Here is a 57,671-nt window from a genome sequence, read left to right as displayed (position 1 = left end):
GTCACAACGCGGACATTTCGCGGGGTGCATCTTTGGCTTGCGCGCCTAACATGGTGTAACGAACCTGGTAGGGAGCGCGAACAACTGTGTGGGTGTGCACCACTATGCGTCGAAGCGATCGAGAGGTGAAGTGGTGACAAGTCCAGCAACCCCCTTCGAGGACCCTGATACCGAGTACCTGGTGCTGGTGAACGAGAAGAACCAGCATTCGCTGTGGCCTGCGTTCGCCGACGTTCCAGCCGGCTGGGCAATAGCGCACGGAAAGGCGTCCCGTCGTGCATGCGTCGACTACATCGACCGCAATTGGACGGACCTACGGCCGAGCACTTTGCTTGCCGCGGGGGAGCATGATCCGTCCCGCTATTAAAGGCAGGACCGCGCAACGAGGCACCGTCGACCCGGCCCCCATGAACGGGGCCGGACGATTCGGGCCGAATGGTCATTTCTATCTATCTACCAGGACAAATGCCGATTCTCTGGTGGCTCGGAAACTGTCCGTGCGAGTTAGGGATCTTGATATGGTGTGGTCCCGATGCAACCAGGGCATTCCGCTCTCAGGGGGCTTGTAAATGAAGATGTCAGGATCTCGGGAACCGAACTCCAACGGTTCCGGTACTCCGGATCTTCCCGCCGAGGCGTTCCCGCTTTCCTCGGCCCAGCGGAGTATTTGGTTCGCACAACAGCTCACGCCTGGGGTACCGAACTTTGTCGCCCAGTACGTGGCTCTGCATGGCGACCTCGATCTGGACCTGCTCGATCGCTCCGCGGTAGCGGCGGCGGAGGAGTTCCACTCGCCGTTCCTGCGGCTCGTGGACGTGGACGGCGAACCCTGGCAGCTGGTCGACTACGACCAAGTCGTGTCGATCGGTCGAGTCGATCTACGCGATCAGGCCGATCCCATGGCCGCCGCGCACGAATGGATGAACCACGACTACTCCACAACCATCGACCTCACGCGGGACCGCCTGGTCGAGATGACCATCCTGCAGGTCGGAGACCGCGATTACCTGTGGTACACCAGGATTCACCATGTGGCCCTGGACGGCTACAGCGGCATGACGATGGCGAACCGGATCGCCGCCCTCTACACCGCGGCGGTGGAGAATCGCGAACCCGAACCGAACAAGCCACTCGATCTCCGGGAACTGCTCACCATCGACCGGAAATACCGGTCGTCGAGTCGGTTCCAGGCCGATCGCGAGTACTGGGCCGATCACATCGAAGGCATCGAAGGTGGCACCACGCTTGCGGACGCCGACGGTCCGGTGGCGGCCGTCGGTCTGCACGAGAGGGCGGCCCTGCCGGCCGCGGTGATCGACGCCCTCGAGTCGACGGATCGCCGATACCGGGCAACTCCGGCAGCGGTCCTGATCGCGGCCTTCGCGTGCTACCTGGCACGGATGACAGGGCGCACGGACGTGCTGGTCAACATGCCTGTCTCGGCCCGGACAACCGCCCCGCTGCAGCGGTCCGGCGGCATGCTGGTCAACGTCGCGCCCCTGAGGGCGACCGTTCTACCCAAAGACACCGTCGCCGACGTCGTCGGACGAATCCAACTCGAGTTGATGGGCGCCCTGCGGCACCAGCGCTGCAGCATCGAGGACATCCGCCGCGACGCCGGCCTTTCCGGCACGGCACGCGGACTGGCCGGCCCGATGGTCAACGTCATGCTGTTCAACCAGAACCTGACCCTGGGACCGATCGAGGGTGAGTACCACATCGTCACGTCCGGACCGGTCGAGGATCTGCTGATCAATTTCTTCCAGAGCGGGACCCCGGCAACGACTTTCGTCGAGTTCCGCGCCAATCCCAACAGGTACTCGCAGGTCGAACTGCAGACGCACCACCGTCGGTTCCGGGAACTGGTCGAGGAGTTCGTGCTCGCAGAACCGATGACCCGGGTCGCCGACATTCACGCCGAGAGCTCGGTCGTCGGCGCACGATTGCTGCGGACCGCAGCACAGCTGGAGTTCTGGTCCCGCGAGTTGGACGGGCTACCCGACATCCTGGCGCTGCCGGCGGACCGCCCCCGACCGAGCCGGCGGGCGCTCGACGGCGATCGAATCGACTTCACCATCTCGCCCGACACACACCGGGCAGTGGTCGAGATGGCCCGCTCACGGGGCTGCTCCGTGTTCGCGGTCGTCCACACGACGCTGGCGATCCTGCTCGCCCGGCTGGCCGACGTCGACGACGTCGCGATCGGGACACCCGTCGCCGGCCGGAACCACGCGGGTGAGTTCGTCAACACCTTGGCCCTGCGTACCCGCCTTCCCTCCGGGGTGAGGTTCGACGAGCTGCTCACCGATGTGTGCGCGTCGGAACACGCCGCGTTCCGTCACGCCGAGACACCGTTCGCGCAGCTGGTGGAGGCGCTGGACCGCACCCGCCAGAATGCCCACTCGCCGCTGTTCCAAGTGATGCTCGAGTTCCTCGACGGCCAGACCCCGCACCTGAGCACCGATGAGTTCGTGCTCCGGGGAACCTCGACCGGATCCGACCTCTCCGCGCTAGACCTGCGACTGTCCGTCCGGGAAGATTTCTCCGGCAACGGGGCCGGTGACCACGTGCCCGCCGGCATCGACGCCTACTTCACGTTTGCGACCGACATGTTCGATCGGGAGACGATCGAGGCGCTGTCGGAACGCTTCGTTCGCGTGCTCGACGAGGTGCTCGACGACCCCGCCGCCCTCGTCGCCGACATCGACCTGCTGGGCGACGACGAGCGTCGCTCGCTGTCCCGGGTATGGGGCGGAGACGGGGTCGCGCCCCGCACGCTCGCGGACCTCCTGCAGGCGGCGGCTCACCGGGATCCGGACCGGGCGGCCCTGTCGTACGAGGGTCGCGCGGTGACCTACCGAGAACTCGACGAGCGCTCGAATCGTCTGGCACGCATGCTGATCGCCCGGGGAGTGCGCCCGGAGTCGGTGGTGGCACTGTCGATGCCGCGCTCGCTCGAATCGGTGACCTCGGTGTGGGCGGTGGCCAAGGCCGGCGCCGCGTTCGTCCCGGTCGACCCGAACTACCCCGCCGACCGGATCCAGCACATGCTCACCGATTCCGGTGCAGTACTTGCGCTCTCGGTGACCGCGCACGCCGACGCGGTCGCGGACACGGTACCGACGCTGGTGCTCGACGCGGCGGGTTTCGCCGAGCAGGTGCGCCAGTGGTCCGGCGACGCGGTCACCGACTCGGACCGGTTGGCCCCGGTGCACATCGACAACCCGGCATACCTGATCTACACGTCGGGGTCGACGGGCACCCCCAAGGGTGTGACGGTCACGCACCGCGGACTGGCGAATTTCGCCGAGGACGAACGCACCCGGTATCGGGTCCGCCCCGAATCCCGCACACTGCACTTCTCGTCGCCGAGCTTCGACGCATCGGTGCTCGAGCTGATGCTCGCGTTCGGAGCAGGTGCGACGATGGTGATCGCGCCCCCGACGATCTTCGGTGGGGCCGAACTGACCGAGTTGCTGCGAGTCGAGCGGGTCACCCACGCATTCATCACCCCGGCCGCGCTCGGCTCGGTCGACCCGACGGCGCTCACCGATCTCGAGTGCGTCGTGACCGGCGGCGAGGCGTGCCCGCCGCACCTGGTCGAGCAGTGGGCGCCGCGGCACCGGATGTTCAACGCGTACGGTCCCACCGAGGCGACCGTGGTGTCGAGTGTGTCGACACCACTCGAGGTCGGTCACGAGGTCACCGTCGGCAGCCCGCCACTGGGCATCGGCGCGGTGGTCCTCGACAACCGCATGCGCCCCGTCCCGGTCGGGGTCGCCGGCGAGCTGTACGTCCACGGCGACGGCCTCGCCCGCGGATACCATCAGCGCAACGGCACCACCGTCGAGCGGTTCGTCGCCAATCCGTTCGGCGCACCCGGGGAGCGCATGTACCGAACGGGTGACTTGGTGCGCTGGAATCGTGACGGACAGCTGGAATACCTGGGCCGCACCGACTTCCAGATCAAGATCCGTGGGTACCGGATCGAGCTCGGGGAGATCGAGACCGCGCTGCGCTCGCATCCGGAGGTCGGGTTCGCGCTGGCCACCGGATTCGTCGGGCCGTCGGGTGAGACGCTGCTCGTCGGCTACGTCCAGCCCGACAGCAACCGGGAGCTGCGCGGCAACCGGGAGCTGCACGGTGCCGACGTCATCGCCTACGTCGCCGACCTCCTGCCGCCCCACATGGTCCCCGTCAGTGTGGTCGTCCTCGACTCGCTGCCCCTGACACCGGCCGGCAAGCTGGATCGTCGCTCGCTGCCGGAACCTCGATTCGACATCGGCAGGGGAGAGTTCCAGCCACCGACGACACTCGACCAGAAGAGGATCGCGGGGGTGTTCTCCGAGTTGCTCGGTGTCGAGCGGATCGGGATCACCGACAGTTTCTTCGACCTCGGCGGTAACTCGCTCACCGCCACCCGCATCGTCGCGCGCATCAACGCCACCCTCGGCACCGAACTCGGTGTTCTCGACCTCTTCGAGGCTCCGACCGTCGGCGAACTGGCCGCCCGCGTCGAGGAAGCCGGTCCCGGACACGGGGCACGGCCGCCGCTCGTGCCGCGCACGCCCGACGGCCCGGTTCCAGTGTCGCTCGCCCAGCAGCGGATGTGGTTCATCAACCAGTTCGACACCTCTTCCGCGGCCTACAACATCCCGATCGCGGTGCGCCTGCGTGGCGCGCTCGACGTCGCGGCCATGCGCGCGGCGCTCGGCGATGTGATCGAGCGGCACGCCACCCTGCGCACCGTCTTCCCGAACACGGCCGACGGCCCGATCCAGTCGGTACGGCCGGTGTCGGAGATCGTCGTCGACCTGGCCCCGGTCGATGTGAGCGAGGACGAGTTGCCGTCCCGCCTCACGGCGGCCGCCACCGGCGGATTCGACGTCTCCGTCGACCCGCCGGTCCGGACCGACCTGTGGCGGGTCGGCCCCGACGACCACGTGCTCACGCTCGTGGTCCACCACATCGCCGCCGACGGGATGTCGATGACGCCGCTCGCCCGCGACGTCATGATCGCCTACGGGGCCCGCGCCGCCGGCACGGCACCGGAGTGGTCCCCGCTCCCGATCCAGTACACCGACTACTCGCTCTGGCAGCGGGACCTGATCGGTGCGGAGGACGATCCGCACAGCGTCGTCGCCCGCCAGCTCGAATTCTGGCGCAATTCGCTGGCGGGGGTGCCAGACCTGCTGGAGCTGCCGACCGATCGGCCGCGTCCGCCGCAGCAGTCGATGCGAGGGGCAACCACCGAATTCACGATCGCGCCGCACCTGCACCGCCGGCTCCTCGACATCGCCGGCGAGAACGAGGCGAGCCTGTTCATGGTGCTGCACGCCGCGTTGGCGGTGCTGCTTGCCCGGATGAGCGGAACCACCGACATCACCGTCGGATCGCCGGTGTCCGGGCGCGGCGAGGCCGAACTCGACAACCTCGTCGGCATGTTCGTCGGGACGGTCGTGCTGCGCACGCAGGTCGAACCGACGTCGACGTTCAGCGACCTGCTCGCCCGGGCCCGCGCGACCGACCTGTCGGCGCTCGGCAACACAGACGTACCGTTCGAGCGCCTGGTGGAGGTGCTCGACCCGACCCGGTCGGCCGCCTATTCGCCGCTGTTCCAGGTGATGCTGGTACTGCAGGGGGACGACCGCAGCCGCTTCGAGCTGCCCGGTCTCACGGTCGAGGTGGACGAGGTCGACACCGGCACCGCGAAGTTCGACCTGCAGCTGATTCTCACCGAGTCCGCCGACGAGGCGGGACGTCCCGGTCCGATCGGTGCCACGTTCTCGTACGCGACCGACCTGTTCGACCGGGAAACCGTTGCGGCGGTTGCGGAAAGATTCGTCCGCGTGCTCGAGGCGATCACCGTCGATACCGCGGTGCGCATCGGCGACATCGACGTCCTCGTCGACGGCGAACCGGAATTGCTCCTCGGCGAGTGGAACGCCACCGAGCACGATGTCCCCGACGCGACACTCGTGGACCTGTTCGAGGCGCAAGCGCGCCGCACGCCGCACGCCGTCGCCCTCACCTTCGGCGACGACGAGATGACGTACGCACAGTTCGCGTCACGAGTCCACCGGCTCGCACGCGCGCTGATCGCGCGCGGCGTCGGGCCGGAATCCCGGGTGGCACTGTCGATGCGGCGCTCGTTCGACCTGCTGATCGGCATGTACGCGGTCGTCGAGGCCGGTGGCGCATACGTCCCACTCGACCCCGACCACCCCTTCGCGCGCACCGAGTACGTGCTCGACAGCGCCTCCCCGGTGTGCGTGCTGACCACCCGACGCGATCACGGCCCCCTGCCCTCCGACGCGGACGTGATCGAGATCGACCGCCTCGACCTCAGCGGCCACGACGACGGACCGATCCGGCCGGAGGAACGCCGCGGCAGCCTGAGCGGCGGCGACATCGCGTACGTGATCTACACGTCCGGATCGACCGGCCGCCCCAAGGGGGTCGCGGTCAGCCACTCCGCCATCGTCAACCGGCTCGCGTGGATGCAGGGCGAGTACCACCTCACCGCGTCGGATGTCGTCGTGCAGAAGACGCCGGCGACGTTCGACGTCTCGGTGTGGGAGTTCTTCTGGCCGTTGCAGACCGGAGCGAGCTTGGCGATCGCGGTCCCCGACGGCCACCGCGATCCGGCCTACCTGTCGCAGCTGATCGAACAGCGCCACGTCACGGTCGCGCACTTCGTGCCTTCGATGCTCGCGGCGTTCGTCGCGGACGCGCAGCCCGGACCCTGCCGATCGCTGCGGACCGTGTTCTGCAGCGGCGAGGCACTGCCACCGGCGACCGCGGCCGCATTCGCCGACTTCGCCGCGGCCTCGGGTGCGCGCCTGCACAACCTCTACGGTCCCACGGAGGCGGCTGTCGACGTCACCTACCGGGCCTACACCGGCGCCGACACGGTGTCGGTGCCGATCGGTGCACCGGTGTGGAACACCCAGGTGTTCGTTCTGGATTCACGTCTGCACCCTGTGCCCGCGGGCGTGCCCGGCGAACTGTATCTCGCGGGTGTCCAACTGGCCCGCGGCTACGTCGGCCGCCCCGATCTGACCGCGGAACGTTTCGTCGCCAACCCGTTCGGGGCACCGGGAACACGGATGTACCGCACCGGCGACGTGGTCCGCTGGCGGACGGACGGTGCGCTCGACTACATCGGCCGTACCGACTTCCAGGTGAAGCTGCGGGGTCTTCGCATCGAACTCGGCGAGGTGGAGGCCGCGCTGCTCGCGCGGCCCGGTATCGCGCAGGCCGTGGTCATCGTGCGCAGCGACGAGATCGTCGGCGAAGCGCTGATCGGGTATGTCATCGCCGAGCCGGGTGTGGACGTCGACCCGGTGGCGCTGCGTGAGGCGGCGCGTGAGTCGTTGCCGGCGTACATGGTTCCCGCGCAGATTCTCGTGCTCGACGAGTTCCCGCTGGGTGCGACCGGCAAGCTGGATCGACGTCGCCTTCCGGCTCCCGAATTCCGTTCCACGGAAACCGAGTTCGTGGCCCCACGCAATCCCGTCGAGGAAATCCTCGCGGCGACCTTCACGGACCTGGTCGGGGCTGCGCGGGTCGGCGTGTACGACAGCTTCTTCGACCTCGGCGGCAACTCGCTGACCGCGACCCGCCTGGTCGCGCGGATCAATGCGGCGCTCGACACCCGGATCGGGGTGCGGGACGTCTTCGACGCCCCGACCGTGTCGGCGTTGGCGATGCGGATCGAGGCGTCCGGTGCCCGGGGCGCGGACCAGCCACCACTGGTGGTGGGGGAGCGGCCGCCGACGGTACCGGTCTCGGTGGCCCAGAAGCGGATGTGGTTCATCAACCAGTTCGACACCGCATCCCCGGCCTACAACGTGGTGCTGCCGGTGCGCCTCGACGGTGAACTCGATCGCAGCGCGCTGCGCGCTGCGATCGCCGACGTCCTCGGGCGTCACGAGTCGCTACGCACCCGGTTCCCGATGGTCGAGGGCGAGCCGACCCAGGTGATCGTGCCCACCGCCGCGGTCGCACCGGATCTCGAGCCGGTCCCGACCACCGAGACGGAGGTGCCCGAGCGGATCGCAGAGTTCGCGTCGACCGGGTTCGACGTGACGATCGCCCCGCCGGTCCGCTCGATGCTGCTGCGGATCGGACCGCAGACCCACGTGCTCGTGATCGTCGTCCACCACATCTGCGCCGACGGGTTCTCACTCGCTCCGCTGGCGCGGGACGTGATGAGTGCCTACATCGCCCGCGTGGACGGCAGTGCGCCACAGTGGTCGCCGCTCCCGGTGCAGTACGCGGACTTCTCCATCTGGCAGCAGCAGGTCCTCGGCAGCACCGACGACCCCGACAGCCTGCTCTCGACACAACTCGCCTACTGGGCGCGGACCCTCGACGATCTGCCCGAGGTGCTTGCGTTGCCGACCGACCGGCCGCGGCCGGCGGAGCGGTCGATGCGCGGCGCCGTGCACCAGTTCCGGGTCGACGCGGACGCACACCGGAGGTTGGTGGCGATTGCGCACGGCCGGGGCTCGACGGTGTTCATGGCCGTCCACGCCGTCCTGTCGTCGTTGCTGGCCCGCCTCGGCGACACCGACGACGTCGCGATCGGGACCCCCATCGCCGGTCGCGGCGAGGCCGCCCTCGACGACCTGGTGGGCATGTTCGTCAACACCCTCGTGCTGCGCAGCCGGTTCGATCCGACCGCGACGTTCACCGAACTCCTCGATCGGGTGCGGGAGGTCGACCTCGAGGCCTTCCACCATGCGGATCTGCCGTTCGAGCGGTTGGTCGACGCCCTCGCCCCCGAGCGGTCGACCGCGCACTCGCCGCTGTTCCAGGTGATGCTCGAGTTCCGCAACAACGAACAGCCCCGCCTCGCGCTGCCCGGCCTGACGGCGACCGTCGTCGACGTCGGTACCGAGGTCGCCAACTTCGACCTGCAGCTGTCGCTCACCGAGGAGTTCTCCGAATCCGGTGAGCCCTTGGGGATGGCGGCCGGGATCACCTACGCCACAGACCTGTTCGATCGTGCCACGGTCGCACGGCTAGCCGAACGGTTCATCGCGGTGCTGAACGCGGTGACGACCGATCCGGGCCTGCGCGTCGGCGACATCGGTTTGCTCACCCCGACCGAGCAGGCAGACCTGGCGCCGGTGAGCGGTGGTGCCGGGGTGCCTGCGCGAACCCTGCCCGAGCTGCTCGCGGCCGCGGCCGCGGTGGACCCGGCCGCGGCCGCGGTGATCTTCGAGGACACCGAACTGTCCTACCGAGATCTCGACGCCCGATCGGATCGCCTGGCGCGACTGCTGATCGCTGGTGGCGTGGGCCCGGAGTCCGTGGTGGCGCTCGCGCTGGCGCGCTCGGTCGAATCGGTGACCGCTACGTGGGCGGTCGCCAAGGCGGGCGCCGCATTCGTGCCGGTCGACCCTAACTATCCTCCCGACCGGATCGCGCACATGCTCACCGATTCCGGCGCCCAGGTCGGTGTCACGACCACCGAGCACCGGGACAGCCTCCCGGGGTCGACCGAGTGGATCGTCCTCGACGCCGCGGACACCCGCACCCGGCTGCGGACAGAATCCGGTGGCGCCGTCACCGACGCGGACCGGTTGCGTCCGCTGCGGCTCGACGACCCCGCCTACCTGATCTACACGTCCGGATCGACGGGCACGCCGAAGGGCGTCGTGGTCCCGCACCGCGGACTGGCGAACTTCGCGGCCGAGCAGCGCTCCCGGTTCGGCGTGACGCCGCGTTCGCGGACACTGCACTTCTCGTCGCCGAGCTTTGATGCCTCGATTCTCGAACTGCTGCTCGCGATCGGCGCCGGCGCCACCATGGTCGTGGCACCGCCGTCGGTGGTCGGCGGCGACGAGTTGCGCGATCTGCTGCGGGAACGGGAGGTCACCCACGCGTTCGTCACACCCGCTGCCTTGGCGTCGGTCGATCCGGCCGGGCTGCACCGGATCGAATGCGTCGTCACCGGTGGGGAGGCGTGCCCGCCGGAACTGGTGGCGCAGTGGGCACCCGGCCGGCGCATGTTCAACGCGTACGGCCCCACCGAGTCCACCGTCGTCGCGAGCCTGAGCGAACCTCTCGCCGTGGGGGTTCCGGTGACCATCGGTCGACCGCCGATGGGGACGAGCGTCGTCGTTCTCGACGCGCGTCTGCACCCGGTGCCGGTCGGAGTTCCCGGCGAGCTGTACATCTTCGGGGCTGCCCTGGCCCGCGGTTACCACAATCGTCCCGGCACCACCGCGGAACGGTTCGTGCCGAACCCGTTCGGCGCACCCGGCACCCGCATGTACCGCACGGGTGATCTGGTGCGATGGAACGGGTCGGGCCAACTCGAGTACATGGGCCGCACCGACTTCCAGGTCAAGATCCGTGGGTTCCGCATCGAACTGGGCGAGGTGGAGTCGGCGCTGCGCCAGTACCCGGGGGTCGCGCACGCGGTGGTCACCGTCGACGGCTCCGGACCGGCGAGCCGGCTCGCCGGCTACGTCGTGCCCGAGGACCCCGCGGACACCGCTGCGCTCGATCCCGCCGAGATCTCGGCATTCGTCGGCACGTTCCTCGCGGCCTACATGGTGCCCTCCGCGGTGATGGTGCTCGAGGCGTTGCCGCTCGGCCCGGCCGGCAAGATCGACCGGAAGGCGTTGCCCGCCCCGGACTTCGGGGCGCGGGTGTCGACGGGACGGGCGCCGCGGACCGAGCGGGAGCGGCTGCTGGCCGACCTGTTCGCGGAGGTGCTCGGCCTCGACTCGGTGGGCGTGGACGACTCGTTCTTCGCGCTCGGTGGCGACAGCATCATGTCCATCCAGCTGGTGTCGCGGGCGAAGACCGCCGGCCTGCACTTCTCGCCCCGGGAGGTGTTCGACCACAAGACCGTCGCCGCGTTGGCGGCCGTCGCCGAGACCGGCGAGCGGGCGACGGTACTCGCCGAACTCGACGGCGGGGGGCTCGGCGAGGTGCCGCTGCTCCCGGTGACCCGCTGGCTGCTCGGTAGGGGCGGTCGCCACAACCGGTTCTCGCAGGCCGCGCTGCTCACCGTGCCCGCCGGGCTCGACGAGGCCACGCTCGCCGGAGCGCTGCAGGCAGTGCTCGACCGGCACGACATGCTCCGGGCCCGGATCCGTCCCGGAGAACACCGGTTGATCGTCCCGGCTCCCGGCACTGTGTACGCGGAGTGGCTGATCCGGCGCGTGGAGGTCGATTCGGCACCGGGCACCGACGACTTCGCCGGCGCTGTCCGCGCCGAACTGGATGCCGCGGAGGACCGTCTCGACCCCGCGGCCGGAGAAATGGTCCAGGTGGTGTGGTTCGACTCCCACCACGACGGCGGCCGACTGCTGATCGTCGTCCACCACCTCGTCGTCGACGGTGTGTCGTGGCGGATCCTGGTGCCGGACCTCGCGACCGCCTGGGCACAGCTCGCCGCCGGGGAACAACCCGATCTCGCGCCGGTCGGCACTTCGATGCGCCGCTGGGCGCACGGATTGCTCGACGCCGCACCCGAGCGCCACGCCGAACTCGAACGGTGGCAGGACGTGCTGTCCGATGACGATCCGCTCCTCGGTGCCCGACCGCTGGATCCGGCCGTCGACGTCGCGGCGACCGTGGACTCGGTCACCGTCGAGGTGTCCCCGGATGTCACCGAGGCGCTCCTGACGACCGTCCCCGAGGTCTTCCGCGGTTCCGTCAACGACGGGCTGTTGACCGCGCTCGCACTCGCGCTCGTGCGGTGGCGCCGAGAACGGGGACGTGACAGCGACAGAGCCGATGCGCTCGTGACCCTGGAGGGCCACGGCCGTGAGGACCGGGTGCTGCCCGGCGCCGACCTCGCGCGCACCGTCGGCTGGTTCACGACCCTGTTCCCGGTCCGGCTCGACCTGACCGGTATCGACATCGACGATGCCTTCACCGGTGGCCGTGGTGCCGGTGCGGCGGTCAAGGCGATCAAGGAGCAACTCCTCGCGGTCCCCGATCACGGTATCGGCTTCGGCATGCTGCGCTACCTCGACGCGGACGGCGAACGGGCACTGCGTGGCCTGCGTGCCCCGCAGGTCAGTTTCAACTACCTCGGCCGGTTCACCTCTGCCGTGCCCGACGACCAACGCGAGGCCGGCTGGGTGCCGACCGACGACGCGGACCTGGACATCCTCCAGGATGCGGACCTGCCGGCGGCGTCCGTTCTCGACATCAACGCCGTGACCATCGACGGCGCGGACGGCCCGCAGATCCGTGCCACGTGGGGCTTCCCGTCTGGGGTGCTCACCGCGCGCGATGTCGAGGACTTGGCCAGACTGTGGACCGGGGCACTGATCGCGCTAGCCCGACACGTGTCCCGGCCCGGAGCGGGCGGGGCGACCCCGTCGGATCTGGACCTGGTCTCGCTCGACCAGCACGAGATCGAGGCGCTCGAACATCGGTTCCCGGCCCTGACCGACGTGTGGTCGCTCTCGCCGCTGCAGTCGGGCCTGCTGTTCCACGCGCTGTTCGCCGACCGCTCCGTGGACTCGTACCTGGTGCAGATGACGGTCGACGTCCGCGGTGCGGACCCGGACCGACTGCGGCGGGCCGGCCAGGCGATGCTGAACCGGCACCCGAATCTGCGGGCGGCGTTCGTCCAGACCGAGGACGGCTCGTCGGTGCAGGTGATCCAGGACCCGGTGACCCTGCCGTGGACCGACATCGACCTTTCCGAACTCGACGAGCCGGAACGGGCCGACGCGCTGGCGCGCCTGCTGGCCGAGGACCGGACCCGACGATTCGACATGGCGAGCGCACCGCTGCTCCGTTTCACGCTGGTACGCACGGGCCCCGACGAGCACCGCCTGGTCCTGACCAACCACCACATCCTGCTCGATGGCTGGTCGACGCCGCTGATGATGCAGGAACTGCTCGCGCTGTACGCGACCGACGGGGACGCGACCGCCCTGCCACGGGTCGAGCCGTACCGCGACTACCTGGCGTGGATCGCCCAGCGGGACCGTGTGGACTCGGTGCGGGTGTGGGCCGATACGTTCGCGGGTCTCGAGGAACCGACGCTGCTCGCACCACTCGACCGGGCTCGCGAGCAGAAGACGATCCCGGACACCATCCAGACGGCGCTCGAGCCCGCCCTGACCGCGCGACTGGCGTCGATCGGGCGGCAGTGGGGCGTCACCCTGAACACGATGGTGCAGGCGACGTGGGCGATCGTGCTCGGGGCCCTGACCGGCCGCGACGACGTCGTGTTCGGCGCGACCGTGTCCGGGCGCCCACCGCAGATCCCCGGCATCGAAACGATGATCGGTCTGTTCATCAACACCCTGCCGGTGCGGGTGCGACTCGAGCCGAGCGAGTCCGTCGGTGAACTGCTGCACCGGGTCCAGGAGGAGCAGGCCAGTCTGCTCGACCACCACCACGTCGGCCTGACCGAGATCCAGGACGCCGTCGGTCCGGCCCTGGCGTTCGACACCTTGACCGTGTTCGAGTCGTATCCCGTGGACCGGACGGCCGCGCTGGACACCGACATCGCCGGACTGCGGCTGGTGCGTATCCACGAGAGCATGGATGCGGCCCACTACCCGCTGACCCTGGCCGCGAACGCCGACGACCAGCTGCGGATGAAGTTCGAGTACCTGCCCGAACTGTTCGACCGCGCGGAGGTGGAATCGATCGCCCGCCGCGTCACCCGCGTCCTGAGCAGCATTGCCGAGGATCCGCAGTGCCCGTTGGCCGGCCTGCGGCTACTCGACGACGACGAGTGGGCGGATCTGGTGCCGCTGCGGGGACGACCCGCACCGCCGGCCCGCACCTTGGCCGCCATGTTCGCCGATACCGCGGCCGCGAACCCGGACGTGGTGGCGCTCGTCTCCGACGACACCGAGGTGACCTACCGCGAACTCGACGAACGCTCGAACCGCCTCGCTCGCCTGCTCATCGAGCAGGGCGCCGGGCCGGAATCATTTGTCGCGCTCGGTATTCCACGATCGATCGAGTCGGTGACGGCGGCGTGGGCGGTGACGAAGACCGGTGCCGCGTTCGTCCCGGTGGATCCGAACTATCCCACGGACCGCGTCACATTCATGCTCGAGGATTCCGGAGCCGGCATCGGGCTCACCGTCGCGACCTCGCGCGGCCAACTGCCCGACACGGTGCCGTGGACGGTCCTCGACGCCCCCGACCTCGACGAGCAGTGTGCCACCCGATCGGCCGCGCCGATAACCGACGCCGATCGGCGCACACCGCTGCACCTGACGCACCCGGCGTACATGATCTACACCTCCGGCACGACAGGCCGCCCGAAGGGGGTCGTCGTCGCCCACAACGGCCTCGACAGCGTGGCCCACGAGTGCCGCACCCGCTTCTCGACGCGACCGACCTCGAGGACGTTGCACTTCTCGACGCCGAGCTTCGACGCCGCGATCCTGGACTACCTGATCGCCTTCGGCGCCGGCGCGACGATGGTGATCGCACCGACCACCATCTACGGCGGTGCCGAACTGGCCGATCTGATCCGCGAACGGCACCTCACCCACGCGTGGATCACGGCCGCAGCCGCCGCCACCATCGACCCATCCGACCTCGACGAGTTGACCGAGGTGGTCGTCGGTGGCGAGGCCGTGCCTCCCGAACTGGTTGCCCGCTGGGCGCACGGACGCCGCTTCTACAACGGCTACGGCCCGACCGAGACAACCATCCTGGCCAACATGAGCACACCCCTCGTGACCGGGGAGAAAGTCACGATCGGCCCGCCGGTCCACGGGGAGAGCGAACTGGTCCTCGACACGAGCCTGCGCCCGGTCCCGGCGGGTGTGGTCGGCGAACTGTACATCGCCGGCCCCGGCCTCGGTCGCGGCTACCACCGCCGGCCGGAACTTACCGCCGACAGGTTCGTCGCGAACCCGTACGGAGGGCCCGGTGACCGCATGTACCGCACCGGCGATCTCGTGCGGGTCGGCGCCGAGCACGCGCTCGAGTACGTCGGGCGCTCGGACTTCCAGGTCAAGATCCGCGGCTTCCGCATCGAGCTCGGCGACGTCGACAACGCGTTCGGTGACCACCCCGGCATCCGGTTCGCGGTCACCGTCGGCCGACCGGGTCCGACCGGCGAGACCGCACTGGTGACCTACGTGCTCCCGACCGTGGGAGCCCATCCGGAGCCCGGGGAGCTGCGCGACTTCGTCGCCGAACGACTGCCCTCGCAGATGGTGCCGTCGAGCATCATGATCCTCGACGAACTCCCGCTCACCCCGATCGGCAAGCTCGACCGACGGGCGCTGCCGGAACCGGAGTTCCTGCCGTCCGCCACGACGTTCCGGGCGCCGACGAACCCGACGGAGCAGACGATCGTCGACATGTTCGCCGAGATCCTCGGACTCGAGCGAATCGGCGTCGACGACAGTTTCTTCGACCTCGGCGGCAATTCGCTGATCGCGACCCGGTTCACCGCCCGGCTCGGCGCCGCGCTCGGCATCGATGTCGGGGTGCGCGCACTGTTCGAGGCGCCGACCGCGCATCAGCTCGCCCGCTGGATCGCCCGCGAGAGCGTGGAGGGTGCCTCGCGTCCGCCGCTCGTTCCGACCGACCGGCCCCATCGGGTGCCACTGTCGCTCGCGCAGAAGCGGATGTGGTTCATCAACCAGTTCGACACCGCGTCACCGGCCTACAACATCCCTCTCGCGGTCCGCCTGACCGGGGAACTCGACACCGGCGCGCTGCAGGCCGCGGTCCGTGACGTGCTCGAGCGCCACGAATCGCTACGCACGTACTTCCCGGCCACCGACGGGGAACCGCAACAGGTCATCGTGCCCGCCGCGCAGGCCGCACCGGACCTGGCGGTGATCGACGTTCCGCCGGGCGCGGTGGCCTCCCGGATCGCCGCGTTGATCAGCGACGGGTTCGACGTGACCACCGCGGTGCCGGTGCGTGCACAGCTGCTGCGGCTCGGACCCGCTGAGCATGTGCTCGCGATGGTGGTGCATCACATCTGCGCCGACGGGTTCTCGATGGCCCCGCTGTCCCGGGACGTGATGACGGCGTACCTGGCCCGGACGGGCGGCCACCTGCCGCAGTGGGCGCCGCTGCCGGTGCAGTATGCGGACTTCGCGGCGTGGCAGCGTGACGTCCTCGGCTCCGAGGATGACCCGGATTCGCTGGTGAGCCGTCAGCTGGCGTTCTGGAGGGACGCGCTCGTTGGTCTGCCGGAGGCGATCTCGCTGCCCACCGACCGCCCCCGTCCGACACGTCAGAGTTTCGACGGTGCCCGCGTGCACTTCGAAATCGGCGCCGACATCCACCGGTCGCTCGCCGCGCTCGCCCGCCGCGAGGGCGCCACGATGTTCATGGCCGCACACGCCGCCCTGGCGGTGCTGCTCGCCAAGCTCAGCGGAACCGACGACATCGCGATCGGCACCCCGATCGCGGGCCGCGGCGAAGCCGAACTCGACGGCCTCGTCGGCATGTTCGTCAACACCCTCGTGCTGCGCAGCCAGGTCGACGCGGCGGACGGATTCGCCGGCCTGCTCGCGCGAACACGCGAATTCGACCTCGCGGCCTTCGGGAACGCGGACCTGCCGTTCGAGCGGCTCGTCGACGTCCTTGCCCCCGAACGCTCGACCGCGCATTCGCCACTGTTCCAGGTGTTGCTCGAGTTCCAGAACAACGAGCTGCCCCGACTGGAACTGCCGGGACTGACCGCCGAGCCGGTCGAGGCCGAGCTGTCGGTCGCCAAGTTCGATCTGCAACTCACCCTGGCCGAACGGCACGACGAGCAGGGCGTCCCCGACGGCATGGACGCGGCGTTCACGTACGCGACCGACCTGTTCGACGCCGCCACCGTGCGCGATGTGGCGGAGCGGTTCGTCCGCCTGCTCGACGCGTTGACCCGCGACCCGCTCCAGCCGACCGGCGACGTGGAACTCACCGGGGTGCGCGAGCGGGCCACCATGCTGCGCGAGTGGAACTACCCCGGCCACCGCGCACCCGAGACCACCCTCGCCGACCGGTTCGCGGTTGCCGCAGCACGGTTCGCCGACGGCGGTGCCGTCACCTACAGCGGGGACGGCGGTGGCGTCGTTTCCGGCTCCGACGGCGGTGCTGTCATTTCCAGGGCGGAGACCGGCGGGCGGACACTGACCTACGCCGAACTCGACGCCCGCGCGAACCGCCTGGCCCGTCACCTCGTCGCACTGGGGGTCGGGCCGGAGTCGCTGGTCGCGGTGGCGCTGCCCCGGTCGATCGACCTGGTCGTCGCGCTGCTCGCGGTGGTCAAGGCCGGCGCCGGATACGTGCCGTTGGACGTGACCTACCCGGCTGACCGCCTCGCGTTCATGCTCGACGATTCGGCGCCGATCTGTGTCCTGACGACGGTCGCGGACGCCGACGCGATCCCCGAGACCCGGGTGCCGCTCGTCCGTCTCGACGCCGACGACGTCGCCGCCGCGATCGAGGCGTGCCCGGCCGGCCCGGTCACCGACGCCGACCGGCGCGTTCCGCTGCGCCCCGACGACGTCGCCTACGTCATCTACACGTCGGGGTCGACCGGCCGCCCCAAGGGAGTCCAGGTCACCCACCGCAACGTGCTGACCCTGTTCGAGAACACCGCCAACACGTTCGGGTTCGACGAAACCGATGTGTGGACGATGTTCCACTCGTATGCGTTCGACTTCTCGGTGTGGGAGCTGTGGGGTCCGCTGCTGTACGGCGGACGGCTCGTGGTGGTCGACTTCTACACGGCGCGGTCGCCCGAGATGTTCCTCGACCTGCTGCGTAGCGAGGGGGTGACCGTTCTCAACCAGACGCCGACCGCCTTCTACCAGCTCGCCGAGGCCGATCGGCTCGCGGCCGAATCCTCACCGCCTCTGAAGGGTCTCGCGCTCCGGTACGTGATCTTCGGTGGTGAGGCACTCGACCTGGGGCAGCTCGGACGGTGGTACTCGCGCCATCGGGACGACGCCCCGCAGCTGGTCAACATGTACGGCATCACCGAAACCACCGTCCACGTGACCCGACTCGAACTCGACCGCCCGTACGCGGCTGCCGCCAAGGCCAGCGTCGTCGGCCGCGCCGTCCCCGGTCTGCGGGTGATGGTCCTCGACTCGCGGCTACACCCGGTGCCGCCGGGCGTGACCGGCGAGATGTACGTCGCCGGCGACCAGCTCACCCGCGGCTACCTGGGTAGGGCCGCGCTCACGTCGGGCAGGTTCGTCGCCGACCCGCACGGTGCGCCCGGCACCCGCATGTACCGCACCGGTGACCTGGCCCGCTGGAACCACGACGGGCAGCTCGAATACCTGGGCCGCAGCGACTTCCAGGTCAAGATCCGCGGGTTCCGTATCGAACTCGGCGAGATCGAGTCCGCGCTGCTCGACTTCCCAGGGGTGGCGCAGGCCATCGTCACCGTCCGTCAGGAGGACCATGGTCCGGCGCGCCTCGTCGGGTACGTGGTACGCGAGCAGGGCGGCGTCGAGGTGGACCCGCAGGAGATTCTCGACCACGTCGGCGGCCAGTTGACGTCGTACATGGTGCCGGCGGCCCTGATGGTGCTCGACGAGCTGCCGCTGACCGCGAACGGCAAGCTGGACCGAAAGGCGCTGCCGGAACCGGACTTCGGGCTGCGGACCACCGCGAGCCGCGATCCGCAGACCGAGGCCGAAAGGGTCCTCGCCGAGCTGTTCTCCGAGGTCCTCGGTGTCGACTCGGTGGGCGTGGACGACTCGTTCTTCGGACTCGGTGGCGACAGCATCATGTCCATCCAACTGGTGGCGCGCGCGAAGACCGCGGGCCTGCAGCTGTCGCCGCGGGACGTGTTCGAGCACCGGACCGTCGCCGGACTGGCGGCAGTCGCCGGGGTCGGAGACCGGGAGCCGGCCACTCGGCTCGAGGAACTTCCCGGTGGCGGCGTCGGCAAATTCCCGGCCACGCCGATCGTGCGGTGGCTCCTCGCACGCACCGACGACGTCCGCCGATACACCCAGAGCGTGCTGTTGACACTGCCGCCGAGGGTCGACGAGGACCAGCTCACCCGCACCCTCCAGGCCGTCGTGGACCGCCACGACATGCTCCGCGCCCAGCTCGACACATCCGGCGACCCGACGATCCAGGTCCGGCCCGTGGGGGCCGTGGCGGCCGCCGAAGTGCTCCTGCGGGTCCCGGTCGACACCCTGTCCGGGGCCACCTTCACCGACGCCGCGCAGTCCGAACTCGACGCCGCCGCCGGACGTCTCGATCCGGCGGCCGGGAACGTGCTGCAGGCAGTGTGGTTCGACGCCGGTGCCGCGGGCGGACGCCTGTTGCTGGTCGTCCACCACCTCGCGGTCGACGGCGTCTCCTGGCGGATCCTGGTGCCCGACTTGGCGTCCGCGTGGTCGCAGATCGCCGACGGCGCCGTCCCCGAACTCGCACCGACCGGAACGTCGATGCGACGGTGGGCACACGGCCTCGTCGACACCGCGGTCGGAGGGGCCCCGGGCCGGGACCGGGAACTCGACCTGTGGCGTTCCGCCCTGGCGACCCCCGATCAAGTCATCGGGTCGCGGCCGCTCGATCCCGAGGTCGACGTCCACGGCACCGTCGAGAAGGTGACGGTCGACCTGCCGGCCGCGGTGACCGAGGCGCTGCTGACCACCGTCCCGCACGCCTTCCGCGGCAACGTCAACGATGCACTGCTCGCGGCGCTCGCCATGGCCCTGACCAGGTGGCGGCGCACCCGCGGCCACGACACCATGACCGCGCTGGTCAACCTCGAGGGCCACGGCCGCGAGGACCAGGTGGTGCCCGGCGCCGACCTGGGCCGCACGGTCGGCTGGTTCACGACGATCTTCCCGGTCCGGCTGGATTTGGCCGGGATCGACCTCGACGACGCGTTCGCCGCCGGGCCCGCTGCCGGTGCCGCGATCAAGGCCGTCAAGGAGCAGCTGCTCGCGATCCCGGACCACGGCATCGGGTTCGGAATGCTCCAGTACCTCAACCAGCAGACCGGTCCCGTGCTCGCCGACCTGCCGGTGCCGCAGGTCAGCTTCAACTATCTGGGCCGGTTGGGCGGCATCGCGACGGACGGCTCGGCCGCAGGCGTCGGCTGGCTTCCGGTCGGCGACATCGAACTCGACGACGCGCCCAGCGCCACCATGCCTGTCGCGAACGTGCTCGACATCAACGCGATGGTGAGGGACACCCCCGACGGGCCACGCCTGCAAGCCACCTGGGCGTACCCGAGCGGTGTCCTCGCCGCGGTCGATGCCGGTGAACTCGCGGACCTGTGGGTGCGGGCCCTGGGCGGACTGGCCCGGCACGCCACCCACCCCGGTGCCGGCGGACTGACCCCGTCGGACCTGGATCTGGTGCGCCTCGACCAGCGGGCCATCGACGACCTCGAACACCGTTTCCCGAACCTGACCGATGTCTGGTCGCTGTCGCCGCTGCAGGCCGGGTTGCACTTCCACGCCGTCTACGCCGAGGAGTCGGTCGATTCCTACCTCGTACAGCTGACGCTGTCGCTGGGCGGCGTCGTCGACGCCGACCGGTTGAGGCGGGCCGGCCAGGCTCTGCTGGACCGGCACCCGAATCTGCGGGCGGCCTTCGTCTCGGTCGACGGCGCCGGGGGGCCCGTCGGTGCGGTCCAGGTCATTCCGGAGCGGGTCGAGTTGCCGTGGGTCGAGGTGGACCTGTCGCGCCTGGATGCGGGGGCCCGCGACCGGCGCTACGCCGAACTCACTCTTTCCGACCGGCTCACCCGGTTCGACCTCGAGGTCGCTCCCGCGGTCCGCATGACGCTCGTCGACATGGGTGGCGGGGAACGACGCCTGATCGTCACGAACCACCACATCCTGCTCGACGGGTGGTCGACGCCGCTGCTGATCCAGGACCTGTTGGCGTTGTACGTCACCGACGCCGACGCGTCCGCGTTGCCCCGCGTCCATCCCTACCGCGATTACCTGGCCTGGATGGCCCGGCAGGACACCGCCGCCTCGACGGCCGCGTGGCGGCGCGCGCTCGCCGGTCTCGAGGAGCCGAGCCTGCTCGCGACGAACTTCCGCATCGACGGCGCCTCCACCGGCACCGACGAACTCGAGATCACGCTGTCGGCCGAGCAGACGGACGCGCTGCGCTCGCTGGCCCGCGAACGCGGCGTGACACTCAACACCGTCGTCCAGGCCGCGTGGGCGATCGTGTTGAGCGCCTTGACCGCCCGCAGCGACGTCCTGTTCGGTGGCACCGTGTCCGGACGGCCGCCGCAGATCCCCGGGATCGAGTCGATGGTCGGTCTGTTCATCAACACCCTCCCGGTGCGCGTCACCCTCGACGCCTCCGAGACGCTCGGTGAGCTCCTCGACCGGGTCCAACGGGAACAGACCGCACTGCTCGACCACCACTACCTGGGACTGGCGGACATCCAGAAGGCGACCGGACCGGCCGTAACCTTCGACACCCTGACCGTGTTCGAGTCGTACCCGATGGACCCCACCGCGCTCACCGCCGACACCGACCTCGCGGGGATGAACGTCACCGGGTTCGGTGGTCGCGACGCCGCCCACTATCCGCTGTCGCTCGTGGCCTCGGCGGTCGACCGGTTGAACTTCAAGTTCGAGTACTTCCCGGAGTACTTCGACCGTGACACCGTCGCATCGATCGCAACCCGGGTCGCCGTGGTGCTAGACCATCTCCTGGCAGAACCCGAACAGCCCCTGTCCCGGCTCGACCTGCTCACCGAGTCCGAGCGGATCGGCCTGGCGCCGGTGCTGGGCGAGCCCGGCGGGTCCAGCCGGACCCTGCCGGAGATCTTCGCCGATGCAGCAACCGCCGATCCCGACGCGGTCGCGCTCACATTCTCCGGCCGCGAGGTGACCTACCGCGACCTCGACACCCGCTCCTCGCAGATCGCACGCGTCCTCATCGACCAGGGTGTCGGACCGGAATCATATGTAGCGCTGGGTATCCCGCGATCGATCGAGTCGGTGCTCGCGGTGTGGGCGGTCGCGAAGACCGGTGCCGCGTTCGTGCCGGTCGACCCGAACTATCCCCTCGAGCGGATCGAGTACATGCTCGCCGACTCCGGTGCCGGGCTCGGACTGACCGTCGCCGCCCACCGGCGACAGCTTCCCGACACGGTCACCTGGCTCACGCTCGAGGATCCCGGCTTCGCCGCCGCCTGCGCGGACCGCCCCGACACCCCGATCGCCGACGTCGAGCGCACCGCCCCGCTCGGCCTCGACCATGCCGCATACGTCGTCTACACCTCCGGATCCACCGGCCGCCCCAAGGGTGTCGTGGTCACCCACCAGGGTCTCGACAACTTCGCCATTGACCAGCGGGAACGGTTCGGTGCGACCGCGCAGTCGCGGACGCTGCACTTCGCGACCCCGAGCTTCGACGGCGCGGTGTTCGAGTACCTGCAGGCGTTCGGGGCGGGCGCAACGATGGTCATTGCCGAACCCACGGTGTTCGGCGGCGCGGACCTGGCCCGGCTCATCGCGTCCGAGAAGGTCACGCACGCGTTCGTGACCACCGCGGCGCTCGCGACGGTCGACCCGACTGGGCTCGACGAGTTCAGCCAGGTCACCTTCGGTGGCGAGGCGTGCCCGCCGGACCTCGTCACCCGGTGGGCGCCCGGCCGGGACCTCCACAACGCGTACGGGCCGACCGAGACGACGATCATGTCGAACATCAGCGCCCCCATGGACATCGGCGACCCGATCACGATCGGCGGCCCCATCCGGGGCGTCGGGGAACTCGTCCTCGACGGGCGACTCCAACCGGTTCCGGTGGGCGTCCCCGGCGAGCTGTACATCACCGGGCTCGGGCTCGCGCGCGGCTACCACCGGCGCCCCGGGCTGTCCTCCGAGCGATTCGTCGCCAACCCGTTCGGCAAGCCGGGGGAGCGGATGTACCGCACCGGCGACATCGTGCGCTGGCGCCCGGATCGCACGATCGAGTACGTCGGACGGACGGACTTCCAGGTCAAGGTCCGCGGCTTCCGCATCGAGCTCGGCGAGATCGACGCTGCCCTCATGGGCGATCCCGCAGTGAGCTTCGCGGTGACCCTCGGGGTGCCAGGCCCGGCCGGCGACACCGTCCTGGCGTCGTACGTGGTGCCGAACCCCGGTGCCACGGTGCACACGCCGACGGTCACCGACCGGTTGGCGGGGCACCTGCCCGCGCACATGGTGCCCTCGTCGATCATCGTGCTCGACGAGATTCCGTTGACCCCGGTCGGCAAGCTGGACCGCGCCGCCCTGCCCGAGCCGGAATTCGCGTTCGCCATCGGCGAATTCCGTGCTCCGACCAACCCTCTCGAGTACACGCTCTCGGACATCTTCTCCGAGGTGTTGGGAGTGGAGCGGATCGGCACCGACGACAGCTTCTTCGACCTCGGTGGCAACTCGTTGACCGCGACCCGCGTCACGACGCGGCTGAGCGCGGTCCTCGGCGTGGACATCCCCGTGCGGGCGCTGTTCGAGGCCCCGACGATCCACGGTCTCGCGCAGTGGATCGCGCGGGAGCGGGAGACGGCCACCACGTACGGCCGGCCGGTTCTGTCCCGCCGCGAACGCCCCGACCGGATCCCGCTGTCCCTGGCGCAGCAACGGATGTGGTTCATCAACCAGTTCGATACCGCGTCGGCGGCCTACAACATCCCGCTGGCGGTCATGCTCACCGGCAATCTCGACGTCCCGGCCCTGCGTGCGGCAATGGCGGACGTGCTCGAACGGCACGAGTCGCTGCGTACCTCGTACCCGACCGTAGACCAGGTGCCGACGCAGCACGTCGTCCCGGTCACCGACGTGCTCACCGATCTGGCCCCGGCGACCGTGCGGGACGAGAAGGAACTGAACGAGCGCATCGCGGCGTTCGCCTCGACCGGATTCGACGTCACCACCGCGCCGCCGGTGCGTGCGCAACTGCTCCGAATCGGTGAGGACCAGCACGTCCTGGTGATCGTCGTTCACCATATCTGCGCCGACGGCTACTCCATGGCCCCGCTGGGCCGGGATGTCATGGCGGCGTACACCGCGCGTGCGGCCGGCACCGCCCCGCAGTGGGCGCCGATGCCGATCCAGTACGCTGACTTCACACTCTGGCAGCACGAACTGCTCGGCTCGGACACCGACCCCGATTCGCTGCTGAGTCGCCAACTCGCCTTCTGGACCGCGGAACTCGCCGGGGTGCCCGATGTGATCCAACTGCCGACCGATCGGCCACGGCCGGTCCAGCAGTCGTTCCGGGGTGGGCGCGTCAACTTCCGGATTCCCGCTGACGTTCATGCCCGGCTCACCGAACTCGCGCACCGCCACGGTGCCAGCATGTTCATGGCGATGCACGCCGCGCTCGCCACGCTGCTGGCTCGCCTGGCCGACACGGACGACATCGCGATCGGTACTCCGATCGCCGGCCGCGGCGAGGCGGCGCTCGACGATCTGGTCGGCATGTTCGTCAACACCCTGGTGTTGCGGACCCGCGTCGGCCATGCCGAATCGTTCGACGAGATCCTCCGGCAGGTCCGCGAATCGGACCTCGCCGCGTTCGGCCACGCCGAGGTCCCGTTCGAACGGCTCGTCGAGGAAATCAACCCGCCACGCTCGACGTCGTACTCGCCGCTGTTCCAGGTCTCGATCGAGTTCCAGAACAACGAGCGGCCCCGACTCGAGTTGCCGGGCCTCGTCGTCGAGGGTGTCGGTATCGACTCTGAGGTCGCGAAGGAGGACCTCGAATTCGTTCTCGCCGAGGAGTTCACCGACGACGGTTCGCCGAACGGGGTCGCGGCGTCGCTGGACTTCGCGACCGACCTGTTCGACGAGACCACCGTTTACAGCTTCACGGAACGGTTCGTCCGCATCCTGCGGGCTGTCACCGACGATCCCGGGCGGGCCGTCGGCGACATCGAGATTCTCGACTCGACGGAACTGTCGGAACTCGCGCCCGCCGCCGGCGCCACCGCCGTCTCACCGCACCTGTGGCCCGAACTGCTCACGAGTGCCGCGGCGATAGACCCGGACGCTCCCGCGCTGTCGTACCAGGGCCGTACCGTCAGGTACGGCGAGCTCGACGAGCAGTCGAACCGGCTCGCCCGAGTCCTCGGTGAGCGCGGGGTGGGCCCGGAGACGTTCGTGGCACTGGGCATGCCGCGCTCGATCGAGGAGGTTCTCTCGATCTGGGCAGTCGCGAAGACCGGCGCCGCCTTCCTCCCGGTGGACCCGAACTATCCGGCGGAGCGGATCGCGTACATGCTGACCGATTCCGGCACCAGGATCGGCTTGACGACCGCCGGACTGCGCGAACGGCTGCCCGACACGGTCCCGTGGCTCGTTCTCGACGACGGCGAGCTCAATGCCCGCATGGCAGCGGTGTCCGCCGCGCCGATCACCGACGACGACCGCACCGCGTCACTGCACTTGGCCCACCCGGCGTACCTGATCTACACGTCGGGATCGACGGGTCTGCCCAAGGGCGTGATCGTCACCCACCGGGGCATCGGCAACCTCACGGAGGAGGAACGGCGCCGTTTCACCGTCACCCCGCAGTCGCGGGTCTCGCATCTGGCGTCCCCGAGCTTCGACGCCTCGCTGTTCGAGATGATGATGGCGTTCAGCGCCGGTGCCCACCTGGTGATCGTGCCGCCCACCGTGTACGGCGGAACCGAACTGGCCGAACTGCTCTCGCAGGAGCGCGTCACCCACGCCTTCATCACACCGACCGCGCTCGCGTCGATCGAGGACGAAGGGCTCGAGGCGCTGCAGGTCCTCGCGGTCGCCGGTGAGGCGTGCCCACCGGAACTGGTGTCCAAGTGGGCTCCGGGTCGCCGGATGTTCAACGGGTACGGGCCCACCGAGACCACGATCCAGGCCAGCGTCAGCGAGGCCATGCAACCGGGGGAGGTCGTCAACATCGGCGGCCCGGCCATCGGTTTCCGCGAGGCCGTCCTCGACGGGCGCCTGCGTCCGGTCCCGGTCGGGGTACCCGGCGAACTGTACATCTCCGGCCCCGGCCTGGCCCGCGGCTACCACAACCGGCCCGGCCTCACCGCGGAGCGTTTCGTCGCCAACCCGTTCGGCGCGCCGGGGACCCGGATGTACCGGACCGGCGACGTGGTGCGGTGGCGGCCGGACCACACCATCGAGTACATCGGCCGGTCAGACTTCCAGGTCAAGGTCCGCGGCTTCCGCATCGAGCTCGGCGAGATCGACGCGGTCCTGACCCGGCATCCGGCGGTCACGTTCGCGGCGACGCTGGGTCACGCCGGACCGTCGGGCGACACCCTCCTCGCGTCCTACGTCCGTCCGGTCGAGGGCCACACCGTCGAATCGCGGGAGTTGCGGGTGCACGTGGCGGCCCAGTTGCCGGCCCACATGGTGCCCTCGGCGATCGTGGTGCTCGACGAGATCCCGCTGACCCCGGCCGGCAAGCTGGACCGTCGTGCCCTGCCTGCGCCTGAATTCACCTCGCTCACAGCGGAGTTCCGGCCACCAACCACCGCGACGGAACGAGCGGTGACCGAGGTCTTTGCGGACGTGCTCGGTGTCGATCACGTCGGCATCGACGACAGCTTCTTCGACCTCGGCGGCAACTCGATCACCGCGACCCGCGTCATGTCCGAGCTGCAGTCCAGGGTGGGCCGACAGATCCCGCTCCAGACGATGTTCCTGGACCCGACGCCGGCCGGGCTGGCCAAGCGGATCGACCTGCCCGTCGGCTACCTCGGGCACGGCGAATCCCCGGTCGACGACGCGCTCGGCGTGATGATTCCGCTGCGGCCCAAGGGTGCCCGGCCACCGCTGTTCTGCGTCCATCCCGGTATCGGATTGTCCTGGGGGTACGCCGGACTCGTCCAGTACCTGGCAAAGGACCGGCCCGCGTACGGGCTGCAGCTGCCGCTGCTCAGCGGTGGACCGGACTTCGACTCCGTGCAGCAACTCGCGCACCGCTATGTCGAGGAGATCCGGGTCGTGCAACCCCACGGCCCGTACCACCTGCTCGGGTGGTCGCTCGGCGGTGTCATCGCGCACGCGATAGCCGTCGAGCTCCGCAACGCCGGCGAGGAGGTCGCGACCCTGGCCATCATGGACAGCTACCTCACCGAGGACGAGGAAGAGCCCGGCCCGCTGACGGTGGCCGAACTCCTCGAGGGCCTGGGCCTGGATCTGACCCCGTACGGTGACGTCCGCGAGTTGACCTATGCACGGGCCGTCGAACTGCTCGACGAGTCCCTCGGGCAGGAGTCCGGGCTGACTCCGGCACACCTGAAGCGGATCAGCGAGGGCTTCACGACGTCCGCCCGGATCATGAACCGCTACTCACCCGGCGTCTTCGACGGGGACCTGCTGTTCTTCACGGCAGGCCGGGGTGACGGCAACGGTCAGGCCGCGCCGGAACATTCACCGCAGGTGTGGCAATCCGCGATCACCGGGCGAATCCGCGAGTTCACCATCGACTGCGAACACAACCAGATGATCGAGCCCACCGTCCTGGCCGAGATCGGTCCGATACTCGAGGACTACCTGGTCGAGCACTGACTCTGCGGAACGCCGAAAAGGTGCATGTCACACGAAATTCCGCAACGCGACGGGTCGCGACCGATCCTCAGCGGGAAGGGTGTGCCAGGGACTAGCGTCGAATCAGGGACTGCCAGCCCTCTCACGGTTTGGAGAGCTCCATGAAACGCCGCTCCAAGAAACTACTCAGGGATTCCGCTGCGTCTGTTCTCTTCGTGGTCTCACTCGGAATCGCCACGGGCACTGCCCAGGCCGCGCCGGCGCCGGGTGCGGGGCAGGTCGGGTCCGCGACCTCCGCCTCGACACCGCTGGCCGGGAACCCGCTCATCCGACCGGTGGTGGACAAGCAGACCGCGCAGGACAACCTGATGCGCGAGATCGAAATCGGCTGGGCCAACGGTGGCTCGGAGTCGGCCCTGATGGGGGCGGGTATCGGCTTCGTGGTCGGCTGTATCTCCGTCTTCCCGGCGTTCATCGCCGGTTGCACCATCGGCGCCGGAGTCGGTGCCGCGATCGGTGCCATCAACGGCATCACGGCCGCCAACCCCGACGCCGAGCCCGCGTTCTACGAATGGCTCAATGCCGCACCCTGACATACCGCACCCTGATACCGAGTCGCGGCCGGCCGGCGCGAGGTACCCCGCGGGTCACCACTCGTAGGGGACCTCGTCGCGCACACCGAGGTCCTCGCACAGCCGTCGGATCGCACTGCAGTCCTGGACCAGCTTCCGACGATCGGAGTCGTGCGCGGCGTCGGACACCATCTCCGCACCGTGGCGGACGCCCTCGGCCTCCATCACCGCCGACCATGTCCGGTAGTCGTTGGACTCGAACGCCTGGAGTCCGGCGGCGAATCCCGACAACAGCATCCGCCGGTCGTCGGTCCCTAGCCGCTCGTACACGATCTTCAACAGTTCGCAGGTGATCGATGAGTGGCAGGACTCGTCGCGCCGATGGAGCTTGACCGTGGCCCGGTTGACCGGCTGGAGGTCGTCGTCATCGGTCATCAAACCCAGATACGAGCTGATCGACGTCTCGGCCACCGTCGTGTAGGCCAGGCTCACGAGCGCGGACTCGCGGGGGGTCTCGGCGCCGGCGACGGCCGCGTGATGGTGTCGAACCGTCGGGCCGTACGGTAGGCGGCTCTCGGGCAGATGCCACCCGCGCCGACGCCGGGTGAGCGCGCTCGCGTTCAGGTGCATCAACGTGTGGTACTGCTCGTCGACCATCGCCTGCAGCGTCGCCACCGTCAGGACGTCGCCGAGGCCGGTGCCGAACGCGTCCTGCGACAGCAACCGGAATCCCGGGTTGACGACGTACTGCTCGACATCCATGACGTTCTTGTTGTAGGCGATCCACGCCCAGGCCAGGATCCGGCGGCGGGTGGGTTCGTCGAGCCGCCGGAATCGGTCGTCGTCGTGGAACGGGATCAGCTGTATCGGGTAGTCGTCCTTGTCCGCGTCGAACAACGCGTCGATGTCCGGTTCGGGGCGCTTGACGGTGGCCCGGTGCGGCCAATTGTCCGCGAGCGTGCTGATGATCGCGCTCTCGACGGGATCGGACGGGTCGAACGGGGGCAGGGACGGCAGGCGCAGCAGCGTTTCGTGGTCGGCGGCCGCGTCGCCGAAGGGATTGTCGGTCACGGCGGTCCTCCCTCCGTCGGATCCTCCCGCAGCTGCCCGAAGATCTCGGCGCACGTCTCCTGGTAGCGCTCCCGCCGGTCACCGAGTGGCCGGACGGCATCGTCCATGAGGGACGCGAACATCTGCTCGTCGCCGTGCTCGACGGTTTCGGACAGCCGAGCAAGACCTGCCGCCAGCGCCTTCCGCGCGTCGGCGGCGCCTGGATTGCCAGCCTGAATGTCATGGTAGACCTCGGGGAGACCGGTGGCGATGCGGGCGAGCAGTGCCGACAGGACCGTGTGCGGAGGGGGAGCAGTCGCTGCCAATATGTCGGCGTTGGTTCCCGATTCCGCTAGGGCCAGCCCGAAGGCCAGTACCGCGGCATGGGTCAGCGCCTGGGTGGCCGCGCTGACCCGATCGTGTTCGGCGGCGTCGAGGCGCACGATGCGCCCGCCCCATCCGACGACCTCGCCGAGGAATCGTTCGACCGCCGGCCCGGCATGGTGGGTGACGGTCGCCACCGGCCTGCCGGCCATGCCGAGCGGGGGCGCGAACATCGGGTTGATCCCCACTGCGGGGCGCTGCACCGGGCTCTCGCACACCGCCTGGTGGATGCGGGTCTTGACCGACAGCGTCTCCACCAGCAACGCACCACGGTGCATGATGTGGTCGAGGACCGGGACCGCGGCCAGTGCCACGGCCTCAGGGACCGCGAGGACGACGGTGTCGGCGGCGGCGAGGACCGCACGCATCTGCGCGGAGGGAGTAACGACGTCGCCGGCCAGCGCCGCGCTGCCGTCTACTGGGCCGATCCGGTCGATCACCGTGACCGTGTCGCCGCCGGAGCGCGCCAGGTCCACCAGCATCGCGCCGACCGCACCCGCCCCGCCGACGACCACCATCGCGTCGGTGACCGGGTCCGCACGTGCTGTCACCGATCACCGTCCCTGGCCGAAACCTCGCCGACGACCCGGTCGTCCGAGGTCGCCGCCGCTCCGTCGCCCGAGGTCGCCGCCGCTCCGTCGCCCGAGGTCGCTGTGGCTCCGTCACCGGAGACCGCTGTGGCTCCATCGCCGGCGACCGCTGTAGCCCCATCGCTCGAGCCGGCCCCGTTACCCGAGGTCGCCGTGACTCCATTGGTCGAGGTCACCGAGAGGCAGCGCCGCATCGTGACCGCCTTGACCATCGTCTCCTCGAGCTCCTCCTCCGGGTCGGAGAGGGCCACGATCGCGCCTCCGACCCCGAACGTCACCTGGTCCTCCGTAGCGACCATCGTGCGGATCACGATCGAGAAGTCGGCGGTGCCGTTGATCGAGAAGTATCCGATGGCACCGGAGTACACACCCCGGGGCCCCTCCTCGAGTTTGTCGATGATCTCCATCGTCCGTAGCTTCGGGGCACCGGTCATCGAACCGCCAGGGAATGCGGCGCGCACGCAGTCGACGGTCGAGACGTCGTCGCGCAGGGTTCCACGCACCGTGGACACCAGTTGATGCACCGGGGCGTAGGTCTCGACGTCGAACAGCTTCGGGACGTGCACGGAGCCAGGCACACAGACGCGCGACAGGTCGTTGCGGACGAGGTCGACGATCATCAGGTTCTCTGCGCGGTCCTTCTCGCTGTCGAGCAGATCCTGACGCAGCGCCTCGTCCTCCGCGGGCTTCGAGTGCCGCGGACGGGTGCCCTTGATCGGCTTGGATTCCACGACCCGGTTGGCACCGATCCGCAGGAAGCGTTCGGGCGACGCACTGAGCACGGACACCCCGGAGAATTTCAGCAACGCGCTGTACGGGGTGGGGCTGATCTCGCGCAGTGTTTCGTAGCTGCGGACAGGATCGATCGCCCGGTCGACCGTCGCCGCGTTCGTCAGGCACACCTCGTAGGACTCGCCCGACCGGATCTCGTCGAGGCACTGCCCGATGAGCGCGAGGTATTCGTCGTTGCTGTGGCGCATTCGGGGTTTGGTGTCGTCCTCGAGCTTCACCAGGGGGTGGGGCGGCGGGGATTCGACGGCCTCGTCGAGTTCGCGGATCCGGGCCTCGATGTGCGCGAACCATTCCGGCACTCGAGGATCATCCGGGTCCTCGCTCAGCGCCAGCAGGTAGCAGGTTCCCTCCACGTGGTCGATCACCACCGCGCGGTCGGCGAACACGAACGCCGCGTCCGCGGTCGGCGACGTGTGAACCAACTGGCTGCCGACGTCGGCCTTGAGTTCGTATCCGAGGTATCCGATGTAGCCGAGGCCGAAGGCGAACGGCAGATCGGGGGACGGGGGAACCGCCCGCTGCTTGAGTTGTTCGTCGATGTACTCGAAGATCCGCTGGTGAACCCGCTCGGCTGGGCGACCCGCACGGTGGACGCACACGCTGGTCTCGGCGACTCGGTAGGTGACGGACTCCGCCAGTGGCCCGGAGCAGTCGCCCATCACAGAGAAGCGCGACTCCGCTTCGATCGCGGCGCTGCCGTCCAACCAGAAGCTGTCCGGGCCGTCGGCGAACAGGCGTCCGTAGACCGATGCCGGATCAACCGCGCGGTCGACACGCCTGCTGTGCACGACGTACTTCGGTTTCCCGCCCCGGGCGTTCGACGACTGCCGGGTGGGTTCTGGCCGGGAGGCAGGTCCGGACCGTGTCGGCGTCAGATCCCGGAAGTTGCCGAGCAACTCGCGGCCGTACTGCGTGCAGATCGACTCGGGATGGAACTGAACGCCCCACAACGGGTGCAGGCGGTGCTTCGCCGCCATCAGCAGCCCGTCGTCGGTCCAGGCTTGGGCCTCGAGCTCGGGCGGAAGGTCCTCGACGATCAGGGAGTGGTAGCGCACCGCCCGGAACGGGGACGGAATGCCCTCGAATATCCCGGTCCCGATGTGCCGGATATCCGACAGCCTCCCGTGCATCGGCACCGGAGCCAAGCCCACAGCGCTGCCGAACAGGTGACACAGCCCCTGATGCCCCAGGCAGACCCCGAGCACCGGAATCTGCCGGTTCGCGATCGCCCTGGCACTGATCCCGAAGTCACGCTTGCGGTCCGGTCGACCCGGACCGGGGGATATGACGATGTTGTCGAAGTCGTCCAAGGGCACCGACGCCCAGTCGGTGTCGTTCTTCACGACGACCGGTGGACGCCCGTTCACCTCCGACAACAGGCTGTACAGGTTGTAGGTGAACGAGTCGTAGTTGTCGATCAAGAGTGTTCGGGTCGACATGATGCCATCAGCCTGGTGTGCGCGACGGGTCACCGTTCGACCCGATGACGACGTCCTCGATCCGACACGTCTCGGCGATCACCACGTTGTACAGCTCTCGCAGGAACTCCGCCGACAACCCGTTGTCGCGGGCGTACTGCTCGGCGCGGGCGTGGACCAGGCCCACTCGCTGCGGCTGCATCATGGGGATGCGCTGACGTCGCTTGCACTCTGCAATCCGAACGCACACGTCGATGCGGTCCCGGATGTCCTCGAGCAGTCGTGCGTCGATCGCGTCCAATTCGGACCGCAGGCGCGCAAGACTCGGCTGGTCGGCCGGATCGGTCTCCGCGGCGAGTCCTGAGGAGTCGGCCCTCGTGGGGTCCTTGGTGTCGTCCATGCGCCACCTCGCCTTATATCTTCCGGACCGGCTCGGTACTTCCGTCCAACCCCGTGAACCGTCGCGTCAGCCGTGTCCGCCAAGCTGCATCAGTTCCTTTCATGATGTCACGGGTAAGTAGTCGTGGCGAATCTCCGGCGAATCCGGAATCCGGCTACAGGATGCTCGTAAAGCCCTAGTGACAGACCGGTTACGACCGGTATCGACGTGTCCGGATTCGGTTGCGCCACAGCCGATCGTGAGGTAGTCGTAGTGAATCGTCCCAAGCAGCGGAGGCGTTCGCGCGATCAGGTCGAATGTCGTCGGCTAGTGCATCGTTTCGGTCCCCGTCCGCTCACTTCCGAAGGGGCTCGGCACGCAAACGTGGGCGTCCGCTTCGTATGCGCCATTCGGTGCGATCGCACGATTCGCGAGGTGCACGGCCAGCGGGACGTCACGGATGTCCGTCAAGGCCGGCGGGCATGCCACTCACTCTCGCCCGCTTCCGTCGGGCGGAGACGATTCGGCGCCGCCACGGGGGACCGTGGCGGCGCCGAATCAGAGAACCGAGCGGGCGGCTGCTACGCGCCGCGACGCCGGGCCTTGAGCAGGTCCAGCCGCTCCTTGAGCAGGTCCTCGAGTTCCTCGATGGACCGGCGCTCGAGCAGCATGTCCCAGTGGGTACGCGGCGGCTTGGCCTTCTTCGCCTCGGGCGCGCTGCCCTCGAGCAGGGTGCCCTCGAGGCCGTTCTTGCAGAGCCACGTGCCGGGGATCTCGGCGTCGTCGGCGAACGGGACGTCGAACTCCTCCCCGTTGTCACACCGGTACCGGGCGATGCGACGGGGAGCCAGGTCGTGGTCGCGATCGGTCTCGTAACTCACCGCTCCGAGTCGACTGCCTCGAAGTACGCGATCTGCCATGGTGTGTCCTCTCTTGGTTCGTCACCTAATTGGTTCGTCACCGCGCCAGCTCGCCTGCAACGGCGCACCGAGCGTTCACAACCATCTACAACGTGCCGGAATCCGGATTCGTTCCCGGGACCGCCCCCTTCCCGGGAACGGCTTGCATGCGGCCGCTACATGATACCGGGGAGCCCGGCCGCCCCGCGTAAGGTGCTCAACCATGACAGCTGCTTCCCGGAAGCCCGTGTCGTGTTTGTGGTGCGGTCGGGAGCTCGCCTCGGCCGAGATCGGCCGCCGTCGCCGGTACTGCCGTCAGTCCTGCCGCCAGCGCGCGTACGAACAACGCAACGCCGTGAAGGGAACCTCGATTCCCACCGACGCGGTCGTCCTCACGGCAGACGCGGCCTCGGCGTTGACGGACCGGATCTTCGAGGTCCGCTGCGCCGCCGAGGACATCGCCAGCGCCGTCGCCGAGGACGCCGATCGCAGCGTGCTCACCGCGCTCGCCGATCGACTGGTTGCGTTGGCTCGCGATGCGGAGCGTTTCCGCTGATCACCTCCGAGGCGATGGCGCGAGCCGTCGCCGGGACCGCGCGCCGCACCGCCGCCGACAGTCCCGCACCAGTTCCGACCCGGGCTCCCTCGATCGCATAGACCACCACCCGTTCGGGAGAGCGTCCGAGAACCCGCGCCAACGCGAGGGCGGCCGCCACATCCACACCGTGACCGCCCAGCGGCGCCGGCACGCCGTCGCCGACCACCCACCGGTGCACTCGGCCCGGGATCGGTGGCGTGCACAGCACGGCGTCGACGACGACCGCCAAGGCCGCTCCCGCCCAGACGTCGAGCAGGTCGACGTCGTCGGCCACCTCCACGACGCGAATCGGCGGCGGCAGGCGACCGTGCAGCGCCCGCACCACCGCCGGACCGACCCCGTCGTCGCCGCGGTACTCGTTACCGAGACCGATCACCACGATGGGCCTCACCACGATGGGCCGCCGCCCGCTCACCGTCGGGTCACCCGCAGGTCGAGGAAGTGCGTGGCGCACGAGATGCACGGATCGTGGTTGCGGATGACCCGCTCGCACAACCCGGTCAACGACGCGTCGTCCAGGTCGAGATGCTCACCGATCCGATCGACGAGGTCGGCCTCGATCGTGTCCTGGTTCTGCGCTGTCGGGGGCACGATGTCGGCGGACCGGATCGTTCCGTCGGCGGCGAGCACATACCGGTGGTACAGCAGCCCGCGCGGCGCCTCGCTCACGCCGTGACCGGTGCCGGCGCGGGCGGTGATCGGCAGCGCCGCTGAATCCGGTTGCTCGTACCCGGCGATCAGCCGCAACGCCTCCTCGACGGCGTACGCCACCTCCACCGCCCGAACGACGATGCTGCGGTACGGGTTCCGGCACTCGTCACCCAGCCCGGCCTCGACCGCCGCCGCACCCGCGGCCCCGTCCAGCTGCGCACGGTTGAGCGTGTACCGGGCCAGGGGGCCGGTAAGGACGCGCTCGCCGTCCAGCCGGGCGTGCAGGGCGGTGGTACCCGGCACCTGGCGCTCGCGAACGTGGGTACCGAATTCGGACGCCGGGAACCGCCGGCCGGCGCTGGTCCGGACGACGCCGTCCTCGATCGCGTAACCGCTCTCGTCGTGCAGCGCCATCAGCACGGGGTCGAGCCGCACGTCCGGGAAGTCGAACCCCGCGGCCCACCGCACCGTGTCGAGCGCGTCGTCGAGGGCATGTCGAAGCGTCTCGGCGAGCGGCACCAGCTCGGCGCTGGTCGGGGCCCGGTAGAAGCCGCCCACCCGGACGTTGACCGGGTGGATCGGCCGCCCGCCGATCGTCTCGAGGATCGCGTTCCCGGCCTTCTTCAACGCAAGACCCCGTTCGACGGCGGCGCGGTCACGCCGGGCGAGTTCGATCGAGTCTGCGACGCCGAAGAAGTCCGGGGCGTGCAGGAAGTAGATGTGGAGGGTGTGGCTCGCGATCCACTCGCCGCAGTACAGCAGGCGCCGCAGCGCCCGCACCCGCGGATCCACGCTGACGCCGCAGGCCTGCTCGAGCGCGTTGCAGGCGCTGACCTGATAGGCGACGGGACAGATCCCACAGATCCGGGAGGTGATGTCCGGTGGCTCACGGAAGTCGCGGCCCCGCAGGAACGCCTCGAAGAACCGTGGCGGCTCGTAGATGTTCAACCGGGCGTCCTCGACCGCGCCGTCCCGGACGGTGACGTCGAGGCGCCCCTCGCCCTCGACGCGGGCCAGGGCGCGGACGGTGAGCCGCCGCCGCTCCGTGTCGTCACCGGCGTCGTCACCGGCCATAACGTCGCCCCTCACCGAACTCCGGGGCGGCGACGTTGAAGGTCGAGAACACCCGGCCGATGTCGTCGTCGTCCATGCCGCATCGGCGCAGCCAGCCGGCCAGCGACGCGATGTTCGGGTCCTTCGTCGGCCCGAAGCAGCCGTAGCACCCGCGCGAGGAGGCGGGGCACAGCGCGCCGCATCCGGCGTGCGTGACCGGGCCCAGACATGGGGTGCCGTCGGCGACCATGACACAGGTCAGTCCGCGCCGTTTGCACTCGTTGCATACGCTCGTCTCGGGCACGTTCGGGGTCCGGCCGACGAGGAACGCGGTGATCACCTCGAGGAGCTGTCGGCGGTCGATCGGGCAGCCGCGCAGCTCGAAATCCACCCGCACGTGTGCCGAGATCGGCGTCGACGTGGCGAGCGTGTCGATGTACTCCGGGCTCGCATACACCGCCGCCGCGAACTCGACGACGTCGCCGAAGTTGCGCAGCGCCTGCACCCCGCCGGCGGTGGCGCACGCACCGATCGTGACGAGGTGGCGGGAGTCGTCCCGGATCCGGTGGATGCGCTCGACGTCCTCGGCGGTGGTGATCGACCCCTCCACGAGCGAGAGAGCGTACGGGCCCGCGACCGTCGCGCTGGACATCTCCAAGAAGTGTGCGATCTTCAGTTCCGTTGCAACCTCGAGTATTTCGTCCTCGCAGTCGAGCAGCGAGAGCTGGCAGCCGTCGCAGGAGGCGAACTTCCACACGGCCATCTTCGGTGGGGAGTCGGGGGAGCCGCCGGACGCAGGGAACGCTGGGAACGGCAGGAAATCAGCCATCACAGCTCCCGGGTGTGCAGTAGGGGACCGGCCACCGCGTAGTCGACCACCGGTCCGTCGCGACAGAGCAGCAGTTCTCCGAGTTGGCAGTGCCCGCACACGCCGACGCCGCACTGCATGTTGCGCTCGAGCGAGACCTGGATGTGCCGTCGGTCGACGCCGTGGCCCTCGAGCACCCGCACCGAGAACCTCATCATCGCCTCGGGCCCGCACACCAGGGCCCGGGTCCGGGGCGGATCCACGCGAAGCCGCGCGAGTGCCTCGGTGACGAACCCGACCGCTCCGGTCCAGTCGCGGGCGGGTTGATCGATGGTGAGCACCACGTCGATACCGGCGGCACGCCAGTCGTCGAGATCGCGGCGGTAGAGGATCTCGTCGGGGTTCCGGGCCCCGGCCACGAGGGTCACGGTCCGGAACCGGGCCCGATCCGCGCGCACCGCCAGCACCGGCGCCCGCACCGCGGCCAGGCCGACGCCGCCCGCGACGATCACCAAGTCACCGCCCGCGGCGGTGCCGAGGTCCCAGGTGGTCCCGTACGGCCCCCGCACGCCCACCGTTGCGCCGACCGGGGCGTCGCTCAGGGCGGCGCTCGCCGGGCCGACGCTGCGCACGGTGTGTTCCAGGACGCCGTCGCGGCGCGTCGGATCCCCGCACGCCGAGATCGGAATCTCCCCGATTCCCGGGGCGCACAGCATCATGAACTGGCCGGGGCGAAAGCCCGGCAACGCGGCGCCCCTGGGTGCCAGCTCGAGTGTGACCGAATCACGCGTCTCGACGGTCCGGCGCATCACGTGGTAGGGGACCGGGACCAGAACCGATCCCGTCGGGGCCCAGGCGGTCGCGGTCACGGCGCCTCCGGATTCCCGTACAGGTCGAGCAGGCGCGCCCGCGTCGCCTGCAGTCGGTCCAGCAACAGCCCCGACATGGCCTGTGACACCTCGTACCCGAACACGGGGTCCCGCTCGGCGGCCTCGTGCAGGACCGCGATGTCGATCTCCCGGGCCTCGGTCGGATCGGCCGCCCGCGCCCCGAAGCTCCATACGCGCGGGGGCCGCAGCCAGGACCAACCCAGCACGTCGCCGCCGGCGAGCGTCTCGATCACGACCTCCCCACGGCCCGGCACCGCCGTGCTCAGCAGCACCCGCCCGCGGCGCAGCAGCCAGCAGCGGCGGGCGGGTTCGCCCTCGTGGAAGACGTACTCGCCCGGCACCCACAGCGCCGGGGTGGACAGCGCCTCGAGCCGCTCCCGAGCCTCCTCGGTGAGTCCGGGGAGCGGCACACCCGATTCGTCAGGCGATCTCGTCACGGTCCGGACTCTGGTCTCTCCCGGCTCGCCGGAACGTCGGGCGTGTCGGGAGAGTCGGTTACCCCCGAAAGCGCGCCGGTGAGCCGGGCGGCCTCGGCGGTGATGTCGATGCCGACCGGGCACCAGTCGATGCAGCGCCCGCACCCCACACAACCTGACGAGCCGAACTGGTCGAACCACGTGCCGAGCTTGTGCGTCATCCATTGCCGGTACCTGCTCGCGCCGCTCGTGCGCACGCTTCCGCCGTGCAGGTGCGAATAGTCGAGTTCGAAACACGACGCCCACCGTTGGTGCCGTTCGGCGCGCTCGCCGCCGAGTTCGCTCACGTCCTCGGCGCTGGTGCAGAAACACGTAGGACAGACCATGGTGCAGTTCCCGCAGGTCAAGCACCGGTCGGCGACGTCGTCCCACACCGGTTCGTCGCGGGCGGCCCGCAGCAGGGCACGCAGATCGACGTCGGGCATCGCGCGGCCCATGCGCCCCCGCGCTTCGTCGACCGCTGCGCGAGCCTCTGCGACGTCCCCGGCGGGGGCGACGGTGTGCGGGATTCGTGCGAGCAGCCCGAGGCCGGTGTCGGTGGCGACCTCCACGAGGAACCGGTGGCCGCGCTCGTCGATGAGTTCGGTGAGCGCGAGGTCGTAGCCCCCGCCGGCCGAGCCGGCGGCCGGGCCGGTGCCCATCGACGCGCAGAAACATACCCCACCGGGATCGGTGCAGTCGACGGCCACGACGACCAGATCGCGGAGTAGGCGGGCCGTGTAGCCGTCCGGGTCCGCGCCGAGCACGGTGTCGAGCGTGCGGATCGCGGCGAGGTCGCAGCCGCGCACCCCGAGGAACGCGTACCGCGTTTCCTCGGGTTCCGGCGCGTGGAACCGGCCACCGGAAGCTCTCCACAGAACCCGGTGCGGTGGGTGGACGAACTGCTTCCACGACATCGGACCCGCCGAGTGCGCGAACACGGCACCGTCCGGGCGGGGCCGCAGCCGGTACTCGCCCGGCGCGCAGGTCACGCCCCACCCGTCGGGCAGTTCAGCGCCCGATTCGAGTTCGGCCAGCACGATCGCGTTCTCGCGCACCGTCGGGCCGACGACCCGACGACCATCGCCCCGCAGCACCCGGATCAGCTCGTCGAGTGCACGTCGGTCGATGACAGCCGAGTCCATCCCGTGCATGGCACCTGTGTCCATCCTGTGCGTGGCACTCCTCCCGTCCATTGGGTCAGGCGCACCGGCTCGTGTGAAGGGTCGTTCGACCCTGGACCGGGACCGACCGCGACGCCCACCATCGGACGAGGAGCCGGGCGTCCGCCCGGCCCGAGAGAGGCGCCCTGCATGCCGGCGATCGTCACACTCACCATGAATCCGGCACTCGACGTCTCGACGACCGCGCCGCGAGTCGGCCCCACGAACAAGATCCGCTGCGCCACGCCCCGCTACGATCCCGGCGGCGGGGGCATCAACGTCGCCCGCATCGTACGGGTGCTGGGCGAGCCCGTCGTCGCGGTCTTCCCGGTGGGTTCGGCCACGGGCGAGGTGCTCGGCGGGCTGCTCGATCGGGAGGGCGTGTGGAGCCGCCGGGTACCGATCGACGGCGCCACCCGCGAATGCTTCACGGTCGACGAGGACTGCACCGGAGACCAGTACCGGTTCGTGCTGCCCGGCCCCCACCTGAGCCGGGCGCAGCAGGAGCAGTGTCTGTCCGTGCTCGCGGAGGTCGCCCGCGACGCCCGCTACCTGGTCGCGAGTGGTTCGCTGCCGCCGGGTGCACCACCGGACTTCTACGACCGGGTCGCCGGGCTGGCCCGCAACCTCGGCGCCCGCTGCGTGCTCGACACGTCGGGAGAGCCGTTGCGTCAGTGCGGCGCCGGCGTCTACCTCCTCAAGCCGAGCCTCCGGGAGCTGCGGGAACTCGTCGGAGAGGAGCTCACCTCCGAGGACGAGCAAGTGGCCGCCGCCGGGGCGTTGGTCGAGGCCGGGCGGTGCGAGGTGGTGGTGCTGTCGCTGGGCGCCGATGGCGCGCTGGCGGTCACCGCGGACTCCGCCATCCGATTCGCGGCGATCCCGGTCGCCGCCCGCAGCGGCGTCGGCGCCGGGGACGCGATGCTCGCCGGTATCACCGTCGGCCTCGCCCGGAACCGGCCCCTGCACGACGCGGTGCGCCTCGGCACCGCGGCCGGTGCCGCGATGCTCACCACGCCGGGCACAAGAGCGTGTCGGCGGGAGGACATCGAGAATCTCTACCACCGTGCTCCCGCCGGCGCTAGCGTGGAGGACGACAGGGTGGAGACGACCGAGAGGAAGATGCCATGACCGCTTCCGCGCACCGTCCACACGATCCGTCCGATCACCCACACGTCCACGGAAAGAACTGCGGACACGAGACGATCGAGCACGGTGACCACGTCGACTACCTTCACGACGGCCACCGGCACGCGGAGCATGAGGGGCACTACGACGAGCACGGCAAGGTCGACTGAGTCCGTTGTCCTCCGACTCGTCGGGGTGGTCAAGCGATCAGCCGTTCGCCGCCCTGCACGAGACCCATGCGGGGGTGGTGATCCTTCTCGGTGATCGTGCGTACAAGGCGAAGAAGCCCGTCCGCACCGACTTCCTCGACTTCGGGACCTTGCAGGCCCGCCGGGCCGTGTGCGCCCACGAGCTCGAACTGAATCGGCGACTCGCACCCGACGTGTACCTCGGGCTCATCGAACTGGGCGATCCCGGCGGAGCCGAGGGGGAGCCGCTGGTGGTGATGCGGCGGATGCCCGAGAGTGCGCGGCTGTCGACGATCGCGCACGGCGCCGCCGCCGAGGACTGGGTCAGTGCGATCGCCGACCTGGTCGCACGGTTCCACTCGGGGGCGCAGCGTGCCGCTCATATCTCCGCCCAGGGCACCGCCGCTGCCGTCCAATGGCGATGGCAGGCCAACATTCGTGAAATGCGGGATCTCGACCAATCGGTCATCGACGACGACCGCGTGGCGGCGCTCGAGCAGGCCGTCCTGCGGTATCTCGACGGCCGCGAGTGTCTGTTCACCGAACGCATCGATGGCGGGCACATCGTCGACGGTCACGGCGACCTGCTGGCGGACGACATCTTCTGCCTCCCCGACGGCCCCCGGATCCTGGACTGCCTCGACTTCGACGACCGCCTCCGCTACCTGGACGTGATCGACGACATTTCTTGCCTGGCAATGGATCTCGAATTCCTGGGTCGATCCGACCTGGGCGGGCTGCTGTTCGAGCGATACACGGCGGCGTCCGGCGACACCGCACCGGACTCGCTGCGGCACCACTACGTCGCCTACCGCGCCTTCATGCGGGGAAAGGTCGACTGCGTGCGCCTGCTGCAGGGCCGGGCGGCGTCCGCCGACGACGCCCTGCGGCACACGGCGATCGCGGAGGACCACCTCCATAGGGGCGCGGTCCGTCTCGGCCTCGTCGGCGGGCTTCCCGCCACCGGCAAGTCGACCCTCGCGAACGCGCTCGCCGACGCGGTCGGCGCCACGCTGGTGTCGAGCGATGCCGTCCGGCGGGAACTCTTCGCCGACGAGCGTCGCAGCGATCCGGACCCCGGGTTCGGCCGCGGCCGGTACTCGCCCGACGCGACCGCCGACGTCTACGAGACGTTGCTCGGACGCGCCCAGCGGGACCTGGAACGTGGGGTGTCCGTCGTCCTGGACGCATCGTGGACGGACCGGCGGTGGCGCGAGCGCGCCGCCGAGGTGGCCGCCGCAACCCTCGCGGACCTCGTACCGATGCGGTGCACCGCTCCGCCCGCGACGACCGAACGCAGACTGCGCGCCCGGCGCGGCGCCGGCGGCGACCACGACTCGGAGGCCACCCCCGACATCGCCCGCGCCATGGCACTGCAGGCGGACGCCTGGCCGGACTCCGCGGAGATCGACACCGCACGACCACCGGATCGCACACTGTCGGCGGCGGTCGACCGCTGGTGGTCGACGTGAGGACCTAGTTCCCTACCCGTACCCTCCGGGCACCGGCAGGCTCACTCCGGGGGCGATCGTTCTTCCGCCGAGTCGAGGTGGAGCGCGATTCGGGTTGGAGCGCACGATGGCACGAGTGTCGACGGACGAACTCGGAGCGGCCGGGCTGACCTCGGACGCGGCGGCCGAACGGCTACGCGTCGACGGCCCGAACCTGCTACCGACGACGCGTCCGGTGCCCGCGTGGCGCAAACTCGCGGCCGAACTGACCCACTTCTTCGCCCTCATGCTCTGGGTCGCCTCCGCGCTCGCGCTGGTCGCGGACATGCCGCAGCTGGCGGCCGCGATCGTCGTCGTGATCGTGGTGAACGGCGTGTTCGCGTTCGTCCAGGAGGAACGTGCCGAGAAGGCATCCGCTCGACTGCGCGACCTGCTGCCGGCGACGGTGACCGTCCGGCGTGACGGTGAACTCCGCACGATTGACGCCGCCGGCGTGGTCGTCGGCGACGTCATGGTCATCGCCGGCGGCGATCGGGTTCCCGCCGACGGCACGCTGACGGTCACCCATGATCTGGCGGTCGACGAATCCACCCTCACGGGGGAGAGCGAATCGGTACACAAAAAGCCCGGTGGGCATGTGTGGGCCGGCACCTACGCGGTCGGTGGGCAGGGCGAGGCGTTCGCGGTCGCGACGGCCGCGGACACCAGGCTCGCCGGGATCGCCGCCCTCACCGCCGGTGTGCGCCGACCCCGGAGCCCCCTGGCCGCCGAACTGCATCGTGTCGTGCGCGCGATCGCCGTTCTCGCGGCTGCCGTCGGTGGCGGATTCTTCGGGCTGTCGCTGCTCATCGGTTTACCCGCCCACGACGGGTTCGTGCTGGCCCTGGGCGTGACGGTGGCGCTGGTCCCGGAGGGGTTGCTCCCCACGGTGACCCTCTCCCTGGCGATGGGCGCTCAGCGAATGGCGCACCGGCAAGCTCTCGTGCGACACCTGGAGGCGGTCGAGAATCTCGGGTCCACGACGGTGATCTGCACCGACAAGACTGGCACCCTCACACAGAACCGGATGACCGTCACCGAGGCTTGGACCCCGGCGGGTACCGTGACCGCGGCCGGGGAGGGCTACGAGCCGACTGGACGGGTCGAGGGAACGGCACCCGCCCTCGACGCGGCTCGACATCTGGGCCTGGTGGCGGTGGCGGCGTCACAGGGCGGCATCGTGTTCCAGAACGGCGCCTGGTCGGTTGTCGGCGATCCGATGGAAGCCGCCCTCGACGCCTTCGCCCGCCGCGCGGCGGGACACGGCACCCCGGAGCGGGCCACGCCGGATCGTCGCCTCGCGTTCGATCCCGAGCGGCGGCGCGAGTCGGCGATCTTCGGCAGAGCCCTGATGCTCAAGGGCGCACCGGATTCCGTGCTGCCGCTGTGCACGTCCGCCGGGCCACCGGTTCTCGCCGCGGCCCGACGTGCCGTCGACGACATGGCCGGCCGTGGTCTGCGGGTGCTCGCGGCCGCCACCCGAGACCTGCCCGACGCGGCCGGCTCCGCGGACCAGGTGGAGCGGGATCTGACGCTCGTCGGGCTGTTCGGTATCGAGGACCCGCCCCGCCCCGCCGTCGCCGCGGCGCTCGCGGCGGCACGGCGCGCCCACATCAGGGTCGTCATGCTCACCGGAGACCACCCGGCGACGGCGGTCGCGGTTGCCCGCCAGATCGGCCTCGTGGACGACTCGAGGCCGCTGGTGGTCGAGGGCGACGACCTACCGGAACACGACGACGCGCTCGGCGACCTCCTCGACCGGGACGGCGTGCTCGTCAGCAGGGTCTCGCCCGAACAGAAGCTGGCGGTCGCGCGGGCCCTGCAGGCCCGTGGGCATGTCGTCGCGATGACCGGTGACGGCGTCAACGACGGCCCCGCATTGCGGGAGGCGGACATCGGCGTCGCCATGGGACGCGGCGGCACCGACGTCGCGCGGGAAGCGGCCGACCTCGTGCTCCTGGACGATGACTTCTCCACGATCGTCGCCGCCGTCGAACAGGGCCGCGCCACCTACGCCAACATTCGGCGGTTCCTCACCTACCACCTCACGTCCAACGTCGCCGAACTCACGCCCTTCTTGGTCTGGGCCCTGTCCGGAAGTCGGATTCCACTCGCGATCGGTGTCCTGCAGGTGCTGTGCATCGACATCGTCACCGACCTGTTGCCAGCGCTCGCCCTCGGTGGTGAGCCGCCGGGCAAGGGCGTGATGGATCGTCGCCCCGAGCGTCGGCACCTGCTCGATCGCAACCTCCTGGCCCGCGTGTTCGGGGTACTCGGTCCGGTCGAGGCGGCGGCCGCGATGACCGCCTTTCTCGTGGTCCTCTGGATCTCCGGATGGCGTGTAGGCGCCGATCCGCCCACCGGTGCGGCCCTGGTGACCGCGTCCGGGTCGGCGTTCGCCGCCATCATCCTCGGTCAGATCGCGAACGCCTTCGCGTGCCGCAGCGCGACCCGGCCGGTGTGGCAACTCGGCTGGCGGACCAACCCGCTGCTGCTGTGGGCGGTCACCGTGGAGTCCGTGATCCTCCTGATGCTGTTGACGATCGGACCGCTGGCCGCGCTGCTCGGTCAGTCGCCGCCGTCGATCGCGGGCTGGGCGATCGCGGCCGCCGGGATACCCGCACTGCTCGGCGCCGACTACCTGTACAAGAGCGTGCGCGCGCGGCAGCGCCCCGGTCCCTGACCGTGGCGCCGAGACGGCCTCGAAACGCAGCCTTACGCAGCCGCCACGCGGCGGATCAGGAGCGAACGTTCCAGCGAGCCAGCCAGTCTCGCTCCTGCTGCTCCTTCTCGGAGTGATACGCGGCGGACGGCTCGCGCAGCGTGACCTGCGGTGCGGGCGGGGTCAGGAAGTTGCCCTCGCCCTTGGCGGCCAACCCGCCGCCGAGTTCCACATAGCACGCGCCATCACCGGTGAACCTGCTGTCGGCGGCGGCATAGCCGAGGTAGCGGGCCACCTGGTGTGCGGCGACCTCACCCTCGGCTTCGGCGAAGACCGCCGCCTTCGGTAGCGGTTTGCCGTTCGGCAGCAGCAACGCCGTGCTGTCCCCGATCGCGAACACCCCAGGCGTGGCCGTAGCCAGACTCGCGGGGTCGACGGGGATCCAGCCCGCGGAGCCGAGGCCGGTCGAGGCCACCGCAGCGCCCGGAGCATGCGGTGGCACGACAGCCAGGAGGTCGAAGGATTCGGTGCTTCCGTCCGCGAAGTCGACCGTTCGCGTCTGCGGGTCGATGCTGATAGCGGACTTGCCGCCGTGGAATCCGATGCCCTTCCCGTCCATCATGTCCACCAGGGCGTTGCCGACAGCGGGCCCGGCCACCGGCATCGGCAGCGGATCCGGGGTGAAGGCGTCCACCCGTACCGCGCCGCTGGTGAACCGGCCGCCGAGCTGGTCTCCGATGAGGAAGGCGGCTTCGAATGGTGCGGCCGGGCACTTGAACGGCACCGCCGCCACCAGCACCATGATTCGGCCCGATTCCAGTGCGCCGACGCGGCGGTTTAGATCAGCGGCTCCTTCGAGGGTGTAGAACTGGCCCGCGACCCCCGCCTGGAGGGCCTGCGGCAGACCCCGCAGCCGCGCGACGTCCAGGCCTGCGCCCAGCGCGACCACGAGCGCGTCATAGCCGATATGACCGGCCGGATCGCAATCGACCGCCCGCGCCTCGAGGTCGATGCCCGCGACTTCGGCGGTGACCATGTCCACGCCAGGCAGCGTGCCCGCCGTGGGGCGCACGGTGACCTGTTCGGGGGTACGCCAGCCGCGCAGCACCCACAGCAGTGACAGACCGAGGCTGCCGGTGAAGGAGCGGTCGATCAGTACGATCCGATCCTCGGCGGGCAGGGCCTTACGCAGTTCGGCAGCGGCGGTCAGCCCGCCCACTCCGGCACCGAGAACGGCGACAGTCTTGCTCATGAGCTTCTCGTTTCCTAGCGCCCACCTGCCGACTCGAGGAGGAGGCAGCGGTGGGGCGTGAATAGACTCGCGGCTTGCTGCGCTGCACCAGACAGCTGCACCAAGGCATAATGGAACTGTATTCCAAAGAATATTGGAGATGCAAGGTGGGAGAGTTGTCCGATCGCAAGGCGGCGCTGTTCGATCAGATCGCCCGCGTGGGCAAGGCGTTAGGCAACGGCCGTCGTCTGCAGATCCTCGAGGTACTCGCCCAGGGCGAGCGCCCGGTCGAAGCCATCGCGACCGCGACCGGGATGAACCTGACCACCGCTTCGGCCAACCTGCAGACGCTCAAGTCGGGTGGCCTGGTCGCAGCCCGCCGGGACGGCACCCGTCAGTACTACCGTCTCGCCGGAACCGACGTTGCCCACCTGTTCGCCCTGGTGCAGTCCGTCGGCGAGGCGCACGTGGCCGACGTCGCCCGCGCGGCCTCCCAGGTCCTCGGGTCTCCCGACGACGCCATCACCCGCGACGAGCTCATCCGCCGACGCGATGCCGGCGAGATCACCTTGATCGACGTCCGACCGCCCGAGGAGTACGCCGCCGGACACATCCCCGGCGCCATCAACGTCCCGGTCGCCGAACTCGCCGACCGCCTCGCCGAACTTCCCGCCGACCGCGACATCGTCGCCTACTGCCGCGGAACCCTGTGCGTCATGGCCCCCGACGCGGTCCGTATCGGCCGCGCCGCCGGCTGCGACGTGAAGCGTCTGGACGAGGGAATGCTCGAATGGGCTCTCGCGGGGCTACCGGTGGAGACTCGATCGGCCTGATCCGGCTTCCGCTGCCTCGCACCCGAAGTCCCTGCCAGGCAGCGAATTACGTCTCGACTGCGGAATGTCAGCCGGGCGGCTTCTCAACGATTGCCGACGGAACCGCCTGGAGCAGCGTCCGGGGTGGCCTCGACACGAGCCGCCAGGACCGCGGCCTGGGTACGGCGCTCGACACCCAGCTTGGCCAGCAGCCGAGAGACATAGTTCTTCACCGTCTTCTCTGCCAGGAACATCCGTGCCGCGATCTGCCGGTTGGTCAGTCCCTCGCCCAGCAGCGCGAGCAGACGCCGCTCCTGGGCGGTGAGGTTCTCCGGAAGCGGGTCACGTCGGCGCTGTGGCCGCGGCGCGGGCTCCGCCGGCAGCGGAAGCGTTTGGCCTGCGCCGACCGCACGTACCGCCTCCACCAGCTGCATCCCGCGAATGTCCTTGACGAGATAGCCCTTCGCACCCGCCGCCGCCGCGTCCCGCATCGCACGTTCATCACGAAACGACGTCACGATCAGACAGCGCAGGTCGGGCATGCGGGCGCGGAGCTGGCGGCACACGTCGATTCCGCTGCCGTCGGGCAGGCGTACGTCGAGGAGCACCACGTCGGGGCGGAGCGCCGGAATCCGCGACAGGGCCTGCGAGCGGTTCTCGGCCTGGCCGACCACCTGCATATCTTCGTCAGCGTCGACCAGCTCGGCGAGACCGCGGCGCACCACCTCGTGATCGTCGACGAGGAACACTGTCAGCATCTCGGCATCTCCTGAGCGCGTACCACCCGATCGTACGACGACCGGGCCCCGCCCGGGGTCTTCCGGCCCTACCCGCGCCCCCCGAGCCCGGAGACGATGGTGACACTCGCAATCGGTGTCACTCGAGGTCGGTGTCACTCCAGATCAGGGAGGGTCCGCGTGGACATTGTCGAGACGAAGGCCCCGGTCGTAGTCGGGATCGACGGCTCGGCCACGTCGTTCGCCGCGGTGAGCTGGGCCGCCCGCGAATCGCGGCTGCACGGGTGCTCCCTACGGATCGTCTCGGCTCTCGGTGCGCCGACCCCGTACGGGGACGGGATCCGGCTGCCGCACAGCTACTTTGCCGATCGTGACCGGGCGGTGCACGCGAACCTCGAGGAGGCCGCCGCGATCGCCCGCACCACCGACACCGCGTCCAGCATCACCGAGATCACCACCGACGTCCTCGACGGACCCGCCCGGCCCGCGCTGATCGAGGTGTCGAAGTCGGCCCGCATGCTCGTCGTCGGAAGCCGTGGCCTGGGGCAGGTGACCGCGGTGCTAGCCGGATCCGTCGCCACGGCACTGGCCTCGCACGCCAACTGCCCGGTCGTCGTGATCCGGGAACAACCCGGGCAGAGCTCGGGACCGAGCGAGGTCGTCGTCGGCGTCGACGGCACCGAGCACAGCAAACCTGCGCTGGACGCGGCGTTCGCCGAGGCCTCCCTGCGCGGTGCCCGCCTCGTCGCCGTCCACACGTGGTCGGCGTTCGACCTGTCGACGGCCTTCGACGACCAACTCGACCTGCCGTGGGACGAAGTCGAGGTCGCCGAGCAGGTAGTCCTCGCCGAAAGCCTGGCCGGTTCGGCCGAACGCTACCCGGACACTGAGGTGGCGCGCGTCGTCGTCCGCGGCAGCTCCGCCGACTCGCTCCGGACCCGTGCGGCCGACGCCGATCTGCTGGTCGTCGGCACCCACGGACGCGGGGGGTTCGCCGGCATGCTGCTGGGCTCTACGAGCGCGGCGTTGCTGCATACGGCGAGCTGTCCGCTCATGATCGTCCGGTCATGAGCGAGCTCAGCCAACGAGTCCCCAGGCCAGGAGTCACCGTGGACACGCCTGACGAGCGGATTTTCCTCGTGACCGGATCATCGGTTCTCGTGACCGATGCAATCGCATACGCCTACCTGCGGTGCCGTCCGTGCGTGGTGCTCTCCGGCGACCTCCCGGAACTGCCTGACGGGCGCGAACAGCGGTCCTCCTCACGGTGACGGCCCGCTGCGCACCGCGATGACCCCCGGGACCGATCCTGCCAGTGCCTCCGCTATCCGACGCTCGCTGTCATCGAGGAAATCGCCGCCGAGCGACACGACCCCATCCTCGACCGCCACCGTCCACCGGTGGGTGCCGCCGTACACCTCGAGGCGATGACGCACCTCCCGGTCGATGTTGTGATCGTCCTGCGCGAGTGCCTCGACGAGATCGCGGCGGGTCACGATCCCGATCACCGCGACACCGTCGACGATCGGGATGCTGTGCAACCGGGACTTGAGCATCGCCGACGCGAGGGCACTGATGTCGACGTCCTGGCTCATCGCCACCACCGGGCTCGTCATCACCTCTCCGACGGTCCGCTCCGGGTTTCGTGCTCCCGGTGCGCCGGGCACGAATTCGCCTTGCAGTAAATCGCTTTCGGAAACGATGCCGACCAGAGCGTCCTCGTGGTCCACCACCGGCAGCGCGGTGTAGCCATGCCGACTGAGCAACCGGATCCCCTGCTCGACGGTGGTGCCGGTGCTCACGGTCGTCACCGGACTGCTCATCACGTGTCGGGCTCGCATCTCGCTGCTCCCTCCGAGCTCACGCCTCCCACACCTCTTCGATCGGGCGCCGACCCGTCACCGGCAGTTCACCGACCGGACCGCGACCCAGGCGCACGACGATCTGGGCGAATCCTCGTCGCTCCCCGCCGGCCGCAGCGGCCTCGCCGACCATGCGCCGACTCGCCGCCACCTCGGTGAGGTTCGTCAGCGGGCACGTCGCCAGCGCACGCACGGTCGCGGTCAGCAGGACGTGCGAGAGCGCCTCACCGCTGCGGAGCCAGTCCAGCCGGGTGTCCGCATCGGTGCTGATCACCGCCAGGGCGGCACGGTCGGGGCCCGGCGGCGACGTCAGCGTGCCGACCGGGAACTCCCGGCCGACCGGAACTGGCCCCGCCGCCGGCAAGACCGCACGGGGAACGCCTTCAGAGACGGCGACGTGGCCCGCCCACCAGTACAGTTCCGCGTGATAGTCCGGGTCGTAGCGGCGCACCGACGCGCTGCACTGTGCGGCCTCGAGCAGTCGGGCCGGACCGTCGGCGCCGAGCAGCGTCAGCGTCGCCGCAAACATCTCCACCGCGTCCTCGCCGAGGCCGGTCAGATCGTTCGACTGCGGCGGAGCGAACGGGCGACGGTCGGTCCGCCGCGCGTCGATCGCACGCCGTAACGCCGCGACCTGTTCCGCCGCGGCCGGTACCCGGGCCTCAGGGATCTGCTCGAACGTGACCGTGGCCAGATGCATCGGGTCGGAAGGGTCGGGCAGGCGCTCGACGCGGCAGGCTGTCGCGTACCGCGTGACCGCAACGGTGAGGTGGTGCAGTGCCGCTCCGCAACTGATCACCATCTGACGTCCGAGTGGATCGGCGACCGGCACCGACCGAGACCCGTCCGCGTGCAACTCGAGCCGCCCGGCGGCCATCCGCCACCGCCACGGCTGACTGTTGTGCAGCGACGGTGCCCGGCAGGCCGTCGCGACCGCCTGCCGGACCTGGGCGATTCCCGGACCGGCCACCATTCACCAAGTCTTGCCGCGGCCGATCCTCCGCGGCAAGGGTCGTAGTGCCCCACCGGGCGGCGCCCGGAACGCACTCCTCGAGCGGCGTCCGAAGCGCCCTAATCGGGCGGCGAATCGCATCGGGTGGGACCGATGACCTTGTGCCCTGTGGGAGCCGCGACGGCCGGTGTTTCCTGGAAGCAGCATGCCTGTACTCATCACGTCCGTACTCATACCGAGGAGCGGAAATGGCAGCTGAGTCGGTCCCGACGGGGCAACGGTGGACCACATCGATCGACCACCTCGGCCCCGCGGACGCACCGTCGGTCGGAGGCAAGGCCGCCAACCTCGGGGAACTCGCCGGCGCCCGGTTCCCGGTGCCCCCAGCATTCGCGGTCACCGAACGGGCCTACCTGGCGGCGATGGACGCAGCCGGAATCCGGAAGGGCCTCGCCGACCGGGGCGCCGCCTGCCGGTCGGCGGACGACACGTTGCTCACCCGCGAGTCCCGCGCCCTGCAGACACTCGTCCGCGAAGTGACCCTGCCCGACGACCTGCAGGCCGAGATCTGCCGCGCATACCGGGATCTCGGCGACGACGTGCCAGTCGCTGTGCGGTCGTCGGCACCGGCCGAGGACGCCGCGGACACGTCGTTCGCGGGCATTCACGAGAGCTACACCGATGTCGTCGGCGAGGACGCACTCATCGACGCGGTCCGGAACTGCTGGGCATCAGTGTGGACACCCCGTGCACTCACCTACCGCATCCTCCGCGGCTACGAGGAAGAGCCCTCCATCGCCGTCGTGGTCCAGCGGATGGTCCGGTCCGACTGCTCCGGGGTCGTGTTCACCGCCGACCCCCGCACGGGGGCTCGCGACCGGATCGTCATCGAAGCCGCGCTCGGTCTCGGTGAGGTCGTCGTCGGCGGCCAGGTCGAACCCGACACCTACGTCGTGTCCAAGGACGGCTTCACCCTCCTCGACAAACACATCGGGAACCAGTCGTTCGCGATCCGGCCCGGTCGGGACGGTGACCAGCGCGTGAACCTCACGCCCGCCGAGGGCACACGGCAGGTCCTCGACGCCGCACAGGTCCAGCAGATCGCGAAACTCGCAGCGGCAGTGGAAGAGCACTACGGCGCGCCGCAGGATCTCGAGTTCGCGATCGAGGACCGACACCTGTGGCTCGTCCAGACCCGCCCGATCACCACCCTCGGCGCCACCGACACCGGAGCTGACAGCCACGAACCCCGGGGCGAAACCCGGGACACCGCAGAACCACTGGTCCAAGGGCTCGGCGCCGGGCCCGGGACAGCGACCGGCACTGCACGTGTGCTCTCCACTCTCGAGGACTCCGGCCGACTCGAGGACGGCGACATCCTCGTTGCCCCGATGACCCGTCCCGATTGGCTGCCCGTGCTGCGGCGGGCCGCCGCGATCGTAACCGACGGTGGGGGAGTGACATGCCATGCGGCGATCGTCGGCCGTGAACTCGGCCGGCCCGTCGTCGTCGGCACCCACGACGCCACCAAGGTCATCGAGGACGGCGCCCAGATCACCGTCGACGGCGGCAGCGGGATCGTGTTCGCCGGAACCGTGACCCCGGCGGCGAAACCCGGCGTCAGGAAACGGCCACCGCTGGCGCCGATGGCAGCGGCCGCCGAGACCACAGCCACCACGCTGTACGTCAACCTCGCGACCCCCGACGCCGCCGAGTCCGTCGCCGCCACCGACGTCGATGGCGTCGGACTGCTCCGCGCCGAATTCATGATCACCGGTGCGCTCGGCGGCGCGCATCCCGCGGCGATGATCGCGGCCGGGCGCCGCCAGGAGTACATCGACGACATGACGGCCGGTGTCGAACACATCGCCGCCGCTTTCGCGCCCCGGCCCGTCGTCTACCGGGCCGTGGACCTGCGCTCGAACGAGTTCGCCGCACTCGAGGGTGGTGACGTCGAGCCGGACGAGGACAACCCGATGATCGGGTACCGCGGCTGCTTCCGCTACGTGCGTGAGCCCGAACTGTTCTCGCTCGACCTCGACGTACTGCACCGGGTCCGGCAGCGACTGCCGAACGTGCACCTGATGATCCCGTTCGTGCGCACCCGCTGGGAACTCGCCGAGTGCCTTGCCCAACTCGACCGTCATCCGCTCGGCGCAGACCGCGGCATGCACCGGTGGATCATGGCCGAGGTCCCGTCGGTGGCCTACTGGATCCCCGCCTACGCACGCCTCGGCATCGACGGAGTATCGATCGGCAGCAACGACCTGACCCAGTTGACCCTCGGCGTCGACCGCGACTCCGGGGTGTGCAAGGACCTGTTCGACACCATGGACCCGGCCGTCCTCGACGCCATCGACCGCATCATCGATCGCGCCCACGGCTGCGGACTGACGACTTCGCTGTGCGGCCAGGCAGTCTCCACCGACCCCCGCCTGGCCGAACACCTCGTGCGACGAGGCATCACCTCGGTGTCCGTGACCGCCGACTCGGCGGCCCGCACCCGGCGGATCATCGCCGCCGCCGAGCGGCGCATCCTGCTCGACCACGCCCGCGCGTCCGCCCGGACGAAGGAGTGAATCCGGTGCGCGCCGGAGACATCATGACCACCAGGGTGGTCACCATCGACGAACACGCCACCCTCGCCTACGCAGCCCACCTGCTCGGCCCCGACCCGGAGTCCGCGCTCCACGTCGTCGACGCCTCCGGGCGCCTCGTCGGAATCGTCACCGCAACCCACCTGCTCGACCGGATCCGCGCCCTGCTCAACACCATCGATCTCGCCAGTACCGGCTGGGACAGCGTTTCCGACACGATGACCTCGCCCGTCCTCGCCGTTGGTGCCGACACCGACATCACCCACATCGTGGCGGCCCTGACCGACCGCGATGCTCGCACCTGCACCGTGCCCGTCGTCGACGGCTTCACCCCGATCGGCGCTGTCACACGCCTCGACCTGGTGCGGGCGCTCAGCGAGGGAACCCCACCGCCGCCCCCGAAGAGATCCGCATGAGCAGGAGATCCGCATGAGCACATCCCCGATCGTCGTCGGCGTCGACGGCTCCGCCGCATCCCGTGATGCAGTCCGCTGGGCCGCGCACGAGGCTCGACTACGTGGCGACACCCTGCTGCTCGTGTCGAGCGTCAGCACCGGGGGCATCGGACCCGGTTCACCGTTCACCGACGACCTGCGCATCGCCGGTGAACGCTGCATCGACGACGCGCGGCAGCTCGTGGCGCTAGAGGACGAAGGCCAGCTCGTCGACACCCGTAGCGAACTCTCCTCGCTACCCGCCGTGCAAGCCCTCGTGGAGGATTCCGAATCGGCACGAATGGTCGTCCTCGGCACCCGAGGACTCGGGGAGTTCACCAGCGGTCTGACCGGGTCGGTCACCTCCGCGGTTGCTCGTCACGCCCGGTGCCCGGTCGTCGTGGTCCCCAGTTGGCCCGAACCCGGCGAACCGCCCCTCACCGGACCCGTCGTCGTCGGCGTCGACGGGTCCGAGGCGAGCGGACCCGCCATCGCCGCCGCGTTCGAGGAAGCATCCCTGCACGAAGCGGATCTCCTCGCCCTCCACGCCTGGTCGGATCGCGACCTCTCGATGCTGAATCCGTTCTCGCTGACCGACCCGCACCGCATCGAATGGCCGACCACCGAAGCGGCCGAACAAGCCGTTCTGTCCGAAAGCCTCGCCGGATGGCAGGAGAAGTACCCCGATGTCACCGTCCACACGATCGTGGTGCAGGACCGCCCGGTACGCAATCTGCTCACGCACGGCGCCGGGGCCCGGCTCATCGTCGTCGGTAGCCGCGGCCGCGGCGGATTCCCGGCGATGACCCTCGGCTCCACCAGCGCCGCCCTACTGCACGCCGTCACGAACCCGCTGCTGGTGGTGCGCTCCAAGTAGAACCGTCAGTCTCCGGACTTGACGTCGATGTGCTTGGCACCGGCTCCCTTGGCGGACATGCCGACCGTCACCTCGAGAATCCCCTTCGAGTAGGCCGCGTCGACCGCGTCCTCGTCGGCGCCTGGCGGCAACGTCACCGCGCGGCTGAACGACCCGTACGTGAACTCCGATCGCCCGCCCTCGGACTTCTCCTCTGTCCGCTCCGCCTCGATCGTCAACCGGCCGTCCTCGATGCTGACCTTGATGTCCTCCGGATCCAGACCGGGAAGTTCGGCACGCAGCGTGTACTTGTCATCCTCGACGCGGTCCTCGACCCGGATCAGGTTGCCACCGAACGGTGGACGGAACCCCGTGACCGGGAACGCGTCGAACAGTTCGGTCAGGTCGGGCAGAACGGACCGGCGGCGAGCTGGAACGCTGGACATGACCACTCCTCACTGTCACGTAACCGTGGAATCGGCTACATCCCCATTCGACGCCCGTCCGGCTGAACAGGGGAGGGCCGTTCGTCACACCGCCGGCCAGGCCGTCGCGCTGGGCGCACACGGGACTCTCACTCGCGCGGATTCTCACACCGGGGGATTCTCCACCGCCACCGTGACACTCTGGCCCGCGGCGAGCGCGAACAAGCGGCCATTGATGTCGATCCGGATCGGGGCAGCCGCGCTCGGCTTCGTCGACACCGTCAGCTCCCAGTGGTCACACCGCAGATGGACCCAGTGATCGCGGTAGCGAATGTCGAACTCGAGAAGCTTCAGCTCGTCCGGCAACAGCGGATGCAGCCACAGCACGTCACCACGGATGTCGAAACCCGTGTAGCACCGCTGCAACAGGTCGATGCTTCCCGCCATCGCACCCAGGTGCACGCCCTCCCTAGTTGTCCCGCCCTGGGTGTCCGACAGGTCCGCTTCCAGGGACTCGCCGAACATCTTCCACGACCCACGCCGGTTACCGCGCGCGAGAACCCATGCGTGCGCGACTCTGCTGAGCGTGGACCCGTGGCTGGTCCGAGCCAGGTAGTACTCGACGGTGTCCGGTATGGACGCCGGATCGAACGGGTAGCCCATCTCGTGAATGATCGACACGAGTTCCTCGGCCGTGAACAGGTACAGGAGCATCAACACGTCGGCCTGCTTGGAGGCCCGGTAGCGAATGCAGCTGTCACCCTCGGCCTCGAGAATCAGATCGAGCCGGCCGATGTTGCCGTACCTCGATCGGTATGCCTCCCAGTCCAGTTCCGCCAAAGTCTCGTAGCCTTCGAACTGGCTGAGCAGCCCGTTGTCGAGGAAACACAGGCGCAACCGGCGACGCAGCCGATCCCACCGTGCGAGTTCGTCGTCGTGAACATCGAGCCGTGCCCACAACCCGATGCCCTCGTTCTCGCCGAGGATCCGGTACGCGTCGAGCGCCCGCGCGAGCGACCACGCCGCCATCACGTTCACATAGGCGCTGTTGTCGACCCCCGCACCCGGCCTGTCCGGGTAACCGTCGTGGAACTCGTCCGGACCCATCACTCCCCGGATGTCGAACCGGTCGGTGTCCGGATCGTGAATCGCCAGGCTCGCCCAGAACCGCGCATTCTCCACCAGCAACTCGGCTCCGAACGCCGCCAGGAAACCTAGATCCGCCGTCGCCTCCCAGTAGTGCCACACGTTGTAGGCGATGGCCAGATTCACGTGATACTGACGCCGCGAGTTGTCCGGCATCCATCGACCCGACCGCGGATTCAACAGCACCCGCGGGGTCTCCTCTCGGCCGTCGCTGCCGCTCTGCCACGGAAACAACGCGCCCGACAGACCCTGCGCCGCTGCCAGACGCCGCGCCTGCGGCAGTCGACGGAACCGGTACAGGAGCAGCGCCCGCGTCAACTCCGGCAGTCGCATGTTCAGCACCGGGAACACGAAGAGGTCGTCCCAGAACACGTGCCCGCGGTAAGCCTCACCGTGCAGTCCGCGCGCGGGTACACCCACATCCAGATCAGCCGTGTGCGGGGTCAACGTCTGCAGGATATGGAAGATCTGGACGTTCGTGGCCTGCCGCACCCGCAAACCCGCATCGAGACACATCGCAAACCGCTGCCACAGACCGTCCCACGCCTCCACGTGCGCGGCGAGCAGCTGCTCGTACCCCGGCGCGGATTCCGCCGCTTGCTGGGCGGCTGACACGGGCTCCGAGATCGCGCGGTCCCGGGAGGTGTGCACCGCCACGACCTTCTCGATCTCGACGGACCCACCGCGATGCACCTCCACCGCAAACTGATCGCTGACGGTCTCCCGCTCGAACCGACGCGAGTGTGTGGCAGCGATCCCCATCCCGTTCACGCCCACGCGAGTCCGGGCCGCCTGCGCCACCTGGACACGCGACTGACTCGTCTGGGTCCGCAACCAGACCACATCGAGTCCGAACCCCCCGACACTCACGTCGGTGAGGTGCCGGTCGGCGAACCGGAGCAGATCCCTGACGTTCGTGTTTCGCACGTCCGCGTCCAACGTCGAGCGAACCGCCAGGGTGCCCGACCAGTTCTCCGGACGCACGACGGTGTCGATCGCGGCGAGATGCGGCTGCGCCATCGACACGATCCGACGCTGCCTCAACCGGGTGCGCCGCCCGCGCGCATCGACGATCACCGACTCGCGTAACAGGACCCCGCCGCGCATGTCGAGCCCCACGTGATGGTGGAGCAGATCGAAGTCACCGGCGGGGGAGAACCAGTCACCACCGTCGCCCCGGAAGGTCACGGTCGTCCAGTCGGGAAGGTTGACCAGGCTCTCGTCCTCGTGATGCATCCCGTCGACCATCGAAGTCAGGCGGTTGTAGCACCCGGCCACGTACACGCCCGGATAGTGAACGCCATCCGCGCGGCACTCGGACAATGCGCCGCGCGTCCCCATGAACCCGTTTGCGAGAGTCAACAGCGCTTCGCGCACGCCCTCCGTCGCCGGATCGAACCCGGTGAACATCAACAGCCATTGACCCGCGTCGCCCGCCGACGCGGCCAACGTGCACAGTTCGCAGTCCGGATCGGACGTCGCCTCGCCCGCGGGCCTCGTGCCCTCCTCAGCTCCGTCCGCCGCCATCGGTGTCCGTTCAACCGGCCGCGGGAGCGGACCAGAGGACCCGCGTCCCACCGCCCACCGGCGAATCGCACCTGAACGTCCCCCCAACCTCGTCGGCTCGTGCCGCCAGGTTCGCGAGCCCGCCGTGCTCTGCCGGCTCGCCGACACCGCACCCATCGTCCACGATCTCCACCGTCACACGATCGCCTACGTTGACGAGGACACGAATGTGCGCGGCACCCGAGTGCCGGACCGCGTTGCTCACCGCCTCACGCACGACCGCCTCCGTGTGGTCGGCGAGGACCGGGGTCAGGTCCGCCACGCGCCCTCCGATTCGAATGTTCGTTTCGACGGGGGAGTCCGCAGTCAGGTCCGCCACTGCGCGTCGCAGGCGCTGCCTGAGGGGGCGCGGCTCGCCACCACCGTCGTGCAGATCGAAGATCGTGGCCCGGATGTCGGCGATCACCTCCTGCAATTCGTCGATCGTCGCG

The 57,671-nt window shown here is 69.6% G+C and carries 32 protein-coding genes (1 of these 32 cut by a window edge); 14 read left to right on the top strand and 18 right to left on the bottom strand.

Annotated features, from left to right (window positions below):
• Window positions 1–133 precede the first annotated feature (133 nt).
• The 3 genes from EF834_RS08865 (at window position 134) to EF834_RS08855 (ending at window position 28,048) form a co-directional block, all read left to right on the top strand.
• Complete coding sequence (locus EF834_RS08865; protein WP_127946860.1) at window positions 134–367, top strand: MbtH family protein; 234 nt, start codon at window positions 134–136, stop codon at window positions 365–367.
• 202 nt (window positions 368–569) lie between these two features.
• On the top strand, window positions 570–27,476 hold the full coding sequence (locus tag EF834_RS08860; RefSeq protein WP_127946859.1) for a non-ribosomal peptide synthase/polyketide synthase: 26,907 nt from the start codon (window positions 570–572) through the stop codon (window positions 27,474–27,476).
• A 140-nt stretch (window positions 27,477–27,616) separates the two neighbouring features.
• Complete coding sequence (locus tag EF834_RS08855) at window positions 27,617–28,048, top strand: hypothetical protein (RefSeq protein WP_127946858.1); 432 nt, start codon at window positions 27,617–27,619, stop codon at window positions 28,046–28,048.
• Between the two features lie 54 nt (window positions 28,049–28,102).
• On the opposite strand, the gene EF834_RS08850 is transcribed toward EF834_RS08855, so the two are convergent.
• The 5 genes from EF834_RS08850 to EF834_RS08830 form a co-directional block, all read right to left on the bottom strand.
• Window positions 28,103–29,098, bottom strand: a complete 996-nt coding sequence (locus EF834_RS08850; RefSeq protein WP_127946857.1) for an AurF N-oxygenase family protein — start codon at window positions 29,096–29,098, stop codon at window positions 28,103–28,105.
• Window positions 29,095–30,012, bottom strand: a complete 918-nt coding sequence (locus tag EF834_RS08845) for a prephenate dehydrogenase dimerization domain-containing protein (RefSeq protein ID WP_328590551.1) — start codon at window positions 30,010–30,012, stop codon at window positions 29,095–29,097. The genes EF834_RS08850 and EF834_RS08845 overlap by 4 nt, the downstream gene beginning before the upstream one ends.
• Window positions 30,009–32,282, bottom strand: a complete 2,274-nt coding sequence (gene pabB, locus EF834_RS08840) for an aminodeoxychorismate synthase component I (RefSeq protein WP_127946856.1) — start codon at window positions 32,280–32,282, stop codon at window positions 30,009–30,011. The genes EF834_RS08845 and pabB overlap by 4 nt, the downstream gene beginning before the upstream one ends.
• A 7-nt stretch (window positions 32,283–32,289) precedes the next feature.
• Window positions 32,290–32,661 (bottom strand): chorismate mutase family protein, encoded by a 372-nt coding sequence (locus EF834_RS08835; protein WP_127946855.1) that lies wholly within the window; start codon window positions 32,659–32,661, stop codon window positions 32,290–32,292.
• 560 nt (window positions 32,662–33,221) lie between these two features.
• Window positions 33,222–33,560: an RNA polymerase-binding protein RbpA gene (locus EF834_RS08830; protein ID WP_127946854.1), complete on the bottom strand. Its 339-nt coding sequence runs from the start codon at window positions 33,558–33,560 to the stop codon at window positions 33,222–33,224.
• 202 nt (window positions 33,561–33,762) lie between these two features.
• Here EF834_RS08830 and EF834_RS08825 point away from each other — a divergent pair, with 202 nt between their 5' ends.
• Complete coding sequence (locus EF834_RS08825) at window positions 33,763–34,095, top strand: hypothetical protein (protein ID WP_127946853.1); 333 nt, start codon at window positions 33,763–33,765, stop codon at window positions 34,093–34,095.
• Here the strand turns inward: EF834_RS08825 and EF834_RS08820 are convergent.
• Genes EF834_RS08820 through EF834_RS08795 form a run of 6 tightly spaced genes read right to left on the bottom strand, consistent with a single transcriptional unit; the run spans window position 34,037 to window position 39,190 of the window.
• Complete coding sequence (locus tag EF834_RS08820; protein WP_235871078.1) at window positions 34,037–34,552, bottom strand: hydrogenase maturation protease; 516 nt, start codon at window positions 34,550–34,552, stop codon at window positions 34,037–34,039. The two genes, EF834_RS08825 and EF834_RS08820, sit on opposite strands and share 59 nt — an antisense overlap.
• Window positions 34,549–35,862, bottom strand: a complete 1,314-nt coding sequence (locus EF834_RS08815; RefSeq protein ID WP_127946851.1) for a Ni/Fe hydrogenase subunit alpha — start codon at window positions 35,860–35,862, stop codon at window positions 34,549–34,551. Before EF834_RS08815 ends, EF834_RS08820 begins: the two co-directional genes overlap by 4 nt.
• The gene (locus EF834_RS08810; protein ID WP_127946850.1) at window positions 35,852–36,670 is read right to left on the bottom strand and encodes an NADH-quinone oxidoreductase subunit B family protein; all 819 of its coding nucleotides are present in this window, start codon (window positions 36,668–36,670) and stop codon (window positions 35,852–35,854) included. The genes EF834_RS08815 and EF834_RS08810 overlap by 11 nt, the downstream gene beginning before the upstream one ends.
• The gene (locus EF834_RS08805; protein ID WP_127947307.1) at window positions 36,670–37,458 is read right to left on the bottom strand and encodes an FAD/NAD(P)-binding protein; all 789 of its coding nucleotides are present in this window, start codon (window positions 37,456–37,458) and stop codon (window positions 36,670–36,672) included. Before EF834_RS08805 ends, EF834_RS08810 begins: the two co-directional genes overlap by 1 nt.
• A 56-nt stretch (window positions 37,459–37,514) precedes the next feature.
• Window positions 37,515–37,976 (bottom strand): Crp/Fnr family transcriptional regulator, encoded by a 462-nt coding sequence (locus tag EF834_RS08800; RefSeq protein WP_164874107.1) that lies wholly within the window; start codon window positions 37,974–37,976, stop codon window positions 37,515–37,517.
• Entirely contained in the window at window positions 37,973–39,190 is a 1,218-nt protein-coding gene (locus EF834_RS08795; RefSeq protein ID WP_408014488.1) for a 4Fe-4S dicluster domain-containing protein, read from the bottom strand. The genes EF834_RS08800 and EF834_RS08795 overlap by 4 nt, the downstream gene beginning before the upstream one ends.
• Window positions 39,191–39,307: 117 nt before the next feature.
• Between EF834_RS08795 and EF834_RS08790 the strand changes: the two genes are divergently transcribed.
• The 4 genes from EF834_RS08790 to EF834_RS08775 all read left to right on the top strand — a co-directional run bounded on the left by EF834_RS08790 (window position 39,308) and on the right by EF834_RS08775 (window position 44,643).
• Window positions 39,308–40,285: a 1-phosphofructokinase family hexose kinase gene (locus tag EF834_RS08790; protein WP_127946849.1), complete on the top strand. Its 978-nt coding sequence runs from the start codon at window positions 39,308–39,310 to the stop codon at window positions 40,283–40,285.
• The gene (locus EF834_RS08785) at window positions 40,282–40,452 is read left to right on the top strand and encodes a zinc transporter permease (protein WP_127946848.1); all 171 of its coding nucleotides are present in this window, start codon (window positions 40,282–40,284) and stop codon (window positions 40,450–40,452) included. Before EF834_RS08790 ends, EF834_RS08785 begins: the two co-directional genes overlap by 4 nt.
• A gap of 5 nt (window positions 40,453–40,457) precedes the next feature.
• The gene (locus EF834_RS08780; RefSeq protein WP_127946847.1) at window positions 40,458–41,942 is read left to right on the top strand and encodes a bifunctional aminoglycoside phosphotransferase/ATP-binding protein; all 1,485 of its coding nucleotides are present in this window, start codon (window positions 40,458–40,460) and stop codon (window positions 41,940–41,942) included.
• Window positions 41,943–42,048: 106 nt separating this feature from the next.
• On the top strand, window positions 42,049–44,643 hold the full coding sequence (locus tag EF834_RS08775; protein WP_127946846.1) for a cation-translocating P-type ATPase: 2,595 nt from the start codon (window positions 42,049–42,051) through the stop codon (window positions 44,641–44,643).
• A gap of 55 nt (window positions 44,644–44,698) precedes the next feature.
• Here the strand turns inward: EF834_RS08775 and EF834_RS08770 are convergent, their stop codons facing one another.
• Entirely contained in the window at window positions 44,699–45,874 is a 1,176-nt protein-coding gene (locus tag EF834_RS08770; RefSeq protein ID WP_127946845.1) for an NAD(P)/FAD-dependent oxidoreductase, read from the bottom strand.
• Between the two features lie 146 nt (window positions 45,875–46,020).
• Between EF834_RS08770 and EF834_RS08765 the strand changes: the two genes are divergently transcribed.
• Window positions 46,021–46,686 (top strand): metalloregulator ArsR/SmtB family transcription factor, encoded by a 666-nt coding sequence (locus EF834_RS08765; protein ID WP_127946844.1) that lies wholly within the window; start codon window positions 46,021–46,023, stop codon window positions 46,684–46,686.
• An 83-nt stretch (window positions 46,687–46,769) separates the two neighbouring features.
• Here EF834_RS08765 and EF834_RS08760 read toward each other — a convergent pair whose 3' ends face one another.
• Window positions 46,770–47,423 (bottom strand): response regulator, encoded by a 654-nt coding sequence (locus EF834_RS08760; protein ID WP_127946843.1) that lies wholly within the window; start codon window positions 47,421–47,423, stop codon window positions 46,770–46,772.
• Between the two features lie 159 nt (window positions 47,424–47,582).
• Between EF834_RS08760 and EF834_RS08755 the strand changes: the two genes are divergently transcribed.
• Both EF834_RS08755 and EF834_RS18195 read left to right on the top strand, forming a co-directional pair.
• Window positions 47,583–48,473 (top strand): universal stress protein, encoded by an 891-nt coding sequence (locus EF834_RS08755; protein WP_235871076.1) that lies wholly within the window; start codon window positions 47,583–47,585, stop codon window positions 48,471–48,473.
• A 38-nt stretch (window positions 48,474–48,511) separates the two neighbouring features.
• Complete coding sequence (locus tag EF834_RS18195; RefSeq protein WP_164874106.1) at window positions 48,512–48,673, top strand: hypothetical protein; 162 nt, start codon at window positions 48,512–48,514, stop codon at window positions 48,671–48,673.
• Here the strand turns inward: EF834_RS18195 and EF834_RS08750 are convergent.
• Both EF834_RS08750 and EF834_RS08745 read right to left on the bottom strand, forming a co-directional pair.
• Entirely contained in the window at window positions 48,665–49,243 is a 579-nt protein-coding gene (locus EF834_RS08750; protein WP_127946841.1) for a CBS domain-containing protein, read from the bottom strand. The two genes, EF834_RS18195 and EF834_RS08750, sit on opposite strands and share 9 nt — an antisense overlap.
• 19 nt (window positions 49,244–49,262) lie before the next feature.
• Window positions 49,263–50,237, bottom strand: a complete 975-nt coding sequence (locus EF834_RS08745) for an Acg family FMN-binding oxidoreductase (protein ID WP_127946840.1) — start codon at window positions 50,235–50,237, stop codon at window positions 49,263–49,265.
• Window positions 50,238–50,464: 227 nt separating this feature from the next.
• Here EF834_RS08745 and ppsA point away from each other — a divergent pair, with 227 nt between their 5' ends.
• The 3 genes from ppsA to EF834_RS08730 are packed head-to-tail and all read left to right on the top strand — an operon-like array spanning window position 50,465 to window position 54,124.
• Window positions 50,465–52,795: a phosphoenolpyruvate synthase gene (gene ppsA, locus EF834_RS08740; RefSeq protein ID WP_127946839.1), complete on the top strand. Its 2,331-nt coding sequence runs from the start codon at window positions 50,465–50,467 to the stop codon at window positions 52,793–52,795.
• 5 nt (window positions 52,796–52,800) lie between these two features.
• On the top strand, window positions 52,801–53,229 hold the full coding sequence (locus tag EF834_RS08735) for a CBS domain-containing protein (protein ID WP_127946838.1): 429 nt from the start codon (window positions 52,801–52,803) through the stop codon (window positions 53,227–53,229).
• 13 nt (window positions 53,230–53,242) lie between these two features.
• Window positions 53,243–54,124: a universal stress protein gene (locus EF834_RS08730; protein WP_127946837.1), complete on the top strand. Its 882-nt coding sequence runs from the start codon at window positions 53,243–53,245 to the stop codon at window positions 54,122–54,124.
• A gap of 5 nt (window positions 54,125–54,129) precedes the next feature.
• Here the strand turns inward: EF834_RS08730 and EF834_RS08725 are convergent, their stop codons facing one another.
• The 3 genes from EF834_RS08725 to EF834_RS08715 all read right to left on the bottom strand — a co-directional run.
• Window positions 54,130–54,549: an Hsp20/alpha crystallin family protein gene (locus EF834_RS08725; RefSeq protein ID WP_127946836.1), complete on the bottom strand. Its 420-nt coding sequence runs from the start codon at window positions 54,547–54,549 to the stop codon at window positions 54,130–54,132.
• 144 nt (window positions 54,550–54,693) lie between these two features.
• On the bottom strand, window positions 54,694–57,201 hold the full coding sequence (locus tag EF834_RS08720) for a glycoside hydrolase family 65 protein (protein WP_127946835.1): 2,508 nt from the start codon (window positions 57,199–57,201) through the stop codon (window positions 54,694–54,696).
• A gap of 10 nt (window positions 57,202–57,211) precedes the next feature.
• A protein-coding gene (locus EF834_RS08715; RefSeq protein ID WP_206615220.1) for a GAF domain-containing sensor histidine kinase crosses the window boundary here: on the bottom strand, window positions 57,212–57,671 show its end. 1,244 nt of this gene lie beyond the right edge of the window; the window shows 460 of its 1,704 coding nt (coding positions 1,245–1,704); the start codon falls outside the window, past its right edge; the stop codon is at window positions 57,212–57,214.

Source organism: Rhodococcus spongiicola (assembly GCF_004011835.1).
GTDB lineage: Bacteria > Actinomycetota > Actinomycetes > Mycobacteriales > Mycobacteriaceae > Prescottella > Prescottella spongiicola.
This window is presented reverse-complemented; position numbering and strand designations above follow the sequence as displayed.

What these genes read in the sequence shown, in the direction of transcription:
- EF834_RS08860 (WP_127946859.1), top strand. Translation starts at nt 570, where the DNA reads ATGAAGATGTCAGGATCTCGGGAACCGAACTCCAACGGTTCCGGTACT.
- EF834_RS08855 (WP_127946858.1), top strand. Translation starts at nt 27,617, where the DNA reads ATGAAACGCCGCTCCAAGAAACTACTCAGGGATTCCGCTGCGTCTGTT.
- pabB (WP_127946856.1), bottom strand. Translation starts at nt 32,282, where the DNA reads ATGTCGACCCGAACACTCTTGATCGACAACTACGACTCGTTCACCTAC.
- EF834_RS08835 (WP_127946855.1), bottom strand. Translation starts at nt 32,661, where the DNA reads ATGGACGACACCAAGGACCCCACGAGGGCCGACTCCTCAGGACTCGCC.
- EF834_RS08830 (WP_127946854.1), bottom strand. Translation starts at nt 33,560, where the DNA reads ATGGCAGATCGCGTACTTCGAGGCAGTCGACTCGGAGCGGTGAGTTAC.
- EF834_RS08825 (WP_127946853.1), top strand. Translation starts at nt 33,763, where the DNA reads ATGACAGCTGCTTCCCGGAAGCCCGTGTCGTGTTTGTGGTGCGGTCGG.
- EF834_RS08815 (WP_127946851.1), bottom strand. Translation starts at nt 35,862, where the DNA reads ATGGCCGGTGACGACGCCGGTGACGACACGGAGCGGCGGCGGCTCACC.
- EF834_RS08810 (WP_127946850.1), bottom strand. Translation starts at nt 36,670, where the DNA reads ATGGCTGATTTCCTGCCGTTCCCAGCGTTCCCTGCGTCCGGCGGCTCC.
- EF834_RS08805 (WP_127947307.1), bottom strand. Translation starts at nt 37,458, where the DNA reads ATGCGCCGGACCGTCGAGACGCGTGATTCGGTCACACTCGAGCTGGCA.
- EF834_RS08795 (WP_408014488.1), bottom strand. Translation starts at nt 39,190, where the DNA reads ATGGACGGGAGGAGTGCCACGCACAGGATGGACACAGGTGCCATGCAC.
- EF834_RS08790 (WP_127946849.1), top strand. Translation starts at nt 39,308, where the DNA reads ATGCCGGCGATCGTCACACTCACCATGAATCCGGCACTCGACGTCTCG.
- EF834_RS08785 (WP_127946848.1), top strand. Translation starts at nt 40,282, where the DNA reads ATGACCGCTTCCGCGCACCGTCCACACGATCCGTCCGATCACCCACAC.
- EF834_RS08775 (WP_127946846.1), top strand. Translation starts at nt 42,049, where the DNA reads ATGGCACGAGTGTCGACGGACGAACTCGGAGCGGCCGGGCTGACCTCG.
- EF834_RS08770 (WP_127946845.1), bottom strand. Translation starts at nt 45,874, where the DNA reads ATGAGCAAGACTGTCGCCGTTCTCGGTGCCGGAGTGGGCGGGCTGACC.
- EF834_RS08760 (WP_127946843.1), bottom strand. Translation starts at nt 47,423, where the DNA reads ATGCTGACAGTGTTCCTCGTCGACGATCACGAGGTGGTGCGCCGCGGT.
- EF834_RS08750 (WP_127946841.1), bottom strand. Translation starts at nt 49,243, where the DNA reads ATGCGAGCCCGACACGTGATGAGCAGTCCGGTGACGACCGTGAGCACC.
- EF834_RS08745 (WP_127946840.1), bottom strand. Translation starts at nt 50,237, where the DNA reads ATGGTGGCCGGTCCGGGAATCGCCCAGGTCCGGCAGGCGGTCGCGACG.
- ppsA (WP_127946839.1), top strand. Translation starts at nt 50,465, where the DNA reads ATGGCAGCTGAGTCGGTCCCGACGGGGCAACGGTGGACCACATCGATC.
- EF834_RS08730 (WP_127946837.1), top strand. Translation starts at nt 53,243, where the DNA reads ATGAGCACATCCCCGATCGTCGTCGGCGTCGACGGCTCCGCCGCATCC.
- EF834_RS08725 (WP_127946836.1), bottom strand. Translation starts at nt 54,549, where the DNA reads ATGTCCAGCGTTCCAGCTCGCCGCCGGTCCGTTCTGCCCGACCTGACC.
- EF834_RS08720 (WP_127946835.1), bottom strand. Translation starts at nt 57,201, where the DNA reads ATGGCGGCGGACGGAGCTGAGGAGGGCACGAGGCCCGCGGGCGAGGCG.